This window comes from Providencia sp. Marseille-Q8014, from assembly GCF_965112055.1.
This window is the reverse complement of sequence record NZ_CBCOPT010000001.1, coordinates 2,191,515-2,249,185: the sequence shown is the minus strand read 5'-3', so window position 1 is coordinate 2,249,185 and position 57,671 is coordinate 2,191,515. Positions and strand designations below refer to the sequence as shown.

Annotated in this window: 42 protein-coding genes (2 of these 42 cut by a window edge); 25 read left to right on the top strand and 17 right to left on the bottom strand. The window is 39.1% G+C overall.

Annotation, left to right across the window (positions count from 1 at the left end; translation table 11 throughout):
* Together ydeE and ACWPW6_RS09815 are read right to left on the bottom strand one after the other, a co-directional pair.
* Positions 1 to 654, bottom strand: partial view of an efflux MFS transporter YdeE gene (gene ydeE, locus ACWPW6_RS09820; protein ID WP_154624252.1) — the 5' portion only. It extends 537 nt beyond the left edge of the window; the window shows 654 of its 1,191 coding nt (coding positions 1-654); it begins with the start codon at positions 652 to 654; its stop codon lies off the left edge, out of view.
* Positions 655 to 957: 303 nt separating this feature from the next.
* Positions 958 to 1,743, bottom strand: a complete 786-nt coding sequence (locus ACWPW6_RS09815; protein WP_154624251.1) for a helix-turn-helix transcriptional regulator — start codon at positions 1,741 to 1,743, stop codon at positions 958 to 960.
* A gap of 97 nt (positions 1,744 to 1,840) precedes the next feature.
* Between ACWPW6_RS09815 and ACWPW6_RS09810 the strand changes: the two genes are divergently transcribed.
* The gene (locus ACWPW6_RS09810) at positions 1,841 to 3,262 is read left to right on the top strand and encodes an MFS transporter (protein ID WP_249998747.1); all 1,422 of its coding nucleotides are present in this window, start codon (positions 1,841 to 1,843) and stop codon (positions 3,260 to 3,262) included.
* A gap of 60 nt (positions 3,263 to 3,322) precedes the next feature.
* Here the strand turns inward: ACWPW6_RS09810 and yghU are convergent, their stop codons facing one another.
* Both yghU and ACWPW6_RS09800 read right to left on the bottom strand, forming a co-directional pair.
* Entirely contained in the window at positions 3,323 to 4,162 is an 840-nt protein-coding gene (yghU, locus tag ACWPW6_RS09805) for a glutathione-dependent disulfide-bond oxidoreductase (protein ID WP_163861722.1), read from the bottom strand.
* A 49-nt stretch (positions 4,163 to 4,211) separates the two neighbouring features.
* Positions 4,212 to 5,369 carry an iron-containing alcohol dehydrogenase gene (locus ACWPW6_RS09800; protein ID WP_154624248.1) on the bottom strand — a complete coding sequence of 386 codons (1,158 nt, stop codon included), beginning with the start codon at positions 5,367 to 5,369 and terminating at the stop codon, positions 4,212 to 4,214.
* Positions 5,370 to 5,642: 273 nt separating this feature from the next.
* Between ACWPW6_RS09800 and ACWPW6_RS09795 the strand changes: the two genes are divergently transcribed.
* From ACWPW6_RS09795 to ACWPW6_RS09780, 4 genes are all read left to right on the top strand, one after another.
* Positions 5,643 to 6,839 (top strand): anthrax toxin-like adenylyl cyclase domain-containing protein, encoded by a 1,197-nt coding sequence (locus ACWPW6_RS09795; RefSeq protein ID WP_154624247.1) that lies wholly within the window; start codon positions 5,643 to 5,645, stop codon positions 6,837 to 6,839.
* Positions 6,840 to 6,977: 138 nt separating this feature from the next.
* Entirely contained in the window at positions 6,978 to 8,243 is a 1,266-nt protein-coding gene (locus ACWPW6_RS09790; protein ID WP_154624246.1) for a M24 family metallopeptidase, read from the top strand.
* Between the two features lie 21 nt (positions 8,244 to 8,264).
* The gene (locus ACWPW6_RS09785; RefSeq protein WP_249998746.1) at positions 8,265 to 8,924 is read left to right on the top strand and encodes a CerR family C-terminal domain-containing protein; all 660 of its coding nucleotides are present in this window, start codon (positions 8,265 to 8,267) and stop codon (positions 8,922 to 8,924) included.
* Positions 8,925 to 9,065: 141 nt separating this feature from the next.
* Positions 9,066 to 9,950, top strand: a complete 885-nt coding sequence (locus ACWPW6_RS09780) for a 4Fe-4S binding protein (protein ID WP_154624244.1) — start codon at positions 9,066 to 9,068, stop codon at positions 9,948 to 9,950.
* A gap of 171 nt (positions 9,951 to 10,121) precedes the next feature.
* On the opposite strand, the gene ACWPW6_RS09775 is transcribed toward ACWPW6_RS09780, so the two are convergent.
* The gene (locus ACWPW6_RS09775; RefSeq protein WP_154624243.1) at positions 10,122 to 10,610 is read right to left on the bottom strand and encodes a MarR family winged helix-turn-helix transcriptional regulator; all 489 of its coding nucleotides are present in this window, start codon (positions 10,608 to 10,610) and stop codon (positions 10,122 to 10,124) included.
* 84 nt (positions 10,611 to 10,694) lie between these two features.
* Here ACWPW6_RS09775 and ACWPW6_RS09770 point away from each other — a divergent pair, with 84 nt between their 5' ends.
* Complete coding sequence (locus ACWPW6_RS09770) at positions 10,695 to 11,573, top strand: EamA family transporter (protein ID WP_247047895.1); 879 nt, start codon at positions 10,695 to 10,697, stop codon at positions 11,571 to 11,573.
* Between the two features lie 108 nt (positions 11,574 to 11,681).
* Here ACWPW6_RS09770 and ACWPW6_RS09765 read toward each other — a convergent pair whose 3' ends face one another.
* The gene (locus ACWPW6_RS09765; protein ID WP_249998744.1) at positions 11,682 to 13,865 is read right to left on the bottom strand and encodes a glycoside hydrolase; all 2,184 of its coding nucleotides are present in this window, start codon (positions 13,863 to 13,865) and stop codon (positions 11,682 to 11,684) included.
* 859 nt (positions 13,866 to 14,724) lie between these two features.
* Here ACWPW6_RS09765 and alkB point away from each other — a divergent pair.
* From alkB to ACWPW6_RS09750, 3 genes are all read left to right on the top strand, one after another.
* On the top strand, positions 14,725 to 15,357 hold the full coding sequence (alkB, locus tag ACWPW6_RS09760) for a DNA oxidative demethylase AlkB (protein ID WP_154622938.1): 633 nt from the start codon (positions 14,725 to 14,727) through the stop codon (positions 15,355 to 15,357).
* A 314-nt stretch (positions 15,358 to 15,671) separates the two neighbouring features.
* Positions 15,672 to 16,697: a threonine aldolase family protein gene (locus ACWPW6_RS09755; RefSeq protein ID WP_249998743.1), complete on the top strand. Its 1,026-nt coding sequence runs from the start codon at positions 15,672 to 15,674 to the stop codon at positions 16,695 to 16,697.
* Positions 16,698 to 17,017: 320 nt separating this feature from the next.
* Positions 17,018 to 17,482 (top strand): YaiI/YqxD family protein, encoded by a 465-nt coding sequence (locus ACWPW6_RS09750; protein WP_154622940.1) that lies wholly within the window; start codon positions 17,018 to 17,020, stop codon positions 17,480 to 17,482.
* Between the two features lie 137 nt (positions 17,483 to 17,619).
* On the opposite strand, the gene ACWPW6_RS09745 is transcribed toward ACWPW6_RS09750, so the two are convergent.
* A complete protein-coding gene (locus ACWPW6_RS09745) occupies positions 17,620 to 18,042 on the bottom strand; it encodes a VOC family protein (protein WP_154622941.1) in 423 nt (140 codons plus the stop codon).
* A 244-nt stretch (positions 18,043 to 18,286) separates the two neighbouring features.
* Between ACWPW6_RS09745 and ACWPW6_RS09740 the strand changes: the two genes are divergently transcribed.
* From ACWPW6_RS09740 to ACWPW6_RS09725, 4 genes are read left to right on the top strand one after another with little or no spacing between them, the layout of a single operon-like run.
* Positions 18,287 to 20,125, top strand: coding sequence for an AAA family ATPase (locus ACWPW6_RS09740; protein ID WP_247047093.1), 1,839 nt, complete (start codon positions 18,287 to 18,289; stop codon positions 20,123 to 20,125).
* Positions 20,126 to 20,128: 3 nt separating this feature from the next.
* Positions 20,129 to 20,758: a 4Fe-4S single cluster domain-containing protein gene (locus tag ACWPW6_RS09735; protein ID WP_249998741.1), complete on the top strand. Its 630-nt coding sequence runs from the start codon at positions 20,129 to 20,131 to the stop codon at positions 20,756 to 20,758.
* An 18-nt stretch (positions 20,759 to 20,776) separates the two neighbouring features.
* Positions 20,777 to 27,013, top strand: coding sequence for an AAA domain-containing protein (locus ACWPW6_RS09730; RefSeq protein WP_454209659.1), 6,237 nt, complete (start codon positions 20,777 to 20,779; stop codon positions 27,011 to 27,013).
* A 16-nt stretch (positions 27,014 to 27,029) separates the two neighbouring features.
* On the top strand, positions 27,030 to 28,388 hold the full coding sequence (locus ACWPW6_RS09725; RefSeq protein WP_249998737.1) for a hypothetical protein: 1,359 nt from the start codon (positions 27,030 to 27,032) through the stop codon (positions 28,386 to 28,388).
* A 66-nt stretch (positions 28,389 to 28,454) separates the two neighbouring features.
* Here the strand turns inward: ACWPW6_RS09725 and ACWPW6_RS09720 are convergent, their stop codons facing one another.
* The 3 genes from ACWPW6_RS09720 to ACWPW6_RS09710 form a co-directional block, all read right to left on the bottom strand.
* On the bottom strand, positions 28,455 to 31,541 hold the full coding sequence (locus ACWPW6_RS09720) for an efflux RND transporter permease subunit (RefSeq protein WP_249998735.1): 3,087 nt from the start codon (positions 31,539 to 31,541) through the stop codon (positions 28,455 to 28,457).
* Positions 31,538 to 32,557 (bottom strand): efflux RND transporter periplasmic adaptor subunit, encoded by a 1,020-nt coding sequence (locus ACWPW6_RS09715; protein WP_154623438.1) that lies wholly within the window; start codon positions 32,555 to 32,557, stop codon positions 31,538 to 31,540. Before ACWPW6_RS09715 ends, ACWPW6_RS09720 begins: the two co-directional genes overlap by 4 nt.
* Positions 32,558 to 32,846: 289 nt before the next feature.
* Positions 32,847 to 33,854, bottom strand: a complete 1,008-nt coding sequence (locus ACWPW6_RS09710) for a DUF481 domain-containing protein (protein WP_249998734.1) — start codon at positions 33,852 to 33,854, stop codon at positions 32,847 to 32,849.
* A 92-nt stretch (positions 33,855 to 33,946) separates the two neighbouring features.
* On the opposite strand from ACWPW6_RS09710, the gene ACWPW6_RS09705 reads away from it, so the two are divergent.
* On the top strand, positions 33,947 to 34,120 hold the full coding sequence (locus ACWPW6_RS09705) for a hypothetical protein (RefSeq protein ID WP_249998732.1): 174 nt from the start codon (positions 33,947 to 33,949) through the stop codon (positions 34,118 to 34,120).
* 28 nt (positions 34,121 to 34,148) lie between these two features.
* The gene (locus tag ACWPW6_RS09700) at positions 34,149 to 34,412 is read left to right on the top strand and encodes a DUF3811 domain-containing protein (protein WP_154623440.1); all 264 of its coding nucleotides are present in this window, start codon (positions 34,149 to 34,151) and stop codon (positions 34,410 to 34,412) included.
* Between the two features lie 102 nt (positions 34,413 to 34,514).
* Here the strand turns inward: ACWPW6_RS09700 and mnmH are convergent, their stop codons facing one another.
* The 3 genes from mnmH to ACWPW6_RS09685 form a co-directional block, all read right to left on the bottom strand.
* Complete coding sequence (mnmH, locus tag ACWPW6_RS09695; protein ID WP_196713108.1) at positions 34,515 to 35,609, bottom strand: tRNA 2-selenouridine(34) synthase MnmH; 1,095 nt, start codon at positions 35,607 to 35,609, stop codon at positions 34,515 to 34,517.
* 263 nt (positions 35,610 to 35,872) lie between these two features.
* Positions 35,873 to 36,658, bottom strand: a complete 786-nt coding sequence (gene aadA33, locus ACWPW6_RS09690) for an ANT(3'')-I family aminoglycoside nucleotidyltransferase AadA33 (protein WP_249998730.1) — start codon at positions 36,656 to 36,658, stop codon at positions 35,873 to 35,875.
* Positions 36,659 to 36,695: 37 nt separating this feature from the next.
* Positions 36,696 to 37,460 (bottom strand): FCD domain-containing protein, encoded by a 765-nt coding sequence (locus tag ACWPW6_RS09685; protein ID WP_154623448.1) that lies wholly within the window; start codon positions 37,458 to 37,460, stop codon positions 36,696 to 36,698.
* A 364-nt stretch (positions 37,461 to 37,824) separates the two neighbouring features.
* Here ACWPW6_RS09685 and ACWPW6_RS09680 point away from each other — a divergent pair, with 364 nt between their 5' ends.
* From ACWPW6_RS09680 to ACWPW6_RS09655, 6 genes are all read left to right on the top strand, one after another.
* Positions 37,825 to 39,291 carry a fructuronate reductase gene (locus ACWPW6_RS09680; RefSeq protein WP_249998728.1) on the top strand — a complete coding sequence of 489 codons (1,467 nt, stop codon included), beginning with the start codon at positions 37,825 to 37,827 and terminating at the stop codon, positions 39,289 to 39,291.
* A 14-nt stretch (positions 39,292 to 39,305) separates the two neighbouring features.
* On the top strand, positions 39,306 to 40,733 hold the full coding sequence (uxaC, locus tag ACWPW6_RS09675) for a glucuronate isomerase (protein WP_196713111.1): 1,428 nt from the start codon (positions 39,306 to 39,308) through the stop codon (positions 40,731 to 40,733).
* A gap of 126 nt (positions 40,734 to 40,859) precedes the next feature.
* Positions 40,860 to 41,459 carry a TetR/AcrR family transcriptional regulator gene (locus ACWPW6_RS09670; protein ID WP_249998726.1) on the top strand — a complete coding sequence of 200 codons (600 nt, stop codon included), beginning with the start codon at positions 40,860 to 40,862 and terminating at the stop codon, positions 41,457 to 41,459.
* A gap of 53 nt (positions 41,460 to 41,512) precedes the next feature.
* Positions 41,513 to 42,610, top strand: coding sequence for an alkene reductase (gene nemA / locus ACWPW6_RS09665; RefSeq protein WP_154623446.1), 1,098 nt, complete (start codon positions 41,513 to 41,515; stop codon positions 42,608 to 42,610).
* A 574-nt stretch (positions 42,611 to 43,184) separates the two neighbouring features.
* Positions 43,185 to 44,771 carry a hypothetical protein gene (locus tag ACWPW6_RS09660; RefSeq protein ID WP_454209655.1) on the top strand — a complete coding sequence of 529 codons (1,587 nt, stop codon included), beginning with the start codon at positions 43,185 to 43,187 and terminating at the stop codon, positions 44,769 to 44,771.
* Between the two features lie 5 nt (positions 44,772 to 44,776).
* Positions 44,777 to 49,153, top strand: coding sequence for an AAA family ATPase (locus ACWPW6_RS09655; protein ID WP_454209654.1), 4,377 nt, complete (start codon positions 44,777 to 44,779; stop codon positions 49,151 to 49,153).
* 182 nt (positions 49,154 to 49,335) lie between these two features.
* Here the strand turns inward: ACWPW6_RS09655 and ACWPW6_RS09650 are convergent, their stop codons facing one another.
* From ACWPW6_RS09650 to ACWPW6_RS09635, 4 genes are all read right to left on the bottom strand, one after another.
* Positions 49,336 to 50,325 (bottom strand): patatin-like phospholipase family protein, encoded by a 990-nt coding sequence (locus tag ACWPW6_RS09650; protein ID WP_163861660.1) that lies wholly within the window; start codon positions 50,323 to 50,325, stop codon positions 49,336 to 49,338.
* An 80-nt stretch (positions 50,326 to 50,405) separates the two neighbouring features.
* Positions 50,406 to 51,305 (bottom strand): hypothetical protein, encoded by a 900-nt coding sequence (locus ACWPW6_RS09645; RefSeq protein ID WP_454209652.1) that lies wholly within the window; start codon positions 51,303 to 51,305, stop codon positions 50,406 to 50,408.
* 869 nt (positions 51,306 to 52,174) lie between these two features.
* Positions 52,175 to 52,687, bottom strand: a complete 513-nt coding sequence (locus ACWPW6_RS09640) for a GNAT family N-acetyltransferase (protein WP_163861657.1) — start codon at positions 52,685 to 52,687, stop codon at positions 52,175 to 52,177.
* A 38-nt stretch (positions 52,688 to 52,725) separates the two neighbouring features.
* Positions 52,726 to 53,193, bottom strand: coding sequence for a GrpB family protein (locus ACWPW6_RS09635; RefSeq protein ID WP_249998720.1), 468 nt, complete (start codon positions 53,191 to 53,193; stop codon positions 52,726 to 52,728).
* Between the two features lie 701 nt (positions 53,194 to 53,894).
* Between ACWPW6_RS09635 and ACWPW6_RS09630 the strand changes: the two genes are divergently transcribed.
* From ACWPW6_RS09630 to ACWPW6_RS09615, 4 genes are all read left to right on the top strand, one after another.
* Complete coding sequence (locus ACWPW6_RS09630; protein ID WP_163861651.1) at positions 53,895 to 54,230, top strand: metalloregulator ArsR/SmtB family transcription factor; 336 nt, start codon at positions 53,895 to 53,897, stop codon at positions 54,228 to 54,230.
* Positions 54,231 to 54,370: 140 nt separating this feature from the next.
* Positions 54,371 to 55,654, top strand: a complete 1,284-nt coding sequence (locus ACWPW6_RS09625; RefSeq protein ID WP_154623239.1) for an arsenic transporter — start codon at positions 54,371 to 54,373, stop codon at positions 55,652 to 55,654.
* Positions 55,655 to 55,979: 325 nt separating this feature from the next.
* Entirely contained in the window at positions 55,980 to 56,213 is a 234-nt protein-coding gene (locus tag ACWPW6_RS09620; protein ID WP_154623238.1) for a YgdI/YgdR family lipoprotein, read from the top strand.
* A 717-nt stretch (positions 56,214 to 56,930) separates the two neighbouring features.
* Positions 56,931 to 57,671, top strand: partial view of a fimbria/pilus outer membrane usher protein gene (locus tag ACWPW6_RS09615; RefSeq protein WP_272682969.1) — the beginning only. 1,563 nt of this gene lie beyond the right edge of the window; 741 of the gene's 2,304 nt are visible here — the first part of the coding sequence; the start codon lies at positions 56,931 to 56,933; its stop codon lies beyond the right edge, outside the window.

Below are 57,671 nucleotides of genomic sequence, written 5' to 3'. Positions count from 1 at the left end.
GAGAAAAGTCGATAGAATAAACCACGCAAGCGCTCTGTCATGCAGCATTGCTGCGGGGTTCCAAAGGTGTTTTGTTTCATCGTGATGAGAAACAGGTTTTACACTCTGTACATAACGTTGGATAAAGAAAATAGGAACAGAAGCAGAGATAGCAGCCAACCAGAAAGGTAAATTGATATTATACATCAATAACCATGTTCCAAGTGGTGGCCCAATTGTCCAACCAATATTTAAAAAAGTATAATTAAGTGAAAATACTTTCGCTTTAACGGAAAGGGAGAGTGTATCTGAAAAATAACCTTTTAATACTGTCGAAAAAACAGAATAAGAGCAGTTAATGAGCGAAAAGAAAATAACCACTAATACAGCATGATTAGATAATGGGATAGCAATAAAACCGCAAATAAAGGCGATAACAGCAAGGAGCATACAACGTTTTTTATCAACTTTATCGGCCAAAATACCAAAACCCATGCTGAATAAGACACCGACAGTCAGCGCTAAAGACATCGCAACACCAACGATATCAATCGCCATTTGATATTCGCGTGTTAGGTAAATTGCCATAAAGGGCAATGTTGCACCACGTCCAATGGTTAATAGCAGTGAAGAGCAGAGTAAAGCGCTATTTGAAATATTTGATTTAGACAACATGACTCACGACCTAGCGTTATAATTGTTATTGAGTTGTAGCACTGACTGTTAACGTTATAAATTACCGAATTTTGTGATGACAGGGAATGGGGGAGCAGCAACAATCGCTAAAAAAGATAAAAACAAAATATTCCCTTATACCTATCTCGTATTCGGATTTTTAAAATAGGGTATAGGGGGAATAACATCATATTTATAGTGTAATACACTACTACTTTTATATTGGCTGGATGGTATTAATCGATAAGCTATTAAAACAAAGATGACAAGGGTGAAAATATCTTCACCCCTCAGCATATTAGCTTATTTAGGGATATAGACTAATAGGCGGTTACTTTTTTCAATGTCAAAAGTTAGGGAAGAATAATCATAATCGGCTATTTTTCCTTGATAGACCAGCTCCCGCACTCCTGTGCATGGCTGGTATATTTCGTGTTTATTCCAAAGCTGGCTAAATAATGTGGATTGTTCTGTTAATATTTTAATGAGCTTTTTGATATTAGGATCATTTTTAGTGCGAGCATAATCACGGCGGAAGCTTGCCAGTAATTGCTGTGCCACTAACGGCCAATTTGCGAACCGTTCCTGATAACGTTGATCCATAAATAATAAATATAGGAAATTACAATAATAAGGTTCCGCCTCAGAGAAATGGAAATAATCGTCTGCGCGAGGGTTATAAGCCAGTACATCCCAATGAAGATTGAGTACATAACATAAATAATTTTCAGGGAAATCAGCGATCAGTCGAGAAATAGCAGAGGGAACATGGTGCTCGGTCTTGGCGGTTGCGATAGGTTCCCGATTATGGGTTAACAAATAAAGATGCTGGCGCTCTGCGCTATTTAAATGCAGAGCTGCTGATAAATTGTCGAGAAATTGTGTGGATACACCAATATCACGGCCTTGTTCAAGCCATGTATACCATGTAAGCCCAACACCTGCCAGTGCCGCGACTTCTTCACGGCGTAACCCTGGTGTTCGACGCCGAGAGGTTCTCGGTAAGCCAACCGATTCAGGAGAAAGACTTTCACGTTTTTGCCTTAAAAAATCAGCAAGTTCAGGTCGGTTACGTTGTTTTTCTTTCATAGCCTATTGTCTTTAGTAATAGTATAAATGGTTAAATTGTACCATGATAATTTTCTATTTATAGTCCTCATTCTTTAGTCATCTGAATGAGAAGATTATGAATCAGCAGCAACGTATCGCTCTCTTTGTCTTATTATTGGCAGGGTTTGTAACAATTTTTGATTTATTTGTGGTGAATGTTGCCATAGTTAGTATTCAACAGTCATTGAATGCTAATTTAACCGAACTAACATTAATCATTGTCGGTTATGAATTGGCCTTTGGCCTATTGCTAATTACTGGCGGGCGCTTAGGTGATATTTATGGTAAAAAGTCCTTATACCGCACTGGCATGGCATTTTTTACTATCACATCTTTATTTTGTGCACTTGCGCCGACAGCGACATTATTAGTTATCGCTCGCTTCTTGCAGGGGTTGTCTGCCGCATTACTTTTCCCACAAGTATATGCCAGTATTCGATTAAATTTTAATGAATCTCAGGCTAAAAAAGCCTTCGGTTATTTAGGAATGAGTTTGGGATTAGCGGCCATTGCAGGGCAGGCGTTTGGTGGTTGGTTAATCACATTAAATCTATTTGAACTCAATTGGCGAACTATTTTTCTTGTTAATGTGCCGATAGGTATTCTTGCTATTGCCTTATCTCGATTCTTACAGGAAGGAGAAAAAAGTCGAGTTGATTTAGATTGGCGTGGCGTTTTCTTGTCAAGCATGGGTATTTGTTGTGGGTTATTACCGTTTCTCATGTTACCCGTGTGGGGCTGGTCAACAGTGAGTTCACTACTGTTTTTATGTGGCGTATTGATGTTAACGTTGTTTGTTCGTCATGAACTGAGGATGGAAAAACAGGAAAAAGCTCCATTGTTAAGTATGCGTATTTTGCGTCATCGATCTTTTGTTATTGGTTTATGGGTGGTCATGAGTGTTTATGCGACTTCATCCGCATTTCCTTTAATGTTGTCTTTGTTACTTCAGAACGGAATCGGGTTAACGCCTTTTTTATCAGGCTTAGTTTTTGTTCCAGCCAGTGTTGGTTTTGTTATTTCCTCATTACTCACGCCCCATTGGATAAATCGTTATGGTGAGCGAATTGTATTTTGGGGAGCCGTATTTTATGGGGCTAGCTATATATTATTACTGACCGGTCTCTATTGGTTTTCATCAAATCATTCAGTGGTATGGCTGAGTCCTATTCTGCTGGCTATAGGCTTTACTCAAGGAATGATTATGACGCCAATGTTGAACCTAGTTCTTGCGAAAGTAACATCCCAAATGGTAGGGCAAGCTTCTGGTTTTACGGCGACATTACAGCAAGTTGGCGCCGCAATAGGCGCAACAGCAGTATCAGTGATCATGCAATATGGCTTAACTCATTTCTCATACCAATTACCCTTTGAACAACTTAAAAATGCGGTTAGTTTGGGATTAGTGTTTAACTTTTTAATGGCGGTCTGTGCGGCGGTTTTATTATTAAAGATTATCGGCAAAGCGACAATGAAAGAGCTTCCAAAGCATCCGTAAAAAATAAAAAGCCTTATACAAATAGTATAAGGCTTAATGCATCATAATGAATTAACGGAATTACAGTAGATCACTGGCATCGTGGCGTTCACGAACTTGTTGAGCAGGATCACCTTGCAGACGGTTAACACGGCGTCCACGTTGTACTGCTGGACGAGCATAGATTTCATCAGCCCAGCGAAGTAGGTGTTTATATTCATGAACACTCAAAAATTCACCCGCATCGTATTGCCAGCCTTTAACTAATGCTCCGTACCATGGCCAAATCGCAATATCCGCGATGGAGTAATGCTTACCTGCAATATATTGATTATTGGCTAAACGTTGGTCGAGTACATCAAGTTGGCGCTTAGCTTCCATTGCAAATCGATTGATCGGATATTCGAATTTTTCTGGCGCATACGCATAAAAATGCCCGAAACCGCCGCCCAGAAAAGGAGCCGACCCCATTTGCCAAAATAGCCAAGATAAGGTTTCCGCCCGTTCAGGCTGTGTTGTGGGTAAAAATACAGAAAATTTTTCAGCAAGATAAGTCAATATTGAGCCAGACTCAAATATTCGTATCGGTTGCTCACCACTCCGATCGACGAGCGCTGGAATTTTCGAGTTTGGATTGATTTCTACAAATCCTGAGCTGAATTGGTCGCCTTCACTGATATTAATCAACCAAGCATCATATTCTGCTTCTTTAATCCCTAGCTCCAGTAACTCTTCCAGCATAATAGTCACTTTTTGCCCGTTAGGAGTCCCTAACGAGTAAAGTTGTAGAGGGTGCTTCCCAATAGGCAGGGCTTTTTCATGTGTTGCACCTGATACAGGGCGATTAATATTCGCAAATTTACCACCGTTACCTTTTTCCCATTTCCAAACTTTAGGAGGGGTATAGGTTGAATTATTCATTTTTATCTCCAATTCGTTAGCTTGCTACATTGAGTAAGTACCGAGTTATTTATAAAGACGCAATATAAATACGGCGGCTGATTTCAGGTGTAATGTCATGATGCTCACCCAGCGCGGTCATGCCATTTTTGATCAAACTTTCTACTAAAGGTTCAATGACATCTTGATTCAAATTGTAATCGCTGAAGCGCGTTTTCACATTCATTCGTTCAAAAAACTCTCGAGTGAGTTCAATGGCACGAATAGCCTGTTGTTCTTCAGAGCCTTCATGAATACCCCAGACTTGTTGTGCATATTGCACAAGTTTAGCCTGTTTTTGCGGGCGTTTTTCGAGCAACATAGACGGTAATACAATCGCAAGAGTTTGCGCGTGATCTAACCCATATAATGCAGTAATTTCATGTCCTAACATATGTGTTGACCAATCTTGTGGCACGCCAACACCGATAAGACCATTTAATGCTAAAGTTGCAGTCCACATTAAACTCGCACGCGTATCGTAATCATGTGGGTTAGCTAAGGCTTTAGGGCCGATATCAATCAGCGTTTTTAATAAGCCTTCAGCGAAAACATCTTGTACAGGCGCATTCGCTGGATAGGTTAAATACTGTTCCATCACGTGAACAAAAGCATCAATGACACCATTACTGATTTGGCGTGGAGGGAGAGTAAATGTCTTTACGGGATCTAAAATAGAAAACTGTGGATACACAGTATCATGCATAAAAGCACGTTTAGAATGTGTTGCTTCACGGGTAATTACAGCGTTTTTATTCATTTCTGAACCTGTTGCCGGCAGTGTTAACACAGTACCAAAAGGCAACGCGGTATTCACTTTTTCACCGCCGCTAGTGAGAATGTCCCAACTATCGCCAGAAAAATTTGCAGCAGCAGCGACAAATTTAGTTCCATCAATGACTGAGCCACCACCGACAGCCAATAAATAGTCATAGCCTTCTTGATGAATTTTATCGACGGCTTTGATTAAGGTTTCATAGCGCGGATTGGCTTCAATACCACCAAATAGGCCAATTTGACGGTTACCTAATGCTTTTTCAACCTCATCTAATGTGCCTGTTTTACGAGCGCTTTCGCCGCCAAAAAGGATCAAAACTTTGGCTTCTTTTGGCACCAATCTATTCAATTCAGCGATTTTACCTTCACCAAATACAATACGTGTTGGGTTATAAAATTCGAAATTTTTCATAGATAGACCTTATTTCAGCATGGAACAGGGATATTTTTTTGCCTTGAACAACTGGGAAAAAGGCAAAAACATTAAAAATTATTAATGTATTAACTAGCTTAACACATTATACAGACATAATTAGATTATGTATTATCGCAAGGTGTTATTTGTTATAAATACATGTAACTATTTATTTTTTATATCAATATCAAGAAGTCGCTTTATACAAGCGAACGGAGAGGGATTTTGATACAAGGTGAGGGAATTTACCTGATCAGCTAAGGAAGGCTTATGATCCCAATACATAAATATCACCACAAGATTAGTAATGAATATCATGAAAACTTAACCCCTTCTACAGAACAGAAATGCATTCATAGTATAGAACGACTCGTAGAAGAGGTTAGCCGGAATACAGGTATAGTATCGAGCCATTTATCTCCATTACATCAAGTTGCAAAGGAACAAGATTGTATTATTGGTATCCGCCCTGTTGATCGTTTTGCAACACAGCTGATTGCTGCGGGTAATCCAACAAAGGGCTTTCATATTAAAGGTAAAAGTGCTTCATGGGGGGCACAGGCAGGGTTAATTTGTGTCGACCAACGTTTTAGCAAATTAGAGAATAAATCAGAACAACAAATTGATAAATATAACGTTTTTGTACGTGATTGTATTGAAAAAGGACATTCTATACCGGTACCGCTTGAAATAACGGAGGAGCGGTTACAAACCTTATTACAGTTGGGGGCGATTCATCAGCTTAGTTTCGAAAACTCACAAGGTATTAGGCACTTTACTGCTGAAGGACCGAGTCGACGCAATTATCAATTTGAAGCTAAATGGCTACCACAACAGCAGAAATACCGTATTTATTTTGAAGGAAAAACACTTGAAGTGTTGGCTTCTGTTCAAAACTTTGTTCCTATTACTGCTGATTATGATCTGTTATTGATTGGCCCACATATGCGATATTTTGGTTCTCAAGATAGGGTACCCGTCCCTGATGTCGCACATTCAATATATAAACAACGTATTGAAACATATCAAAATTTACCTAAAGACTCAAACCTGAGACAAGGTTACATGGATGAAACTCATTTTTATCAGAATGAAGATCGTGAGGTAGGTAATGCCTCACCACGGGCAAAGGAAATGATCTCGTTGATCAATAAAGCGCTGGTGGGAGAGGCCGAAAAAGTGGTCCATCATAGTGCAGATGCGACGAATCCAATGACTGAATTAGAGGCAAATTTTCCCGCCACTTTTGCTTTACCTAAAAAGATAGGGCATTTTGATGAGTTATGCATTATCGCCAATAAAGAGGAATTGGCGGAATTGATAACAATAGCCAAAGAAGAAGGTTACCACATCAACATTAATCCTTTGTGGAAAAATGAATTACCCTCAGTCAGACGTCCAAGCTTTGAATACGCTAAACGTAGACTCTCTATGGTTAATTTAAAATCAAAAATCACTCATTTTTAAATATGAATTTAGATATGTTTAAACAATACCTTAGAGACATTTACATCATATATTTACTCACATAACACAAATTTTTTTGACAAACGGTTAGGATATGATCTACATTTAATTCATTCAAATGAATGAAATGAGGTTTTTATGAAAAATACGATGATCCCAAATACATTTTCTATTAATGAACGAGATAGAAGGTGGAACCTTGCACGTCAAATTATGCAAGCTAATGGTCTTGAAGTCTTGATGGTATATGGTGATAGGGAGTCTGCGGCACCAGCACCATTTTGTATCGACCATTATTTTACCAATGACCGATTAGGATCGGTTGTTTTGTTCCACCTTGATAAGCCGCCAGTCGTGGTTACTTTTGCTCCCATGATGGTTGCTGACCATATGCAAGCAGCCATGCGTGGTGATCTACAGTGGATTTCACCTGAACAAATTGTTGTAGGTAAAACAGGGCGTAATATTGCACAAATATTAATTGATTTAGATATCTCATCCAACGCCAAAATAGGTGTAATAGGCTTAGAGCCATACCCTCCTTTCTATTTTGATGGGGCAATGCCATTTAATACCTTAACAGAAATTAAAAAAAGGTTACCCAATATCCATTTTGTTCCCGTGTATAAACAATTTTTCCAGTTAGCTTCTGTTAAAAGTGAAGAGGAGTTAGCGCATATTCGGCATGCTGCGATGATTGGTGAAGCGATGAGTGAAGCCATGCGTGCAACTGCAATTCCGGGGAATACTGAAGCCGACATTGCAGCTGCTGTGACATCGACTTGTTTATCTATGGGAGGATTTACGGCTGAAATCTTAATGGGTTCGGGCCCTGAATATATTGGTTGGGGACAACCCGCGTGGCAATATCGTTCACAAAAACCTCGTGAAATCCAAGAGGGTGATATTGTTTTAACAGAAATATTTGCTTTGTATGGCATGTATGAAACTCAACATCAAGCCGCTGTTGCTGTCGGTAAAGTTCATCCTAACGTCGAAAGAGCCGCCGAAGTGGCACGTGAGTGCTATGAAATTGGTATTGAATATTTGAAAGAAGGGGTTACTTTTGGTGAGGTTGTCGATAAAATGGAACAACCTTTATTAAAATCAAAGGGTTGGCACGTGCATCCATTGATTCATAGTATTAATCCTTATGGGCCAATTGGTTTCGGCACAGCGCCTGGCATTGAATCACTGCCTATTGCACAAAAGTATCGCCAATTAGAAAGGTTACCTAATCCAGGCAGAGAATTAGTACTAAAAGCAGGTATGACGTTTGCGTTTGAACCTAATTGCGCCTTTGGTTATCATTTATGTAATTTAGGCGGAACCGTCGTCGTTGGCAAAGAAAAAGGCATTGAATTAAATACTAATTCCACGTATTTGATGCGAGCCGATATTTAACCCATAAGGTCACAGCGGGATATGACAGAAACGAATAAAAATACGCTTTCTTCTGAGCTAACCAAAGAAAAATTGATAAATGAAGGCATCAAATTATTTGCTCTTCATGGAATTGCCGGGGTAAGAACTCGTCAGTTAGCTGACAATGCAGGGGTCAACCAATCAGCCATTCCTTATCATATGGGAGGAAAGTTAGGGGTCTATTCCGCTGTCATTCAAAAAATTGCGTCCGATCTTGCGGCTGCGAGCCATCCTCATGAATTTGATCGGGCTTTCACGAAACTGACACAGCAGTCATCCAGACAAACAGAAGAAGCCAATGCTTTACTGCATATGTTAATCAATGGTCTTGGAAATGCGTTGTTACAGCCAGCGCATAATTATTATTCGGTATTGATCTTAAGGGAGCAGCTTGAACCGACAGAGAATTACCAAATTATTTATCGTGATTTTATTGAACCATTTCATATTCGGTTATCAGGATTGATTCAGTTTATCACTCAACTGGATGAACAGACTGCAATTATTCGTGCACATGCAATGATTGGTCAGGTCTTAGGTTTCGTCGTGGCGAAAAGACCGTTATTGAAAAGGTTGAATCAAGATAACATTGACCAATCATTACTTGATGAAATTTTACAGCAAATAAGTCTATTAGCGAGTAGGGCATTACGAGTATAAAAAACAGTTATCATCATACTCTCTATCATGGTGACTGTTGTTATTACCTGTCCATGATCAATCATTGGTTTACTATCATTCCCATAAATTCTGATTAATGGGTATAATGGCGCTTATTGCTAAGTCATGGAGTTTAGTTGTATGAGGCGTTTTATTAGGATGGAGCTTCCTCCTGAGCCTATGATTAATGGTAAATGCGTAAGAAAACGCCTCAAAAATAGTGTTTGTGATAGTTGTGCACAGGTTTGCCCTGTTGAGGCGATTACTTTGGGTTCCATGAGTGCTGCTATTGATAATCAACTTTGTTATCAATGTGGTAATTGTTTGTTTTCATGCCCCGTTGATGCAATCGATAATATCGATCCTCATGAACGCTCCTATCATAATAACCGTTTAGTCATTAGCCATGATGAGCCATTAGCTAGTATTGAAGAGTTATTAGTGTGGCATAAGCAATATCAGATTAATGGCATAGAAATTGCTGAACCATTAGTGGATAAGTGGTTACCAGTACTTGCTGCACTGAATGTAAAACTTAAACATCTTCAAGAGCCTGTCTGGCAGCTAGTGGTGACTGAAGCGCCTGAAGTTGATAGTGGGCGACGTTCATTATTTTTTCGACAAAAATTAGACGAAAACCCATTAAGTAAAGGTCAAGTCAGAACCGGTCTTAATGCGCGTAAGCAATTTTATCCGCAAGATAGTTGGTTCCAGATTGAGTTAAATGCAGAGAGTTGTATTTTATGTGGTGCTTGCGCAAAAGTTTGTGATGAACAGGCTATTAAATTAGAAAATAATCAATTTATTTTTGATGAGAAAAAATGCACAGGTTGTATGAGTTGCCAAGTGGTATGCTTTCCTCAATCCATTGACGTCAAACCCTTTGTGGCAAAAGATAATCAAGCAAGAATATACCATTATTACGATGGTCAATGCGAAAAATGTCGACTCTCTTTTTTAGCTTGGCAACCAAATGAGCGTTTATGTCCGATTTGTGCACAGCATAAAAAGCAGGGTTGGTTATAAAGTCGGGGTATGCTTAGATTGCCTTATACATTTTTGCGTTAAAATCTTAGCTTTCTATTTCTTCGCGAATGGCTCGGCTTTAATGCACTGTATAACGCATTAACTAGTGGCAATTTGATACATTGGGCGATAGTGTTATATCGCTCAAATAATTTGAAGCTAGAAGGTGATTTATTGACTTTCTAAAGAGGCAAGAAATACGCGTAAAATTTGATTTAACGACGCCTGTTCTTCAGGGCTTAAACCTTCCACTAGCCTTGCTTGATTGGCAACATGTTTTTCAATTGCTTGATCGATGAGAGCTAATCCACTGTCAGTTAATGAAACCAAAAAACCACGCCCATCTTCAGGATTAGGGTGGCGTGCGACTAACCCAATTTTTTCTAGCTGATCGATTCGATTTGTCATTGTCCCTGACGTAACCATGAGAGTAGCAAGCATATCACCAGGGGATAGGGTATAAGGACTTCCTGCTCGGCGTAAGGTTGCTAGCACATCAAAGCTTGAACGATTAAGGCCAAATTGCGCAAATACTTTTTCCATTTCACGAGTGAGATGGAAAACGATATTGCTTAAACGACCTATCAAGCCCATCGAACTAATATCTAAATCGGGACGTTGATTGGCCCATTGTTGAGTGATTTTATCTATGCGATCCATAGGTGAATTATGTCAATAATTTATCTTGACGTCAAGGTAAGTTAAAACTATCTTGATATCAAGATAAATTAACCGAGTTTGATAATGAATCGTTATTCCATTTTATTGCTAACTGCATTAGCACCTATTGTTTGGGGAAGTACTTATTTAATTACTACGGAAATGCTACCCGCTGGATTTCCGCTAACTTTAGCGGTATTAAGAGCGTTACCTGCGGGTTTATTATTATTGATTTGGCTGCGTAAGCTGCCACAAGGCGTATGGTGGCTACGGGTTATTGTATTGGGGATCTTAAACTTTTCGTTATTTTGGTGGTTGTTGTTTGTTTCAGCGTACCGTTTACCTGGTGGTGTTGCTGCAACGGTGGGGGCTGTACAACCGTTAATTGTATTGTTTTTAAGCTATTGGTTGTTGAAAAGTCAACTCTCAGTACTATCAATAGTCGCTTCATTGACAGGTATTGCAGGGGTTGCAATATTGCTATTAACTCCAAGTGCAGCGCTGGACTTTACAGGTATCATTGCAGGATTTGCTGGCGCTTTTTCGATGGCAGCGGGTACCGTACTTAGTCGACGTTGGCAGCCACCGGTGACACCATTAACTTTTACTGCTTGGCAATTAACAGCAGGTGGAGTGGTATTATTACCGTTTGCTTTATGGTTAGAGCCTGCATTACCTTCACTCACCGTCATGAATATGCTTGGGATCAGCTATCTAACTTTGATTGGTGGTGCATTAACTTATGCATTATGGTTTAGAGGACTTGCATTATTGGGGCCGAGTTCGGTCGCTTCTTTAGGTTTTTTGAGCCCAGTGAGTGCAGTTGTATTAGGCTGGATAGTATTAGAACAGCACCTAAGTTTATTACAATTTGTTGGTATGGTGGTGATATTAGTTAGTGTTTGGGGGAGTCAACAGTCAGAAAAACGATTAGCGCAACGGAAATTACAACAAGCCGTATAATTAAGCGACTAATTAATAAAAATAACTATAAATTTATAATATAAGAAAAGGGCAAGTCGTATCCGGACGCTTTGCCCTTTAGTTTGTTTACTGCTGGTGGCGCGAATGTCAGTAGCTTTGTTGAATAACTCTTCCGCTTGCCAAAATGGCTTTCAAGGATTGAGGGGGTAAATCGTTAAAGGCTTGTTTAGAAAAATTGGCCATAATGACGGTTCCATCACTAAAAGTTGTCTTTTGTACCCATCCTTCATTATCGAGCCATTGGAAGCCCACCATCTTTTTGTCCCATAAAACCTCGTGAAATGGACGATAAACTTCATTTGACCTGAGTATGTCAGGGAGCCGTTTTTGGATTGTATTACGACTTAAATTATATAGAGGTGCTGTATTATATAATTGGCTGAGTAGTTCCCGAGTTGTTTGTACCTCTGGGAATTTCAGATTATCGAAAGTCCAGTGATGAGTGCTAATGATAGTATCATGAAATACAGCTTGATATAGCGGGAGCCGCCAGCGAGGATCAAATTCAACCGTTAAATAAGGTTGTTTTAATTTTGCTTTTTTGAAGAATGTAGCGGGCTCATTTTCAGGCCACCATGCACCTAAATAGTAAGGCGAATTTTTATCTTTATGGATGCTCTGATCTCCCCAACCAAATCCCCAAGTTTCCATTCCATGAGCAAACATTAAATGTTTGGCTGTTAAGGCATTACCATCTTCAGACCCGAGAGGGATCCTAAGGTTTTTTTCAATCCATTCTAGACGTGTATTACGTGCCTGAGCCATTTGTTGTGCGCTCGTTCTATTCTCTGGATGATAGTCATTCGTCACCATCGCAGTACCATCAACATCTAGGAATAGGCTATTAGTGTGTGATAATTCAAGGATATTTTTGATTCTATTTTTTGAGTAATTCAGCATACAGCCTGGATTAAGGTAATAGCCTTGACCTCCAAACCCCGGTAGTTTTTGGCCATTTTTTTGCACAATGGCACATTTTTTACGTAACTCGGAGGGAATCTGAGCGGTAAGCCATTGGTCATTCACTCCAGCAGGGATCCCTGTGTCATAGGAGTCATAACTGCCGATTAAATAACCTAGTTCTAATGCCTGATCGACGGCTTGAGGCTGATAAAAGGTGACAACCCAATTATCAACACCTAACCAAATTCTATCTAATCCTCTAATATTTAGCTGGTTAATTAGAGGAATGGATAACCCTTGTCCCCAATTTTGACTAGCGGTTAACCATGGACCTAATTGCAGAGCAGCGAAACGTTTAATTTTTTGAGCTTGCATTTGCTGATGTTGTAAAAACTCCGCATCGTAAGGGGCTTTAGAATTAGGAATAATGCGTTTAAAAGCATTGTTTAAGGCATTGGTTAAATAAGGCCGCTGCCATTCTTCTGGGGGAGCAAGTGTGATTTTTTTGAAGGCGATTTGTGCATCCTTTTCAAGAGCTTGCCAAATACGTTTGCCGCTCGAAGATTGCAAATATTGGCTTAGCCCTTGCCAATCTTTAATATCCTGTTGATCAAGTAATCCTTTACCCCAAACATAAATATGGGTAGCACCAATTAATTTATAACCATCATGTATATAGGTAAATTTTTCTCGTAGTGTTTTTATTTCACCGATGGATTCTAAATATTGCCGATACGCAAGCGCTCCATCAATAGGAGAGTTACCAACCGAAAGAATAACGTCAAAAGGTTGCTCAAGATTAAAGTGGTCGAAAATATGACCAGAAGACATGTGTAGTTGTTTAGATTGTGTTGAAAAATTAATTTTATTATTAAATGGATTTATTAATAGCCAGCTATATACTCGATTTTGTTGTTGGCTCCATAAAGGAAGTTTTAGGTCATAATTGGTATCAATACCATTTTGTTCCTTTAATAAATATTGTTGCCATATAATATTGTTAGTTGGAATATGGCTACCTTCACCCAGTGGCATATATAATGCAGAGATGTCCTTAGGTGATTGATACCAAAAAAATGTTTGAACTTGACTAGTTGTAAAACGTAAACGAAGTTGCTGACCTTCAAGTCTAGCAGAAACGTTCATTTGCCTGTCTGGCCAATACCAACTGGCTTTATCGTCAGTTGCTTTGATTTTTTGGGTTGTACGCTGTTGAATTCCCTTATTAATAACTTCATTTTCATGGGCGATTTTTAGCGTTTCAGGTTCTATAGTAATAGAAAAATCATTATTTTTGAGTGTTAAACCATGAGAAATTGAACTAATAAATAATAGCGTTATGGCGAGTTTACAATGGTATTTTTTCATGCAGTAAGAAACCCGTGTTTATAATATATTGGTACTGTGGTAAATAAAATCTTAACCTGCACATAAAAAAAACAAAAACAGATTTAATGATGGGTTAAAGTTCGAATTAATCGTATTAAACAAAATATACTTTTCTACAAAACTATTTTTCGTTGAATAATTACTGTTACATAAAATGTTAATGTGTTCTATTAATATTAGGCGTAATATTCGGGATTATCGCGGCAAATGTGTGCCCGTGGCATAATTGATCCATCAAAGTCGTACTCATTGCTGTTCCATCGGTAGAAAAATAGAAAGCAGATCATCCCTTTATGATTTGTTTTCTATTTTTCTTATCATCCAATCAAATTAGCAAGGGGTCGGCAACTTGACACATCTTCAGACTTTGAGCAATATCCATAGGACCACGATAAAGAGGGGCACCTAAGGCTGAAAAATGTGCTATCGCTTGTGTAAAATTGCTGACATGTCAATATAAGAGAGTCCTTTTTGCCTGCGCTGATTTTGCTATCCGTTTGCACTGTTTCGATAGAAAAATCATCTAGATGTAATAAAATGAAATCAAACTCAGGTAAATATTCTGTAATGGTATTCGAAAAAGCGTTTTGGAACTAAGCCAATCTTTCACTGACATTCGGAACATGAATTAAAGTTGCAGTAGAGCTAGTGATTCGCGCCATAAAGTTATTTAAGAAAAAGCGATGAGTGATTTAGATTTCAATTAGATATGTAGGGATAATATTTGGAGAGACTAAAAAGTAATCAAGTGTTATTTTTTAGCCAGTAAAGTCACCTCGAATATTGTCGTATTTCGCTCAAGAATTTACGACTCATTCTAATTTAACCTGGGGCCAATATGCTATTTTCTAATGAAGAAAACACACTACCCATTGCCGAGGATGCTTTTTTATTAAAAGGCTTTTTATTAGGAAATGGTGAGGCGCTATTGTTGGCATTAAATCAGGTCGTAGAACAATCGCCTTTTCGTTTTATGGTGACACCTGGGGGGCATAGTATGTCAGTTGCTATGACAAATTGTGGTCCATGGGGATGGGTCACTGATGGACAAGGTTACCGTTATCAAATGAGTGACCCTGTCACAAAAGAAGCTTGGCCAACTATGCCCGCTATTTTTATGACTTTGGCTCAAGAAGCCGCTGAGATGGCCGGTTTCCCTAATTTTTTACCGGATGCTTGCTTAATCAATCGTTATTCTATTGGGGCAAAGTTATCTTTGCATCAAGATAAAGATGAAACTGATTTTTCGCAGCCCATTGTTTCTTTCTCCTTAGGACTACCTGCAATATTTGATTTTGGCGGTAAAACCCGAGAGGCGCCCAAAAAAGCATTATTATTGGAACATGGTGACGTTGTCGTTTGGGGGGGAAAGTCGCGATTAAATTACCATGGTGTACGTAGTATCAAAGCGGGGAGTCACCCTGTTTTAGGCGAATATCGTATTAATATCACTTTTCGCCGCTGCCAGTAAAAATGAGTTAATAGATTATTTTTCCATCATGTATAGGTTGGTGATATTTCAATACAGATGGTTAATTCCTTCAACTGTAGCAGCCTGTTGTTCATTGGAGGTAAATAAACAGAAAAATACCCTTAATATTATTAGGTAAATTATACGCCATCATTTTATGCATAAATTTATGTTGTCATAATTTAAAAAACTACCCAATAAAGGTTAAACAGTATTTAAAACAGGTATGCAACGTAGACTATTGAAGATAGCCCATTATCAGAATATAAATAGTGACTCAAAAAATACTAACAAAAATAACACTGGGAATAATAATGTACAGTTTTCAAAATGATTATAATGAAATAGCACATCCGTCAGTCATGAATACGCTGAATAACTTAGTTGGAAAGCGTTTTGATGGCTATGGTACTGATCAATATACTCAACAAATAGCAGATAAGATTAAGTTGAGAATCGGATGTCCTGATGCGGATATACATTTTTTTAATGGTGGGACCATTACCAACTTAACCGCAATTTCGCATGCATTACGTCCACATCAAGCCGTAATTGCCGTAGAGTCTGGACATATTGCAACTCATGAGACTGGCGCTATTGAAGCGACCGGCCATAAGGTGATTACTGTTCGCTCAGAGTCAGGTAAGCTTGAACCTCAGCATATTCAGGCGGTGTTGGCAGAACACAATGATGAGCATGCGGTTCAACCTAAATTAGTTTATATCAGTAATTCAACTGAAATTGGAACAGTTTATCGTAAGCAAGAGCTTCAAGCACTTCGCACTGAATGTGATAAACATGGACTATTACTGTTTATGGATGGCGCACGTTTAGCCTCTGGATTGATGTCCAGCAACAGTGATTTAACGATTGAAGATATCGCCCAATTAACGGACATGTTTTACATTGGCGGGACAAAAATAGGCGCATTTGCAGCAGAAGTATTGGTTATTTTAAACCCCACACTAAAATCAGATTTTCGTTATTCGTTAAAACAAAAAGGGGCTTTACAGGCTAAAGGTTGGTTGTTAGCTGCTCAATTTGATGCATTATTTACCGATGATTTATTTTTCCAGCTAGGTGCTTATGTGAATAATAAAGCGGCTCAGTTAGTGAAACTTTTTGAAGAAAAAGGGTTTGGGTTCCTAGCGCCACCAGAGTCTAATCAAATTTTTGTGATTCTACCCAATGAATTAGCTGAGAAGCTGATGACTCATTATGTATTGCGCAAAATTTGTGAACCTGAACATGGCCAAAGTTGTTTACGTTTATGTACATCTTGGTCAACAACACAGCAAGATGTCGACAAGTTCATTACCACATTTAAGTCACTTATTTAAGCTAAAGATGCAGAATAAAGTGACTGGATGACATTGTATAGGGGAAGTGGCTCCGATAATGTTTGATATTATCGGGGACACTTCAATGCGGTGGTGAATTGCGTCTTTAAAGCCCCTTGTTTGTATATTAATAGGTCAGTTTCTCTCGAGTAAACATTCACAATTCCATTTTTCGTTGGGGTATTGAACTGATTTTCCTTTGGGAAAGGATCTTTTTTCTCGAACATTTAGAAAATTAGGTATGCGATTGAAATAGCAATGCCTCTTATCTAAGGAAGTTGGTAATATAGGCTTTGATATTGTGATTACAGGATAATGTTATGTTTATTTGGGTAGATGCAGATGCCTGTCCAAAGGTGATCAAAGAAGTATTATACCGTGCAGCTGATCGCGAAAAGGTTCAGGTAACGTTTGTTGCTAATCAACGACTAACCGTTCCTCCTTCTGCTTTTTTACGTACGTTACAAGTCGCTGCTGGTTTTGATGTGGCAGATAATGAAATAGTACGCCGTGCACAGCAGGGTGATTTAGTCGTGACTGCGGATATTCCTTTAGCTGCTGAAGTGATGGAAAAAGGCGCTATAGCACTGAATCCTAGAGGTGAGCGTTATAGTGAAGCAACCATTCGTGAGCGTTTAACTATCAGGGATTTTATGGATACAATGCGGGCGAGTGGCGTACAAACAGGAGGGCCTGCTAGTTTAAATCAGCGTGACCGTCAACAGTTTGCTAATGAGTTAGATAAATGGTTACTACACCGCAGAAAGCAGCTAGCAACTCAATAGATTCATTATCCTACCAATGTGTGTCATCTTAACAAAATCGATTTAAGATGACATAGTCTATATGTTAAATGAGTGAATACTTATCCGCGACTTCTAAAAACACATCTATCAGTGAGATCTCTTATTATTTTTTATTTCTACTGGCCTTTATGATTTGGCCTATGATGAACATATTCAATCACGGTTCCGTCAGGATGAATGGCATTAAAAGCTTTCCCTGTGGGAACGTTTTGGAGTGGAAAAATAATTTTTGCTCCTGATTGGATAAGCTTATCGTAATAAGGTTGTACATCATCCACTAATAAAGTGGTATGCGTGCTCGTAAAGGGCACTAATTTTTCATCGGGGCCTTCAATAATAAGAAAAGCACCGACCATCGCGAGACGTAATTGATGTTCAGGGAACGGAAAGAAGCCATCCATGGTGACTTTTTGCAATTGTTCATAAAAAGTGATGCTGTCTTCTAGTTCCCCTGGTGCGACAAAAACACGGGCCATCACTCGAGGGGTCGTTAAGTGTTCACTTGATGGCTGTTTACGCCATAACTGTGTTAATTTCATTATTTTTACTGCCATTTTGGACATTCTATAGGTTAAAAAATATAAGTAATTTTATAAAATATCGAGTCATTTCTGAGTCTATTTTGTTCTAATATTTACCAATAAAGTATAAAGGGTCCTAGGCTGTTTTTATTGCCGTATGAGAATGTTCAGATAATTGAAAATCTCATTAATATAAATACGCTATTCATTGATATTTACGGTAAACTTTAAAAAAATATCTAACAAGAATGTAAGGAATAACATGGAGCCTGTTTTTCAAAAACCTCGTTGGTTGCGTGATTTACTACGATTTATTCCCTTAAAAAGTCAATTCGTACTATTTGGTAATGTGCGTGACCTGCAAGCCAGTGAAATTGCCCCTAATATAGTTACGCCATTACCTTTTAATCAGGCTCTTTTTAATGGTCTTTTTGATGCAGGCTATGCGCATGTTATTACTTATACCCCCCTTATGGGATTTCAGTGGGTAACGCATCCTTCTCGCCAAGCACAAGAAGGAGACGTGTTAATGCAGCAATTAGGGTTAACAGCGTCAGGAGGGCGTGCGGCCGGAGGTATTGACCTTCTTAATCAAGTGTTAGAAAAATGGATAAATTATCAGGAACAGCCGATCGCATTATGTATTGATTTTGCGTCATGCCTGATTTCGCATCATGCCAATTTAACCCCTGCTGAACATAGCCTATTTACGCGTGCACTGGTTGTTTCCCATCAAGCGAAAGCTCGGCCTGCTGGAGAGAAAAATCAGCCCTTCTTCAATACGTTGTTTTGGATTGTGGAAAAGGAAACTGATTTACCGGATTGGTTTCTCGTTAATAATCCACGGATACGGGCGATTTCTGTTGCCAAACCGGATAGTTTAGTAAGACGCCAATTGGCACCAACATTATTGGCTTCACTGCAAGGTTTTGGGCAACTTGTTGATTCAGAAAAAGAGCGTGTCATCAATGATTTTATTGATGAAACAGAAGGGTTATTGTTGCTTGACCTTACAGCAATTATTCAACTAGCCCGTATTGAATTGGTCGAGGTCTCTCGTATCAGCGATGCAGTACGACGGTATAAAGTTGGGATAACTGAAGATCCATGGAAAAAAATTGATAAGCAAAAAATACATAATGCACCACAGGTTATTCAACGCCGAGTGAAAGGGCAGCAACACGCGATCACTCACTTATTGGATATCATTAAACGGGCTATGACGGGGGTTGCTAATCACAAAGGTGGTCGCCCACGTGGTGTTGTCTTTCTTGCAGGACCTACGGGAGTTGGTAAAACTGAGCTTGCAAAAACTGTCACTCAGCTGCTATTTGGTGATGAAAATGCGTACATCCGCTTTGATATGTCGGAATTTAGTGCTGAACATGCAGATCAGCGCCTAATAGGAGCACCTCCAGGCTATGTTGGCTATGATTCTGGCGGTGAGTTAACGAATGCCATTAGAGAAAAGCCTTTTAGCGTTGTGTTATTCGATGAAATTGAAAAAGCACACCCACGTTTGATGGATAAATTCCTCCAAATTATTGATGACGGTGTATTAACTTCGGGACGTGGCGATCGCGTTTATTTTTCTGAATCACTCATTATTTTTACCTCAAATCTTGGTATTTACCGTTTAGATGATAATGGTGAAAGAGTCGCGAATGTACAGCCGCATGAGCCATTTGAAACCGTCACGCGTAATGTCAAAAATGAAATTGAGCGTCATTTTAAATTGGTGCTTAATCGACCTGAATTGCTCAACCGAATTGGTGAAAATATCATTGTATTCGATTTTATTCGTCCTGATGTCGCCGAGCAGATATTTGAGCAAATGGTCAGTAATATTCTTTCCGGACTAGATAAACAAGCGTTGAATATCTCCATTTCTCCACAAGCGAAAGAAGGCCTAAAAAAACGTTGTTTGTCTGATTTGTCAAATGGTGGAAGGGGAATTCGCAATCAATTAGAGGCTTATTTAATTAATCCATTATCACGGGCCATATTTGATAGTGAATTGACTGCTGGAGTAAATTATCAAATAACAGATATTGAAATTGGCGAGCTGACACATATCACATTACAGCCGCAGGTCAGTTAAAGCATGAAAATCAGTCTTTCACGCCTACATTTTCCTGTTACAACCTTAGGACCTGGCCAGAGAATTGGTTTGTGGGTACAAGGTTGTTCTTTGCACTGTAAAGGATGTTTATCGCCCGATACTTGGCATCAACGTGATAATGCAATTGAGATCAGTGAGCTGATTGCACAACTTAGTCAATGGTTTCCTTTTGCGGATGGTATCACCATTTCCGGTGGTGAACCTTTCGAACAACCAAAAGCGTTGCAGCAGTTGCTGAAAGCGTTACGACAGCACTTCCAGGGAGATATTTTCGTTTATAGCGGTTATGAATGGGAGCAAATCAAGCAGCAGGTTTTAGAAATGGATGGATTGATTGATGCGCTGATGAGTGGCCCTTACCAAGAGAATGCGCCACAAACGCAAGCTCTTAGAGGAAGTGATAATCAGCAATTACACCGGCTCACCCCCCTTGGCGATGCGCGATTTGCTCAATACGACAGAGCGTTAACCGAAAATGATAAAATACTTGATTTAGCACTTGATCAGACAGGGCGTATCTTTTTAACAGGCATCCCACAGCGCCATGATATGTTGCGTTTACGAACATTACTTGAGCAACAAGAGCAGCCCCTAAAACAACTAAAGAAATAACCTAAATTGGAATAACGGATGACCATGATACGCTTTTGTCCACACTGCCACACAAAACGTCCATTAACCGAGATTTTTTGTGAAGGAGATATAAACAATCAAACTTGTGGCTGGGATCTGACTCTTGAACCTATTCATGATGAGGACTGGGAAGCTCCGAACCAAGACAAGGTTATTTCAATTGACACGGCTAAAGATAATCAAGGTATTGACTTAGCTCATGACACTCCGCCAATAAAAAATAGTGTTTGCACCAACGGCCATCCAATGGAAGAGGGTGAGCTCATTTGCTTCCAATGTGGTGCGGATATTGCTGAAGATCAACAGAGCGATATTAATCAGCCCGTGATTTTGGCTGAACGAATGATAGGTAATTGGTGTTTACAGCAGCGAATTAATGATGTCGATAGTGAACGAGAACGTTACGCTGTCACAAATAAAATAACCGGCCAAGTAGGTGTGCTCACACTCTATCAAAAGGGCGAAGAGCCTGATCTTGCTATCTATCAGGTATTAAACGTTATTCCTGTCGAACATATCCCAGTTTTTTATGAAACAGGGCGTTGGGAAAATCGAGCTTGGCATGTAACAGAAACATTAACGGGGGGATCGCTCAGTCAATTTATTCAGCGAGGTGAGTTTTGGCGACCAGATGAAATTCCACGATTGGTCGAGGAGATGGGGCAAGCGCTAGCGACATTCGCTGAACATGGCTTGCGTCATCGGGCGTTGAGACCTTCTAACTTACTGATCCGTAGTCGTGAACCATTAGATATCGTAGTGATCGAATATGGCTCGGCTAGCTTATCTGAGTTTGACCTTGATATTGTTTCACCGTTAGATATCTCACGCTATACCGCGCCTGAAACGCTTGCTGGTGGAGTTTGTGCAGCTTCTGACTGGTGGAGCTTAGGCATGATTTTGCTTGAACAACTTACGCGAGGTCAGTGTTTTGAGCATATTCATGATAACGCTTTTTTGATTCAAATTATGACCAATGGTGTAGAGCTACCCGATGATTTGGATCCTAACACTCAATTATTATTGCGAGGCTTATTAAATAGGGATCGTTTTTTGCGTTGGCAGTGGCCGCAAGTTTCTGCTTGGCTACAAGGTCGTCCGGTACAAGCGCTTGAAACAACACCTGCTCATCGTGATTTCGTATCGCATAGCTTACAGTTTGCGGGACATCAATTTAAACATCCTAATGAATTGGCCATGATGGCTGCTGAGGCGACGCATTGGGATGATGCCGTTGCGATGTTAACACGAGGGGAAATAACTTCTTGGTTAGCAAAATTTGCTGATATGGGGAACGTGCTTAGTCAGTTACAACGTTTAGTGGGTCATTCCGAGCTGGAAGATAACCTTAAACTGACTTTAGCACTACGGATCCTGAATCCTAATATTCCTTTTGTTTATCAAGGAGAAATCATCACTCCAGCTTGGTTATTGACGCATCCCGCATTAGGTTATCAATTCATTAGTGAACCGTTGACTGATGAAATCCAACGTATTGACGAACAACATTGGCTAGCTCAACTTTATTACCGTCAATGCCGTATTCGACAGCGTGCGGAGCAACAAAAAATTCCTTTAAATGAGGAAAGTTTAAAACTTTATCTGTTGATAACGTCCGCCAGTCAGTTAGCTGCACGTTGGGATATTTTTCACCAACAGTTTTCGGATACTCATAACGATAGCTTAAAAGTATTGATTGGGAAGCAGAAGCTGCAAGAGGATGATTATATCCTGTTGCTAAGTGCCGATATTGGGCAATTTATCTCATTGGAAACGATAACCAATGAGGCGGCACGATTAGCTCAACAACAGGATATAAGTGATTTTGATGAGACTATTGCTAAACAACAATTAACATTACCACGCGCTGAATTATTTCAACAATTAGTCGACCGGTTAGCGGGTTTTAAGCGTATTGGTATTCTTGTGATAGACCAGTGGGTAGACACTTTTTTACTGACGCGCCGCTTACCATTACCACAAATTCTAGTCATGCTCGCTATCCCAAAAGAGCAGTGGCAAGTGCCCGAATCGCAGAAATATATTCTTGAAGTTTTAAACTTTTTTTCGAAAAGATTAGTGTCTGTCACTCAACGGGGTAATCTAGTCCGTATGCGCTTAACCGCAAACGCGGGTCGCGTTGATTTAGTTGAATGCGCAAGTTCTACCTCGGGTGCAGATAAACTCCTTGAGCATCTGATCAATCGGAAAAGTCGTCCTATCACGGTAGACGGTGATCTTCTGTTACAGCGCAAAGGTGTGAACAATCGTTTATGGACGTTACAGTCAGATACTCAGTTGTACCAGAGAGATACTGGTATTAATGGAATGTACTTGGGTTTTCCATTTTTATTGCTGAATACACAGCCTAATCAAATTAAACCTAGGATTGCGCCTTTATTTTTATGGCCAGTATCCATCCAATCGACGGAATTACAACGAGGTCCAATACAATTAGCTTTTGATAATGAGAGAGCGGCCGTACGCTTAAATCCAGCGTTGGCCAATTTTGTTGGGATCCCTGCCATGAGTGAATGGCAGAAAGTGCTGGATAAAATTCTGTCTTTGGCTGCTTTGAGTGTGGAAGAGGTCATGACAACACTCGCCAACACCTTGCCAGCAAGAGAATTGGCACTGACACCATTACCTTCGATTACGGAGGAAGTTCCAGAAAATAGCGCGCAAATTGTGTGTTCAGCCGTACTATTTCATACCTCATTCATTGGTCAGGCGATCAGTAGTGATCTTAGATTGATCGCATCGCAATCAATTCAACAAACGGCGCTTGCCACTATGCTGAATCTTGACCATTCAGAACCTCAACAGAGCAGCCCGATAAAAACGGATGAGCAATATTTTTTATCATTACCTGACCCTTCTCAAGAGTCTGTGGTACAAGCGGCTCGACAAGGTACGGGTTTATTAATTGAAGGGCCTCCCGGAACAGGCAAAAGCCAAACAATTGTGAACTTAATCGCAGATGCGATAGGGCACCAACAAACCGTACTGGTTATTTGCCAAAAACCGGCAGCGCTGGACGTTGTGTATAAACGCTTAGTTGCCAATGGATTAACCGATCGGGTACTTTTGATCAATCAGAACCAAAAGCCTCGAGAAATTATTCAAGCGGTGAGAGAGCAAATTGAACAGTTATGGGGCAGGTTAGCCATAGCGTTACATGATGATGATTGGCGTCATCAACGTCGACAAATACAAGCCACGCTGAAGCAGCATGAGTGCCTACTTGATGATTATTATCAGGCGATGTTTAGCGAGGATGAACAGCTAAAACTTTCTTATAAGCAGGTACTATCTGAATTACTGCTGACTGAGCAAACCGATTATTTTTCATTAGACAAGGATCAAATACAGCCTTATCTCGCATCATTAGATAGGCATACCGTGATTCAGTTTGTGCATGATCTGAAAAGCCATGCTCCACGTTGGTTATCGCTCAATTACCAGAATAACCCGTTGAATTGCTTAACTACTTTCTTATCACATGACTCGCAATACCACTGTTTTAATCACTATTTTCCACAGTGGGTGGATGATGAACAACAGCGTGAAAATGTGAATGCTGTAAGTAAAAGCCAAATCAATATTCACGAGCTAACCAATCATAGAGCCGCCTTTAGTCAATGCCAAAAACAATTTTCTGCATTGACGACGGAACAATGGCACCATTTTTCACAGTGGTTAACCCTATTTTTAACTGAAAATGGTAAACAAACCGTCGGCACGATGATCATACAGCAGTTAACGCAACTGAATGATCGTTTATGTATGATTGATACTACCGCGTGTGACCCTTTGTATTTTCCACTGTTTACTCAGTTAGATCACGACAATTTAAGCGAATTATCTCGCGCTATTAGCGAAAAACGCCAAGGCTCATTACTCAAGTTTTTCAATCCTTTTTACTATGTACGTAAAAGTAAGTTAAACCAGTTTATTACTTCGAGTGGCATAGGAAAAGATGAGGGTAAACTACAGAGTCTGTTAAAAACTATCGATGTTGAACAACAATGGCGCTTATTGTATCAAGAATTACAGCCTATATATGGCCAATTAGCGATAGCGCCAACAGAATATGGGCAACAGTGGCGACATAAACTGAGTGGGCTAATTGAATTACTCAAACATGTTGAAGTCAATGCGACTATTTTGGCTGAATACCCACAACCTGAACATTTCCTTGATAGCATAAGAACTCAGCAGCATGATGGCTTTATGCAACAATGCCGTGAAGTGGAATCCGCTATCGTTAAGGCAGAAGCTCGACAAAGGAGTATTGAAACACTTAATCAACTAGCACCTACACTGAAAACAGAACATTTCCAGCAGTTTAAAGAAACGATTGAGGCAGATGGTTCATTAAGACAAATTATTGAACAATTGCAACGTGCGCTGCCAGACTTAATTCAGTTTCAATTGTTTAGAACTGAAACGGTACACTTTACGAATGCACATTGGCAGTGTTTGGCATTATTACAGCCTCAAATAAGCGAAGAGGAAATGCCACACTGGGTTGATACTCTAGCGAATACGCTGAAACACTATTTTTTCGTATTTGCTAAAAACAAAATTGAAACCCGATCACCCATTTTGAGTTTAAATCATTCTCAGCTTACTGAGCATATTACTAAGCTCTCTGAATTACAGAAGCAGTTGCAGCAATATAATAAACAAGCGCTAACACTCAATATAAATTCTTTATTATTAGCCACTCGTCGTGAATGGGAAGCGATTACCCGTCTCGCGGGGCCACGAGCAAGGCGATTACGAGAGTTTGTCAGTGAAGGATGTGAACTTGGGTTAATGCAATTACGACCAGTTTGGTTGATGACACCCGATGTTGCGAGCCAAATACTTCCTTTGAAAGCCGCGATGTTTGATACTGTTATTTATGATGAGGCATCGCAAATGCCTATTGAATTTGCTTTACCTACCTTATTTAGAGGTCGGCAAGCTATTGTCAGTGGTGATGAAAAACAGATGCCACCATCAAAATTCTTCAGTGGAAAAGTCGTCGAAGAAGATGGTGATGAGGAAGATGAAGAGCAGCAAGAACAGGTTGATGAGCAATGGAATTATCGCCAAATTAGTGATTGTCCAGATCTGCTCCATCTTGCGCGCACTGTATTGCCTATTCATTCCCTTGATATTCATTATCGCTCGGTGTATCGCGAATTAATCAATTTCTCAAATTATGCCTTTTATGAAAACAGGCTCAATATTCCTGCTCAGCACTCCAAGAGAATTATTAATGATATCAAGCCATTAATGCTATTACCGATTAATGGTACTTATGTGAATCAAAGCAATGAAGATGAAGCGAAAGCGGTTATTGACCATTTAACTGAACTGTGGAAGCGACCATTTAATGAAAGACCGTCGATAGGGGTCGTAACCTTCAATCAAAAACAAGCTCAACTGATTAATCAACATATTCGAGCGAAAGTCCAACTTGATGAGCAGTTCCATCAGGCCTATATCGAAGAAAATCAACGACAAACTAACGATGAAGACATGTCGTTTTTTGTCAAAAATGTGGAAAACGTTCAAGGAGATGAACGTGATGTGATCTTATTTTCAACGACTTTTGGGCGTAACGTTCAGGGAACTTTTCGTCGTAATTTTGGGGTGTTGGGGCAAACAGGTGGTGAGCGACGATTAAATGTCGCCATTACACGCGCTCGTCAACAAGTGGTGATCATGTCATCAATGCCTATTGATGAGATCTCTGATTTACTCACGACTTACCGGAAACCTGAAATTCCTCGTGATTATTTACAAGGCTACTTAGCCTATGCCAAAAACCTGAATGATCCATTGATGCAACAAGAAAACCATAAATTGCTCAGTAGAATGTGTCATACCGCGGCAGCACAAGAAGAAACTACAATTCAATCAGATGCATTCGTTGAGTCTGTTGTCAGCTTCATTCGTTCACATGGATGGAAAATTGCCCCGCCAGAACATGTTGGTGTTTTCTATTTTGATTGCCTGATTGAAAATGAAGCAACAGGAAAATTTTTGCTAGGCGTTGAATGTGATATGCCACATCATTCACTGCTGCAACGTGCTCGAGCACGTGAGCTATGGCGAGCAGGGGTGTTGGAGCGTATTGTGCCACATAGGCATCGTGTCTCACTGACAGAATGGTATTATGCAAAAGAAGAGGCGCAACAACGATTACTTGATGCAATTCATCGTGCTTCATTAAATTAATAAAGGATAATTCATTATGAGTTCATCTGTTCACCGTATTTCTGTAAGAGAAATGAATGAGATCCGCAGTCGACGACAACTGGCAGTGATGAATAGGTTGTTTCAGCAATGGCAAGCTTTAAGTGAAAAGCGGCTCACTCGCAACGAAAGGACAACTCATATCACAACGGCATATCAAAAATTACGAGAAAAGCACGATAAAATTGCACAATTTTCCAGCCGTGAATTGAACGCATTTAATCAAGAAATGGCAAGTTTTACGGTAACTTTGAATAGTGAAATGCGCCAAATAAGAGAGCAATTCATTGAAGAACAAGCAATCGCTGCGCGTAGTCAATACCATCGCCAACGTAATCTTGCTGAATTACTCGAGCGGCTTCAGCAGCAAGCACCTCATGAAATAGCCTTAATTGCAGAGTTACAAAATAAGGCTATTTTAGATGATGAGCAGATGGCCTCGCTTATTTTTCGTGCGATGACAGTGCTGGAAAATGCCGCTAAATCACCAGCAGAAACGCAAAATGAACTGTTAACTCAGCTAAAAGCGCAGTCAGAAGGTAAAAGATTGTTTTGGCAAAGTGGTGGACCACAAAGCCCATTTGCAATCCAATGTGAACAAATTGCCTTGATGATTGAGAAACTAAATGTACTTGGCTGTCAAAAAGAGGCGACATTACACACAGAAAGATTAACTGAACTCCAATCAATGCCAGAGAATGCTCAGCGCCAGATGAGTGCAGACTCCTTAATTATGGTGATGGCTGAACAGTTACGTGATAATCAAAAACACCTTGAATTAATCGAAAGGCTGGCGCAGGTGAGAGATGAACTCGCAAGTTTTGAAAATGTAGAGTTTGCTTCACTTCTTCAACAAGCGGATCAAGCTTCAAGAATTAACCCAATCTCACAGATTGAGCGGTTAATTGAACAGATAGAAGCGGCCATAGAGCAAGCGGAAAATGCGATTGTTATCCGTGCGCAACGGGAAACCATACTTGAAGGTTTAAGCAAATTAGGCTACGAAGTGCGTGAAAACTCAGTGACTTCATGGTTGGAAAATGGGCAAGTGGTGATTACCCACCCCGCAACTCCGGGCTATGGCCTCGAATTGGGGGGGAAGCAGACGCGTTTTCAGGCTCGCACGGTGGCTTTTTCCTCACAACGTGATAATCAGCGTGATCACGATGTGGATGCTATTTGGTGTAACCAGCATCAACAACTGCAAGATATTCTTGCGCAATCAGATGCGGAGTTAATGATTGATAGGGCATTACCCGCAGGAAGTGGTGAGATGAAAGTAGTTGAAATCACAGATGAAAATGAACAAAATCGCAATATTATAAGCCATTTACCGCATCAAAAAACGTTGCGTTAATCACCCTCTTCTGTATGCGAAAAGGGCATTACCCCTTTTCGCGTACTCTAATACTTTGATGTTCGTTTACCAATGTTTGACATTACGATCAGCCTCGGTGACAGAAGTCAGTTTTGCTAATTGCGGTAATATTTTCTTTTTCAAATCATCCATAAAGCTATAGATAACAGGAACGAACAGTAAACTGAGAACGGTAGAACTGAGTAAACCACCAATCACGGCGACCGCCATTGGCGCTCTGAACCCTGCATCGGCCCCTGTAGTCAGCACTAACGGTATCATTCCCCCTATCATAGCGAATGTTGTCATAATAATAGGGCGAATTCGCTCTTGACCAGCCTCAATGATCGCGTTTTCACGGCTTAAACCGCGACGTTCTTTTTCTAAAATAAATTCAACTAATAAGATTGAGTTTTTAGTGACGATGCCCATTAACATTAAAATACCGATAATAACAGGTAAGTCGATCATTGCACCGTACAAGACAAGAGCGATGATTGCACCACCGATGGAAAACGGCAGAGCCGCTAAAATGGTAATAGGCTGCATAAAATCTTTAAATAAGATGATTAAAATAGCGAATACCAATAATACACTGAATAGCATAGTGGTACTAAAACGGTTAAACATATCATTCATGTATTCGATATCGCCATCTTCAAGCGGTTCAATGCTTAAGGGTAATGCGTTATATTCGGGAAGAGCCTTCACATTTTCCAATGCTTCACCGAGTGTTAACCCTTCTAAGTTTCCTTCAATGACCATTTTTCGAGAACGGTTCACACGGTCAATTTGGGTAGGGCCATCACTAAAATCGATATTAGTAACGGATTTGATAGGAACACTCAGCTGAGTATTACTTCGAACATAAAGATTGTTTAAAACATTAAGATCATCTTTTTGGTAATCAGGAAGTATCACCTGCAACGCTAATTGTCTTTCCGGTAAATTGAATTTAGCACTTCTGGAATTAGATTCGCCCATACTTGCAACACGTAAGGTATTTGCAATTTCATCTGCGCTTACCGCCGTACGACCTAAATCATCCGTCGAGGGCGTAACGATTAATTCTTTACGTAATAGCGGTTTGACAACGCGCACATTATTGATCCCTTTCACTGTTGCAATGCTATCGCGTAATGTGTGCATAGCCGCCTCTAATTCTTCAGGGTCAGTACCTGTGAATGTCAGCGAAAATTCTTTATTCCCATCACTATTACTAAAGGTATAACGTACGTCAGGACGTTGTTGTAATAAATGAGCAATCGAGTTTTCAAATTGCTTTTGAGACATGGCGCGTTCATGTGGTTCAATTAAAGTAAGAATAAGCTGGCCTTTATGTTGAGCAATACCATCGGCATCATCACTGATACCCGCAATAGTATAAATGGACTTAACTTCCTCTCTATCTCCGAGTAATTTCGCCAGATGACTGATCGCTTTATTTGTTTCTTCAACCGGTGTGCCTGGTGGTAATTCCACATCAATTTGGCTAACACTAATATCCCCCTCAGGCATAAATCCAGCGGGTAAATAGGCAATTGTTGAAACCGAGCCAATTAAAAATAATAACGCTAAAGACAAAGCAAGTTTACGATGCCGTAATGTCACTAATAAGAACCGTGTATATTTTAAGATCCACTTAGGGACGTTATCTTCTTTAACAGGTTTTGAGGTCGGTAATAATAGATAAGCGGCCATGAGTGGCGTGACTAATCGAGCAACGAGTAATGAAGATAAAACGGCCGCAGAGACTGTAATTCCAAATGGCACAAAATATTTACCAACAAATCCTCCGATAAAACTGACCGGCAAGAAGACCGCGACAATAGTTAATGTTATTGCGACGATAGCGAATCCAATGGCATCGGAAGCTTTTAATGCCGCTAAGTAAGGACGTTCACCACGTTCAATATATTTTTGGATATTTTCAATCTCAACTATCGCATCATCGACTAGAATACCAATGACCAGTGTTAATGCTAATAATGTAATACTGTTCAGGCTGTAATCAAAAATCGCTAATATAAAAAATGTCGGTAAAATCGACAGTGGTAAGGCGATAGCTGCAACAAGAGTGGCTCGCCAGCTTTTCAAAAAGAAGAAAACGATAATAATGGTTAAGAATGCGCCTTCCAAAAGTGTTTGGATGGTTAAATGGTAGCTTGATTCCGTATATTTTACGGTTGAAGATACCAATTCAATGGCAACATCGGGATGTTTTTGTGTGAGTTCTGCAATAGCGCGATTGACCTCTTCGGCAACGATTGTATCACTGGATCCTTTAGCACGAAAAACGGCAAAACCAACCACATCTTTCCCATCTAACTGTGAGACTGTTTTGGTTGTTTTTTGCCCTAAATAAATCGTAGCGATGTCACCTAGCTTAACCCATTGCTGGTCACTAAGCGGGAGTTGGATATTTTTAATATCATCAATATTTTTTTTCTCACCTAAAACTCGAATAGTGTGTTGTAGGTCATTATATTTTGATGATCCGCCTGCTGAGTTTTGGTGAACATTTCGCAGTAATTCGTTAATGCTGATAATAGAAAGTTGTAATGCGGCTAATTTATTCGCATCAGGTTCCACTCTAATAATACTGTCGGCTCCCCCTAAACGGTTGACCTTTTGAACACCAGGGATCATGATCAGTTGTTTGCTGATAGTATCGTCAACAAACCAAGAGAGGTCTGCAATAGATTGCGTATCCGATGAAATGGCGTAACGCAATATGGCACCACCCTCAACATCAACCCGATTAATTAATGGCTCATCGATAGTTTGGGGCAAATCACTTCTGATTTGTGCTATTTGCTCACGGATATCATTTGTTGCTATATAGGCATCAATATTTAAATCAAACTCAATGGTTGTCGTCGAAATACCCTCAGTAATCGTTGAATAGATATGACGAATACCGGGTATCCCTGATACAGCTTGTTCAATTTGTTTGGTCACTGCATTTTCTAATTCAGTGGGCGAGGAACCATCCTGAGTAACGGTTACCGTTACAATAGGGAAGCTAATAACAGGATTTGCAGTAACAGGTAAATGAATAAATGAAAATATACCTGCTATTGTTAATGCTAAAAAAATAACAATGGTAGGGATAGGGCGAGTAATTGCCCAAGAGGATAACTGCAATCTCATTTGATATCCTTTACAGGTATAACCTTATCATTTTCGGTCAGAAAAGCTTGAGCATTATTAACGACATTAATATCAGTAGGCAGTGGGCTTACTATTTCGACACGTCCTCCTTGTACTTGGCCTATGACGATTTTTTGCTGTTTAACGGTATTATTCTCGACAGTAAAAATGATCCTTTCACCGTTATCGATGGTTCTAATTGCACTATAAGGTAGGGTTAAAATAGGTTTTGCCGCTTTATTTATTATCGCCGTGCCCGACTCACCGAGTTGAATATTAGGGCGTTCATTTGTCATTGATATGCGTATTTTTCCTAACTGTGAGATTGCATCTATTTTAGGAGATAAATAGCGTAACTTGCCTATAAATTGGTTGTTATCATTTGCTTTTAATGTTATCGATTCAATGGTTGATAGCCGTTTCAGTTCAGAAGAATGCGCGAATGCTTCAAATTCAATTTCATTATTTTCAATGATTTTAAAAAGCAGCTGATTATCCGTTAACATGCCACGTATTGCATGTCGCTCACTGATAACACCAGAAATGGGCGCAATGATTTTTGATTTTTCTTGCTGGCTTTGTTCTTTTAATAATTGTGCTTGCAGCTGGCGCAGTTCAGCACGACTGGCATTTAACATAGCTTGTTGTGCCACGGCTTCCGATTTCGCTTTTTCAAAATCATTGGCTGAAATAACCCCCTTGTGTGCAAGAGGTTTTAATCGAGATAACTCTTTTTGTGATTGTTCTGATAATGCTTTCTGTTGCTGAATATAAGCTGCCGCCTTTTCTGTTTCTGCTTGTAATTGCTCGACTGACGCATTTTGGAGTGGCGATTCTAGCGTCGCTAATAGCTGTCCTTTCTCTACCCATTGGCCTTCTTCGACAAAAACATCGATGACCATTTGTTGCTGTAATGGTGAGCCAATGGCAACTTCATTTTTTGCGATAAATTTACCGGGTAAGCTAATAACCTCTATGTGCTCTATTTTTTGTGGTTGAGTTACACTCAGGCGCATATTTTCAGCGCGAGAAGGTATCGATATGATGATAAGTATGGAAAAAAAACAAAAATAAAAAAAACGTGTCATAAATAAAGAAAGCCGATAGTGAATATGGGGCTTAATATAATCAGAGACATTATTTGTTACCATAAACCGGAGTTAAACCTTAATCTTCTGTTAAGGTTATCTAAAAAATATTCATCATGAGTTTATGATAAGTCTGAAGGGAACACTCTAACTTGAAATAGATGAAGAGGTCACACTGAAAAGGCGGATGAACTTAGCCTAAACTGGAGTGGGGGTATTACCATTTATAGCCAACACCAATCGTGTAATTGGTATTATTGGAGTCACCTTTATTGGCATTGATTTTTTCTCGAATGATATTCGCATTTAAGTTTAATCCATCTGTCAGGTAGTACATCATTCCTAAACGCGCATTAAAATCTAAGCTTACGTCGTGATTAAATCCTCGGCCGATATGCCCTTTAGTATAGACATTGATAGTTTTTGCAAATAGATTTTGATTAAAGTCCCAAGCCAGATTTCCTTGCATGTAATTTTCTTTACTGTTATCTCGATATGCCATACGTTGGTAACTAATAAGGCCAGTAAAGGAAAGGGCGCTTCTTTCATTATTCCAGACTTGCCAACCAGGACCTGTTCCTAGGCCACCTTTCGATTTAATATCTTCAATCCAGTCATGCTGATAGTTAACAGAATTACGCCAAAAGAAAGCAGGATTAATAAAATGGTCTAGTTCATAACCTAAATTGTAATAATAGGTGCTGACCGTATGATTATCTTTATTTCTTATCATGGCTGCTGTGACGCCATGACGCCATTTTTTGGAGGTAACTTGCATATTTGCATCAAGTGAATATTTTTCACTACGGGAAGCGCCTTTATTGTATGCTGCTCCCGCATTTACACCGCCCGTTATCTTAGTTTGTTTTGGGTGTTTTTCTTCGATTTTCTTACTCAAAACTAAGCGGTCGTTAATAGCCATTTTTTGCTGTTGATCACCATGAATTAATATGACGTGTTTTGTATCTGCTGCCTGTATTGCATCAATTTGCTGCCACTCAGAGGAAGCATTAGATTTTACAACAGCGGGGTTATCGATACTAAATGTTTTAATATCGTTGAGTTTTATTCTTAATTCTCCAGCATAGCTGGTCTTAATAAGCGCTTTATTATTATCAATAAGGCTGATATCACCAGAGAGTGAATCACCATTTTTTAAGTAGATATTATCAGCATAGCTATTCGCGGTAATTGAAATCAAAATTAAACCTGTAAAACACCGCATTAGACTAAACCCCATATCGTACTAAATATATCAATTAGTTAACCCTAGTATTGATAGAAATATAAGGCAAGATCCTTTACGAATCTGTAGTTATGACGAGTTTAATTTACGCAAATATAGCGTTATTTAATGACGCCAACATTGGGTTAGTTAATATTACTTGGTTGAACTATCCATCGAATATTATTTGTTCAGAAAAGAAGATATCAGCGCGTGAAATTGATATGAATGAGGTTCAGTTTATTGCGTTGGATGCTATATTATGAACTCCTACGCGATGACTGAGGTGTACATATGAAGATGTTAACGCTACAAGAGATGACTGATGCTCAACGCATGAGAGTAAGTACAAGGCTAGGTCAAGAAAGAAAAAAATTGGGGCGTGAATTAACCAATGCGGAGCACAGTAGGGTAAAGAACGAAATTGTCTCTGAAATATCAAAAGAGGTTGAATTGGCAGCTAAAAAGGCCAGAGCGCAGAAAAAGAAAGATAAATTAGTTGCCAGTGAGGAAACATACAGTTGGTCAACTCATAACCACCGTAGGGGTCTCCGTTAAAATATAGTTAATCAATGAGCTATATAGATAACAATTAATTCATTTGAAACTGGCAGAGTCATTAAGTTGGCTCTGTCAGTATGTTTGTTGTAAAAATAACCCTTAATTTCCATGGGTTATCAGCCACTGTAAAACCTCTTGATAATTGCCACGGTACACAATTCTGTCTTGTTTTTGACTAAGCTGATAGTGATACATGGGGTCGTAGTATTCATTAAGTAATGGTACTAACCAAATTAAGTGAGCATCGGTTTTACCACTTTTTTGTTGTTCGGCTAATGCAATATCCAGTGATGTTGTTAATTCTATCGTGCGTTGCGAACCTAAACGGCGATGAATTGCTGATAGGCCATGGTGCAGATATTCACTGTAGGCTATCCACCCTTGTTCTTCACCATAAGCAGTTAAAAACGCATGCGTCATCCGGTCAAAATATTCTTCTTTTAGTCGCTGTAAACGTAATTCAAAAGGGTCTTCAACAACCACAATAGCTGCATTTGCCATTTGCGCGCGTAGCGCCTCCGGTAGACTATTTGCGCCAATGGTGCGACCTTCATCTTCCAGTATCCAGCGTGTATGTTGTTGAGATTTTTTGAGCATTTCCACCGCTAGATGATTTTCGAATGTGGCTTGTGGGTATTGTTGCTGCAATGTTCTGCCGAAAGAGGAACCACGGTGATGAGCGATCCCTTCAAGGTCAATACCATTAGGTAATTCATGTATCATCATCGTTTTACCGCTGCCAGTATATCCGCCTATCAAAATGATAGGGCGTTGAGCTAACTCTTTTGTTACCTCAATGGCAGCTTGTCTTAATGCTTTGTAGCCACCAATAATTAATGGGTACTCAATCCCTATCTCATGGAGCCATTGCTGAACGATATGTGAACGCATGCCCCCTCGAGCGCAACAGATATAGCCATGAGGAAATTGTTGGCATGCTTTACGCCAAGCAGTAATTCGCTTGGCTCGAATTTCACCGTTGACTAATCGATGACCTAATTCTACTGCTTTTGCTGAGCCTTGTTGTTTATAGCATGTCCCAACAGCAGAACGTTCCGCATCATTCATTAAAGGGATATTGTGCGCGTTGGGCATTGACCCTTGCTGAAACTCAACAGGGGCGCGGACATCAATTAAAGGGGTGCCAGTAGTTAAAATTTGGCGGATATTTTGCGGTAATGCTGCTGATTCCATGGTGAAAACGGTTATTAATCCAAATTATAGGAGCGTCTACTATACTCCTATGTGGGCGTGAAGGCACGTCATGATCCTAACGGAATAATAACAGGATACTTCCATCGTGACGCTGTCACTTATTTCGTGATTCTGTCAATGATTCAGTTTACTGACCTTTTATGATGATGTGTAATATTTTTCAACTCTGTCAGCGACAGGTAACGGTTGATAAGTCACCGTTAGAGCATTTAATGCTGACAGAAAAAATGAATATCAATGAATTATATGTTTTCGCATTGCGCTTTTATGGCAAGAATACAATCTTCGATAGCTTTAGGATCAGAAATATCGAAGGGTTTTCCTGTTAAATAAGCATGCTGTGCTGCCGCAAGTAAGCGTTGATGCGAAATATGACTCGTTCTATGCAATAACCAATCTACAGCTTCTGATTTAGATGCAATGTCGTGAGTCGATAACGTATAAAATATACGAGCGAGGGCAAGGATAATATTACATTCATCGCCTTGCCAATCATCCGAGCTATTCCATTGAGCCAATGTCGCTTTGATTGCCTGTGATAAATCCTCTAATGGAATAGGGGCAAATGTGTGGGCAGCATCTTCACCGAGTATTGCGATATTGTGTAACCTCACTTTGGTGAGGAGAATCGCGACATCGGGATCTATTTGTGGGGGTTCAAAAATCCCTGAGTTAATGTCCTCTCTTAACCATTCACCAAATTGTAGTTCGCGATGAGGAGGGTAGCGCCACTGTTTTACGGTTTCACTGAGTAAGATAGTGATTTCTAATGCACGTAACGTAGGATCACTTCCAGGCCAAGCCGATACCGTTAGAAGCTCTCTCATTAATCGTTTACGTTGCTGCTCCGTCAGTGGTGCATGAATGGTAACAAGCAAATCAATATCACTCAGGGGTTTTAGTCCCCCATGTAAAGTAGAGCCATAAAGGTGAATAGTATTGAGTGAATCACCAAGATGTTTCTCAATAAGTAAGCAGGCGGATTTCACTTGTTTCTGTATACTGCTGTCTATATGTTCAAAATTCATCAAAAACGTTTCTTTTTATCTCTTGTTATGCGAAATATTAATTACGCACTAAATCGACAGGATAAGAGTTGAATAAATAGCCATCAAAATTAGGATCTTCAACGTCAGATAATTCTAATAGCCGCCGTTTGACATTTTCGAGATGTTGCCACATAGCTTGTTTCGCCGCAATAGGGTCTTTTTTAACCATGGCAGCTAAAATGGCCTGATGATCTTTCATCCATTCTTGGCGGTAATTGATATCAGTAATTCGTGTATGCAATTTTAACCACATAGGATTATTATCTCGCCAAGCCCATGATTGTTTTAACAGTTCAACGAGTAAACTATTATGTGTTGCTTCAGCAATGGTGAGATGGAATTCGCGGTCGTTGTTTTCTGACTCTTCAGGATCCTGATTGTCATGATGCCGTTGTAATGCTTGACGAATATTGGCGATATCAACAGGGGTGACTTGCGTCGCAGCAAACTCAGCAATATTGCTTTCGAGTAGCTGCCTTGCCTGCAACAATTCAAATGGGCCTGCTGCATTCAGCGCGCAAGAGGCAGAGGTCGTGTTTTCTTTTTGATTAGGCAGAGCAATCAGATAAATACCGGAGCCTTTTCGCACTTCAATAAGGTTTTCAAGTTCTAGCATGATCAACGCTTCGCGAACAACAGCCCTAGAAACATTTAGCATCTCGGCTATTTCTCTTTCAGGGGGAAGCCTATCGCCGATGGCATAGCCCATATTCGTGATCATTTGCCGCAGTAAGTGACCCACTTCTTGGTAAGGACGTTTAGTTTCAGTCGATGATGTCATGATAATGGCCATATCAATCCTCCGTCTTAGTTAAAGTAGTTTAGCACAAATTGGTTGACCAAATGTGATTATGGAAGCTACTTATAAAAAATGACAGCATATAAACTTAGACAATATATACCCTATGGATTCGGCTTATTTTAATAGAATGCATTGAGTAATAAATAATTAGTGAAGTGTTATATCATTTTGCTAATTCATTTAACGACTCTATTGGTTAACTTATACGTACTAATACTGTGATCAGGTTAACCAAATAAATTAAGGGAAATAGTCGAATAGTGATTTGTATGCCACTATGCTTTTCCAAATTGAACCAATAGACTTCCTAATTTTGTGCTTGCTAGCCCCCTAGGAACCCGTCATGAAAAATAAACTGGCGATGACTGACCCTGTTATTGTCTATCCTAACTGGACGACTGACCGTTTGACAACTCGTATGGTTCATCTCGGGTGTGGGGCATTTCATCGAGCACATCAAGCGCTTTATATGCATCTTGTTTTAGAAAAAACGCAGAGTGACTGGGGCTATTGTGAGGTCAATTTGATGTCTGTGCGTAATATCGCCATCATTGAAGCCCTCAAAGCTCAATCGATGCAATATGCTATTGTAGAAAAAGGACCCTCAACAACAGCATTGAAAGTCATAGGCTCGATGAAAGAAGCGATGCATCCGCTGATTGATGGCGTCGACGCTATCATTGAAAAGATGGCTTCGCCTGATATCAGTATTATTTCGTTAACAATAACAGAAAAAGGTTATTGTATTGATCCAGTAACAGGTCAACTGGATCTTAATAACGAATTGATAAAACAAGATATTACAACTCCAGATACCCCTCGCTCAGCAATAGGGTTTATAACCGCGGCCCTGAAACGACGTTTCGAACGTCAGCGCCCTCCATTTTCTGTGCTCTCTTGTGACAATGTTCGTGATAATGGTCATATGGTTCGTCGAGCCGTTATTGGGTTGGCATCTTTGCAAGATCGGAAACTCAGCGAATGGATTGAACAACATGTCACGTTTCCATACACGGTGGTAGATCGAATTGTCCCTGCCGTTACGGAAGAAAGTACCAATGAAATGACTCAGTTACTTGGTAAAAACGATCGGTGTGCTGTGATTTGCGAGCCTTTTAAACAGTGGATAATTGAAGACAATTTTGTTCATGGACGTCCTGAATGGGAACTTGCTGGCGCTAAATTTGTGCGGAACGTGAAACCTTTTGAATTAATGAAATTACGTCTGCTCAATGGCAGCCACTCCTTTTTGGCTTATTTAGGTTATTTAGGCGGCTATACCTATATCGCGGATACGATGGATAATCCTGATTACCGCAATGCAGTACGAAAGCTGATGCTTAATGAGCAAGCAATGACGGTTACGGTATCGGAAGATATTGATTTTATCGCTTATACGGACAGTTTAATGGCCCGCTTCACAAATCGAGCGTTAAGGCATCAAACATGGCAAATCGCGATGGATGGTAGTCAAAAATTACCTCAACGCTTATTGGACTCAGTTTTATGGCATTTAGAGCATGGAACGGAACACTCTTGCTTAGTATTAGGTATAGCGGGATGGATGCGTTATATCAGTGGTATTGATGAGCAAGGTAATACTATAGATATACGAGACCCACTAAAAAAAACATTTGCGGCTATATACGCAAAACACGGTCTTTCCGTTGGGGTCGTTGAAGAGTTATTAGCCATTGAATCGATATTTGATAAACATTTAGCAAATAATCCCTCTTTTATTACAACAGTGAAATTGGCGTATCAGAAGTTACTGGATGTTGGTGCACGACAAGCTGTGGCGACATTATAACGTTGGAGCTTCTTATGAAATCCTTCCTTTGCGAAAATTTTTTATTAAACAATAAAGTAGCGCAGAATTTATATCATGATTATGCTGCCAAAATGCCAATTTATGATTATCACTGCCATTTAAATCCTCAAGAAATAGCTGAAAATCGTCAATTTGATAACCTTGGGCAAATATGGTTAGAAGGTGACCATTATAAATGGCGAGCTATGCGCTCGGCGGGTATTCCAGAAAGATTCATTACAGGTCGTGAAAGTAGCGATTATGAAAAGTATTTAGCTTGGGCCAAAACGGTTCCAATGACATTGGGTAACCCGCTTTATCATTGGACCCATCTTGAATTGCGTCGCCCATTTGGTATTACTGGAAAATTATTAAGTCCAACGACCGCGGATGACATTTGGCATGAAGCGAATGAACGGCTTTCTCAGCCTGCGTTTTCAACACTCGGGATTATGCAACAAATGCAGGTGCATATGGTTGGTACCACCGATGATCCCATTGATTCTTTGATATACCATCGGCAAATAGCTCAAGATAAAACTATTAATATAGAAGTCCGCCCTAGCTGGCGGCCAGATCGTGTATTTAAAATCGAGCAGGTTGGTTTTGCTGACTACATTGAACAATTAGGGGAGAGTGCGAATATTGCTATTTCGCGTTTTAGCGATTTACTTTTCGCTCTAGAACGACGATTGGAATATTTTGCATTTCATGGGTGTATCGCATCCGATCATGGTATTGATATTGTGCGTTATGCACCGATACCCGATGAAACGGTGCTTGATCGGATATTACAAGCTCGCTTGCAAGGAAAAATCTTGGATGAAATCGCGATTGCACAATTTTCTACCGCGATATTAGGATGGTTGGGAAAACAGTATGCTAAATACGGTTGGGTGATGCAATTGCATATTGGCGCGATGCGTAATAACAATCGCCGACAATTTACGTTACTGGGTTCTGACAGTGGATTTGACGCTATTGGTGATTTACCGATTGCCTATCCACTTTCCCGTCTTCTTGATGAGATGGATAAAACTAACGAACTTCCTCGTACCATTCTCTATTGTGCTAATCCACGCGATAACGACGTTTTGGCGGCATTAATCGGTAATTTTCAGGATGGTGAGGTTGCGGGCAAAATCCAATTTGGCTCCGCTTGGTGGTTTAATGACCAAAAAGAAGGAATGCAGAGGCAATTGGAGCAGTTATCTCAGTTAGGTTTGCTCAGCCTATTTATCGGAATGTTGACTGACTCACGGAGTTTTTTATCTTATACACGGCATGAATACTTCCGGCGTATCCTTTGTAATATGCTAGGGACTTTAGTGATGAATGGAGAAATACCAGCAGAGGAAAAAATGATAGGCCAACTGGTTGAGAATATTTGTTTTTATAATGCTAAGCGTTATTTTTCAGCAATAACTCCCCTTAGTCAGTGAAATTCACGCAAGTTATCGTTGTTTGAGTCTTTTTAAGGTACTGTAATATTTTTTATATAGCTTATTTTGCCATATAATAACAAAAAGTAATTTGCTCTAGACCGAGCGGTCTATTACAGTAGAGATATGAACAGAAAGTCAGAACAGGATACACGAGAACACCTTTTGGTTACGGGAGAAAACCTTTGTCTTCAGCGTGGCTTTGTCGGCATGGGGTTAAATGAGCTGTTAAAAACCGCAGAGGTACCAAAAGGCTCGTTTTACCATTATTTCCGCTCGAAGGAAGCCTTTGGCGTGGCTATGTTAGAACGCTATTATGCGGTTTACCTCCAACGGCTAGAGGGGCACTTTGAGTATGGCACAGGGAATTATCGAGATCGCTTGTTGGCTTATTATGGAAAGGTGCTGGATAACACTTGTGCATTTAGTCATATAACAGGTTGTTTGACGGTCAAATTATCCGCTGAGGTATGTGACTTATCAGAGGATATGAACACAGCTATGGATAAAGGTGTCAGTCAAGTGGTCGCTATACTGGCGCAAGCACTGGTTAATGGCCGAAATGAAAAGTCGTTGAGCTTCTCGGGTGAGCCATTGTCTGTCGCACAAGTACTTTATTCACTCTGGCTAGGTGCGAATTTACAAGCCAAAATTTCTCGAAGTCGCGTACCAATGGAAAGTGCTCTGGCTTATGTGGAAAAAATCATCACTACGCCTGATTGTTGATAGGCGTTTTTATTTACCTAACTACTAGTCGACCGGTCTAATCTGGAGATTTTATGTCACAGAAAAAATTATTCACAGCGCTTAAAGTGGGGTCGTTAACTGCTCCAAATCGTATTTTTATGGCCCCATTAACTCGCTTACGTAGCATTGAACCGGGGGATATTCCAACGGCTTTGATGGCTGAATATTATCGTCAACGGGCGACAGCTGGCTTAATTATCTCAGAAGCAACTCAAATCTCTGCTCAGGCAAAAGGCTATGCGGGCGCTCCCGGCTTACATAGTGCCGAACAAATTGAAGCATGGAAAAAAATTACCGCTACCGTTCATCGTGAAGGAGGGCGTATTGCCGTACAGCTATGGCATACAGGGAGAATTTCTCATACAAGCCTTCAACCTGAAGGCGCTGCACCAGTAGCACCCTCTGCTATCAATGCGGGAACCAGAACATCATTAAGAGATGAACATGGGCGAGCTATTCGAGTTGATACGTCTACACCGCGAGCATTAGAACTTGCTGAAATCCCTGGCATCGTTAATGATTTTCGTCAAGCTGTTGCTAATGCAAGGGAAGCGGGTTTTGACATGGTTGAACTGCATGCGGCACATGGTTATTTATTACATCAATTCTTATCACCATCAGCCAATCATCGCACCGACCAATATGGTGGAACAAGGGAGAACCGTGCACGTTTTCTGCTAGAGGTCATTGATGCTGTTTGTGCAGAATGGAGTCCTGAACGCATTGGTATTCGTGTTTCTCCATTAGGTCGTTTTCAAAATACCGATAATGGGCCAAATGAAGTTGAAGATGCGTTATATCTTATTAACGAATTGAATAAACGACACATTGCTTATCTTCACATGTCTGAGCCTGATTGGGCTGGAGGACAACCATACAGCTTAGATTTTCGCAAACAAGTTCGTGAGCGTTTCGAGGGAGTGATTATCGGTGCGGGGGCCTATACGGTTGAGAAAGCTGAAGATCTGATCGAGAAGGGATTGATTGATGCAGTTGCATTTGGACGTGATTTTATTGCTAATCCAGATTTAGTGACGCGTTTCCAGCATAAGGCGGCGTTAAATCCGCAACGTCCTGAAACCTTTTATGGAGGAGGAGCAGAAGGGTATACCGACTATCCTTTTCTTTAGATTTTAATTTTGGTAGCGGCGGATTATCGCCGCTTATCCTCTACGAGGATAGAAACAATGCTAGTGTTTTTAGTGAGTAAAACTTATTAAGTTTACAATAAGACTTTTATTTAAAAATTGATGGTCGCTAAAGTATCATTAATTTATTTTTATCCCTCAAAATACCCTGCCATATTTTATCTTATACATCTAATTTAAATATTGACCTGAAAGTTTATCTCCGTAATATCTCTTACCATTAAGAGTCAATGATGTAAAAATCACACTGCTTATTATTTGAATAAAGCCTTTGCGTTATGGCTTATTTTTAACTGTGTATATCGGATAACACATTAATGGTCATACTCATTTTTTGGCTAATGCCAACAAGGTATTGCATTAATTTATAAGGTAAATGTTTAAACTTGCATATACGGCAAACTTAAAATAAAAGTTTTTTATGTGGTTTTTGAGCTATAGGCGCCTTTTCATTAGCAAATCGTCATTTTTATTTTTTTTATGCTAACGGTGATCTATTGAACAATATATTACATAAGTGATTATCGAATAATAGTGATTTAAAAAGGTTAGCATAATGAACATCAATAAAGATAACGAACTGAGTGATAAAAATATTAGCAGTAATGATTGGGAAATAGAATGTGATAGCGCTTCACTTGTTATGGCTAAAAACACGGAATTAGTTCTATTCGAAAATACGCAAAATTCTGACAAGACAACCACTCTCATTGCATCGTTTGTTGCATCCTGTAATCAACGAGGTGAAAAGCCATTAGATCAATGGCTGCATGATGAATTTCGTAAATATCCGGAGATCTGGGAAAATGAAGAGGAAATACGAAACACGACACGAGATGTGATTGAATCTACAGTTGCTTTTAATGTTTCACGTCATTCATTACAACGTCATCAAGAACAAGGGCGCAGCCGCGCATCTTGGTTGGCCAATGAAATTGAAAAAAATGCGGCGGTTAGTGGCTCAGTTGATGTAGGTCGATATGCGACTGATATTGATAGCGCTTTGGCAGATGCAACGGCTAATGCTCGTAAAATAGTGAGCACTTTAGGCGGTGAAATCAATGGCAACTATAATTTGGATGGCTTTATCGCTGAACAACACCATGTCGATACCTTTAATATCGATGCCACGGTGAAAGGAAGTCCTTATCGTGCACGAATGGTCAATTCTCATGACTTGAATTCAGTTGATATTGAAATTGTGGATGTCAACGGTAATGTGGTGGGGCAGTATCAATCGAAATATGGCTCAGATGCCAAATCAACCCATAGCCAATTTGAGCGTGGTGACTATTCCGGTCAACAGCGTTTAGTTCCAGAAGGCCAAGGGAACGATGTTCCTAATAGTACAGAAGTGATCGAGGCTGATGGTGTCAGCTCGACCCCTTTATCTAAAGAAAAAGCTAAGGCTCTTCAAAAACAAGCTCAGGCAGAAAGAGAAACGTATCAATATGAGTGGAAAGATACCAACCGCATTGATATTGCTAAAAAAATAGGTAAGCAAGCTCTGTTCGGTGCTTGTATTGCTGTTGGTATGCAGGGGGTAAGAATTCTCGCCCGTCGAGCTTGGAATCGACTGAATGGCCGCCAAAATCCAAGTGTTAACGACGATCTAAAGGAATTTTTTTCAAGTTCATTGCGCTCTACCACTGAGACAGCTGCACAGATTGCAGTATCTGGTGCTGTTGTCGTTGCGGTAAAAAATGGCTACCTAGGGGCACTATTACGCAATACGCCAGCAGGATTAATCACCAATATCGCTTGTGTCGGCTTACAAAATGCGAAAGTTCTTTATAAATTAGGTAAAGGTGAATTAACTCAAAGTGAAGCGCTTGATGAAATTGGTAGCACGACAGTGACAGCTTCCATGGCAATTTTGGGCGCGACGAAAAGCGCGATGATCGGCGTGACGATGGGGACAGTTTTTGGTCCTATCGGCATGGCTGCGGGTGGTTTTATCGGTGGTGTGGCTGGTGGCATTGCGGGCAGTAAAGTGGGTGAAATCATCTATGATGCCGGTAAGGTCGTCGCAAAAAAAGCCATTGAAGTGGTGAGTAGCGTTGTAGAAAGTACAGGGCAAGCAATCAAATCCATCGGGCGTGGTATCAGCAACTTTGCATCTTCACTTTTTTCGCTGTGGTAAATACAATGAATCGATCTGAAATTAAAGAAAAGTTAATAACTTATTTATCTGTTGGATATCCAGGCTTATACATACAGTCAGGTGAAGAAGCTAGGGTTGATGCCTTATTACAAGAGGTTGCCTCAGAATTAGAGTTATATCCCAAAGAATGGAACCTTGGTTATGGTTGGGTTGATTTTTATCATAAACAGCCGCGCGATGGCCAAAATGAAAATATTGAACTAGCCAATGGTTTAATGACCTTACTTGATGATGACTTAACAGGTAAGCTATTCATTATTAAAGATGCTAAAAATGCTCTAGAAAACCATCCACTGGCAGTCGCTAGACTGAAACAATTATTAAACCGCATTCAACGTCATCACCGTGGTCATTCTGCGGTGATCCTCGTATCAGAAAGTCTATATATACCTGCTCAAATCGAAGCACAAATTACGCTCTTACCGCTAAAACTTCCTCATGGTGAAGAGATATCGAAACTAGTCGATATAGTGTGCCAACAAGTGAGTTTACGCACTCCTGAAGTGCTAAAACCGCGTTTATGTGCGGCTTGTAGTGGTTTAAGTCAGGAAGAAATTCGCCAAGCACTTGCTATGGTTCGCCAGAAACAAGAGCAACTTGACGAAGCAGGGCTGGCTCTCATTCAACATGAAAAAGAGCAAATCATCGCTAAAAGTGGTGTGCTTGAGATGATTAAAGTCAGTGAAAATGCTTCAGATATTGGTGGTCTTGAAAATCTTAAAAGTTGGCTTCATCGTCGCTCACAGATTTTCTGCCGTTTGGGAGAGGCTGTTACTGCAAAAATACAAACGCCAAAGGGGGTTTTGATAGCCGGTATGCCAGGTTGTGGTAAATCATTAACGGTTAAGGCCGCTGCAAGCTTATTTCAACTGCCATTATTACGTTTAGATATCGGTTCATTACTTGGCAAATATGTTGGTGAGAGTGAAAACAACATGCGCCGTGCATTAACCATGGCTGAATCTGTGAGTCCTTGTATTCTCTGGATAGATGAGTTGGAAAAAGCGTTTGTTGGTATGAACAATGGTAGTGGCTCAGAGGTTTCATCACGGCTTTTTGGTTATTTTCTGACATGGATGCAAGAAAAAACAGGTTCCGTGTTTGTCATTGCTACAGCAAATAATATTACGGTGTTGCCACCTGAATTATTACGTAAAGGGCGTTTTGATGAGGTCTTTTATGTCGGTTTTCCAAATGCCGCTGAACGAGGAGCAATTCTCGATATTCATCTTAAGGGAACGGGATTAACGCTTAAAGCTGAAGAGCGTAGCAAACTCGTTACTAAGTGTAGAGATTTTGCAGGTGCTGATATTCAAAATGCGGTGAACGAAGCCAAAGAATCCGTGTTTCTCGATAGCCGAGAATTAAACTTTAAAGAGTTAGAATTTGCTATTGAGCAAACCGTACCTTTAAGAGAAACACTGCGGGAGCAAGTTGCTAAATACGAAGAATTATTTGAAAAACTTAAGCTTAAACCGGCATCGACAATTGAAGGTCTCAGTGTTGCACAGATGCTAAGACTGGCGGATGACCCTAATGCTATTCGTCGTAAAAGTGTCGCAACCAATGAAGATTGCCCCGATGATTTATTAGAGAAGTTAGCTAATGATTCTGAACCAGAAATTAGGACCGCCGTATACGAAAATCCGAATTGCCCTGAACGGCTGTTGAGCATGCGAATTAATATAGGAGAAGGGCAAGCAGACTATGACCTAGATTTATTGCATTTAGCGTGTATTCACCCTCATGCTCCTCATGATTTATTGGCCTCACAATATCAACGTTTAAAACTCACAATGGAGCATAAAAAGCTTCTAGCGAGTAAAAGCACTCACAATTTATTGCTCGATTGCTTATTACAGGATGAAGATATCACTATTCGCCAATTAGTTGCTCGTAATGAAAATCTAAGTTCTGAACAACAGCTTTTATTAACTAAAGATAGAGAGGTTGAAGTACGTACCAGCCTAGTCCATAACAATAATTTATCGTTGAAGGCGCAATTGCAACTTGCTCGAGATACATGTTCAGATGTCCGCGAGGCTCTAGCTAAATTTGCTGAATTGACAGATGAAGTACAATTAATTCTTGCTCGAGATGAATCTTATGATGTTCGAGCAACATTAACTGAGTATTACGATGACCTAACTGAAGAGGCTCAGCTAATCTTAGCTCGAGATAGGGATATTGACATTCGTATCAAATTAGCAAGTCGTGATGGTGGATCAAAACTATCTGATAAAACGAAGAAAATCCTAATCAAAGATCAGCCAAAGGTTCTTTTAGCTCTGGCTGATAACGAAAGTATTTCAGCTGAAACACAGTTAATTTTAGCGCAGCATACTGATGTTAAAGTGCGTAAAAAATTAGCTAACCACAATTCATTGTCACATGCCGCGGTACAAGCATTACTGCAAGATATAGAAGAAGTGCAGATTGAACTTGCGGGTAATTCTCATCTAGATACTTTACCGGATGAATTCCAATCAACACTGAGTCAAAGTCAATTCGAAGATGTTCGTCGAGCTTTAGCAAGCAATCGAAAAATTAACATTGAAGCCCAAATATTACTGGCACAAGACTCTTGCGAACCTGTACGTAATGGTTTAGCGATGAATAACAGTATCTCACAAGAGGTCGCTGAAATATTAGTTAAGGATGAAAGTGCAGGGGTCCGTGAAACATTAGTGAAACATGGCTATCGCTATCGTGAGATACCGCTTGTCATACAACAGCATGTGGCTGATGACGCTGAGCCTAGAGTGCGTAAAGCACTCGCCGGTGCAATAAATTTACAGGATGAAATCCAGCAAATATTATTTGAGCAGGATCCTGAAATATATGAAACACTCGCCGGGAATCCGTGTGTTAGCCTAATAATACAGCAGCAACTTTTAGAAATAGACGATCCTGAGGTTCTGCTTTGTTTAGCCAGTAACCCATCCCTTGATAGTACGATACAAGCTTTATTATCTGAAAACAGTAATACAGAAGTACGAACTCGCCTTGCAGATAATTTTTCATTGACACCTTCAGTTGCCGATAAGTTAATTGAAGATATTGAGGATGTGCAAAAAAGCCTAGCACATAACTTACAATTGAGTGAATCGCAGTATCTCCGACTATTCAAAAAAGGCTCAGAAGATGTGCGAGAAATATTAGCGTCAAACCCTAAAATAGGTGAAAGTCTGATGGAGCAAATATGTGATTGGCGGAAAGACTCAGACTCTTCATTGATGGGGAGAATGAATATATTTGGTTTAACCTCCAATACTATTTCTAAAAGTAAACTCGCTTTAGCCAGTAACAAGCAATTACCTGAGGCATTACAGCTCATTTTACTAAAACAAGGTGATGAGTTACTTGAATTAGCCAAAGTACTGGCGAAAAATACCGCTATATCTAAAATCGTACAGAAAGAGCTTGTAAATCATAAAAGTGCAAGTGTACGTGAAATTTTGGCTGCGAATAACAATATTTGTTATGACGTTAAGCTAAAATTAATGAGTGATACCGTTGCCTCAGTGAGAGCTGCGCTGACTAATAATTTATGGCTAGAAAGTGAAATACAGCGACAGTTAGCTCGGGATCCTTCACCTATAGTTCGTCAAGCTTTAGCTGGCTGCGATGATTTAGATAAATCCTCACAGATAATACTTGCCCAATCTCCAGAAAAAGACGTTCGCGCCACCTTACTTAAAGGCAAAAATAACTACATGTTTTACCTTAAACGAACGACTCAAGAGATGCTAGCTCGAGATAAAGAACCTGAAATCCGAGAGCTTTTAGCGGTATATGACCAATTAGATCCGGCGGCACAGCTAATATTAGCGAAAGACGATTTGCTTAGCGTAAGAGTCACGTTGGCTAAACGTGATGAAAGCTGGATGGGAACACCATTAAGTGAAGAAGTACAGCAAATACTCGCTCATGATTCACATTTTGATGTGCGCCTTGCGCTTGCTGGTTACACTCGTCTGCACTCGAATATTCAAGCACAATTAGCGGCAGAGACTAATGCTAGTATCAAAATAAAACTCATGGAAGAATCTAACTACGTAAATCAATTGTCATTAGACGCTCAGCAAGTACTCGTTCAAGATCCTGATAAGGAAATTAGGAAAAAATTAATAAGCACATTATTCGGTATATTTTCCATCACAAGTAGTGAAGATATTTATTTGACACTTGCTAAGGACCCTGATGAAGAAGTGCGAGACTGGATGATCTCAACGCTTTTAATGCCATATTGTCGAGCTAAATACAGCAATGCAGTCAGAAGGGCGCTATTTGATGATGCGAGTGAAGAAATAAAAAGAGAGTTAGAACAGGTTGAAAGTTTCAGAAAAGCTGATTCATAACCAGCCATTTATCATCTAGAGGTGAATTTATTTGCATGCCCTACATGACTACTGTCATTGATATTGACAAAGGATTACTTGAATAGGGTAAACTTGATGTAGTCAGTAGGGTAACATAGGAGATTGGTTATATTTATCATCTGTTAAGCATATGATTAATTTTTAGTCATAATAAATGGTCATTATTTCCATCTGTCTTGAACCCAGTTACAGACCTCTTCCCATTCTTGACTTAAAAGGTAGTTATCAGTTTCTGTTAATATTAAGTTTATACTGTGCCAATCATCTAATTGAATATCTTTACTCAATGTGGGGTTAACTCTTTTAAAATTATCTTTTAATAATTGGGAACCTTGTTTGGTAACAATTTCAGAAGAGGTGTCTAAGATCAATTGTAAAATTGAAAATGGCGCTATATTTTTTTGTCCTTTATGGATATGAGGTAGCAACCAAAAATTTGCCCCTACGTTGAGAGGATTACTCATTTCTATTAGTGGTATTCCTGTGGCTTTATATCCGGTTCCTATTGATAGTACACAAAGCTCACTCAGGCTAGAGACTAACTGTTGTGAGATGATTTCACTGATGGCGATCGTGGTTGGATTATTCGCGAAAACGCCACCATCCACACAATAACCTAAATTATTTTCATCTATACGATAGGGTGGAAAATAAGTTGGTGCTGCTGCCGTGGCTAATGCAGCATCAATCATTTTGATATTTTTATAAATATTATCAACGCAATTAGATAAAATTACCGGTTCCCAGCCTTGTTTAGTCGTATTTAGTAACTGCGCAGTGTTAACGATAATGATTTTTTTTGATTCAGAGAGCTTTTTTTCACCAAAAAAGCGATTGAAAATTTTCTTCATTCCAACATGAGTATATTTACTGTGGAATAGACTTAGAATATTTTCAGGTATTAAACCCTCAGCAGAGAATTTATTATTCGGCATAAATATAATGGATGCATTATCAGTATAGCTCTCTATGATCTTGGAGATAGGGATCTCATTAGCAAGAGCAATAGCTAATATACCGCCAGTCGATGTGCCAATAAATGCGTTGGTTTTATTGAGGATGTGGTATTTTTCATCTAGCTTTTTAATAATGACAGCAGAGATTAAGCCTCTAATGCCTCCACCATCAAAACTTATCATATTAAATGACATTTTTGACCTTTCTGCGTTATTTAAAAAAACTCTGATATTAAATTTTGTTTGATATCAGAGTTGAAGAAAAAATAAGTAAATTAATCAGTTATTATTGATTCCCTATAGTTTTTTATGGCTTTTTTATATTCATTAGATGCTAATTTAATACCATTGTAGTATGCTTTATAATTAACTCTAATGACTCCATTTATTTTATCACACAGCTCCTTACATTGTTGTATTACTGCCACTATATCTAAGATAGCTAAAAAAATATCAACCATGTTAAGTGTGATAGTGATAACTGTTGCAAATCTACCTATTGCATCCATGACTTCAAATGAACAGGGACTCACTTCCTCTGCGGGAATGCCGACTTCTTCTGACTGTTTTTTAATTGTGTTCATTGAAATTTTTAACTTATAAATCATGATAGAAAAACTTAAAGGAAGGATAATATTAAAAGCATATATCGCATCAGGTGGTATATTAATATTTTTAATAATATCTATACATCTTTTAACATCATCATCTGTTTTTTTGCTAAAGTTCAATTCATCTAACGCATTGTATACCTTATTAATTTCATCGCTATGGAAGAGTAGTCGTGCAGATTCTGCATATAACCGAAAGATTCTTGCATCTAATTTTTTTTCTTTTCTTTCTATCGAACCCATAAATTGAAATAAGTGACTTCTACAAATTCTTGCATCTAATCCAGCAGGTGCTTTTGCTGCGATTAATGTATTATTCTTTTTATAGTGAGTGATATAGTCATGAACATTACTGCCAATTTCATGCGAAATATTATTATCTGCATTTTTTAATCGTTCATTGAGTTCTTTCGCATGCTTTGAAATAACACCTTCTAAAATGACTCTAGATGCTTCAAGGTTTGCAAATACAGCCATACTTAAGCCTAATGACCAGATAGAAGCGATAGCAGCAGCGTCAGCAGTTATTCTAATACCATCATCAGCAGTGGTTTCAAGCTTCATATTACTTGCTAGATGATAAATATAATCGAATTCCTTATCTACGATATGGTCAGAATCAAAGTCACCTAGCATTAAGAATAGGTTATGTTCATTGATTAATATGTCTATATTCTCTTCACTTTCTGTTTCCCATGTGGATAGGTAATTCAAGTAAGTAATAAGATCGGTGCTGGCTCTTTTTTTTTTTGATATTTTTCATAAAACGCTCCTGATATATAAGCAATAGTATCTAGTTAATGTTATTAAAATAATTCATAGTTAACTTTGGCTAATTTTAATTAATGGCAATCCCTCTTTCATGAGTGCGTTAATACACGTCAAATGGTTTTATGATTTATCTAATATCATACAAACGTTTAATTTAGTAAGGTGGTGTATTTAAAGGTTGATGTTTTTAATACGCTGTAGCGCAACAATCAAATGATAGATTTTTTACGGGTTTCTTAGAGAGTAAGGCAACCTAAAAAATAACAAATCAAACAATAAAAACATGGTAACTTTAATAAATCACATATTAGGTCAAAGAAATAAAAATAACAATATTAAATATCGTTCATTTATAGATTTGACATCCTTTTCAATTAGGAAGGTGCCTTGTTGTATTGTGTTGAATTCTTCTAGAACATCGATGTTAAGGGGGTTGCCGTATGCTTAATAAACTTTATTATTTATGTTGTGAAAATAAAATCAAAAGTTTGAAATACACTAGCAATATAAACATGTAAAATGAAAAATAAATTCAATAATAATTAAACAATCAAATGATTCTATTCAGGCGTTTAAATTCTTGCTAATTATACAACATAATAGAGTAATTTAATCTTGAGTAAGAAATAGGTGATTAATTAAAAAATCACCTTTAAGTATTCTTAAAAGTCAATATGCTTTGTCCTTTTCATTATACTGACCATTTCATCTTGGTATATTAAGTTTTGAGTTATGGACCAGCCCATCTTTTGATATAACTTCTGTTGATCTGGGGTGTATAGATATAAATCTTGGTCTGTTTTTTTCCAATAATCATCGGTGACATTTTGGATAAGCGCTGACGCAATTCCTTGCCCTCGATATGTGGGATGAGTGTAGATTTCACCGATCCACCATTGTGCGTCATCAATAAAGTCTATTTCTTTATCGATGATACTTGCCGTAGCAACTAAATGATTGTTTTGCCAAACACACCAAACCTCATTTAAATTTGTCGCTAATATACGAGCTTGTAATCGGTTAGTGATCGTTTCTGGGGTTGCCCATGGTGTGAATGCACGCCATTCTTGGTGTAACAATTCTGCCAAGACAGGGAGATGTAATTGAATATCGTTCTTATTTAATTGGCGAATGACTCTATGCATGACTTCCTCGTTAATATGGTCTTTACGCATGTATTTATAGCTCATCACGGAAATGGGCTATTGTTTAGTTACATTTTATTTTTTAGTGAAGTAAATAATTTTTCATAAATTGACCGCACAGTATCATTTTTCTTCTGGTTATAATCCATCATTGTATTAATCCCTTTTTTGGCTTGCATTTTACTGGCCGCGTAAGTTTTAACGTCATCAGGATGGGTGTTCAGCCAATCACGGAATAATCGATGACGAAGATGTTCAGGGCAGTGGGGGGCAAAAACATGTAGGTTGACTTGCGGGTTATCTAAGTAAAGCATTCGGTGTTCATACCAAGAGGGTTCACGAATGGTATGCACATATCCCAAAGCAGTTAGCTGTGGAATATAACGGCTTTCATCGGTTGGATCTGCCACGATTAAATCAATATCAATGATTGGCTTAGCGGACAAGCCAGGCACTGCGGTTGAACCAACATGTTCAATATGCAGTGCGGTATCCCCCAATATCGCCATAATACGTTTTTTTCTTGTATAAAGCATTCTGCCCATCTGGGATCATAATCGCTAACATCAATTTTCAATGCTCGTGGTTTTTCGAGTACCCATGGATTTTCATTTGGGTCGCCATCTTCAAAGGTCATCACCGCGGCAATTTCTTCTGGAGATAATGTATCTAAGGTTTTACTAAATGGATTCATTTTTCAACTCATCATTAATCGTATATGGGGCAAGTTAATGTCGCTAAATTAGTATCGGGAGCTTTGATAATTTTCATGGTCATGTCATACCAACCATCTATATTCCTACTCCGACGAGTAGTGAGTGATGCTTCATCTTTAAATCCTGACGAAGGGGGGGATTCTCTGGTTTTTATATTATATTCAGAAACATACCGCAATAAATTTTTTAGGTAGGGTCAATATTGATTGCTGTGTCATGTGCATAAGGATCCAGCTGCTTATCCCTGAGCTACGGAGTGACGTTATCAACGTATAGATAGGAAAGATAGACGGTATTTAGTTTAGGAATATATTCAAATAACTTACAAATTAGAAAAATTTTGATAAATGGAAAAACACCTGCTTTAGGTAAGATTGAGCGATAATGCATACAAGCAGAGATTTGTTTAGCTAGAAAAAGGTATTTATAAAAAGGGTGACTAACATGACAGATACTACATATCTGATTTGACGAATATGTTGATTAGCACTATATTACTCGAAGATAGAAAAGGAGTGAGTATGGAACCCTTACAGTTATTTAAAATACTGGCAGATCAAACTAGGTTAGACATTATCTTGTTACTAAAAGCCTCTGGTGAATTGTGTGTTTGTGATATCTATACTGCTTTGAATTTATCTCAGCCGAAAACATCTCGTCATCTGGCTATGTTAAGAGAATCTGGCTTATTACGGGATTCAAAGCATGGCAAATGGGTTCACTACCGCTTATCACCCGCATTATTGCCATGGATAAAAGATATCATTGACCTAACATATCTAGCAGAAAAACATCGAATATCAGAATTAGTTAATGCCCTAGAAAATAAAAATTCTGCTAGTCACTGTTCTTCATAAAAAATTTTTATCTTAACATATATGATAAATCGTATATGAAGGTGTAATCATGATAAATCATATTTGGGCCATTGGTCTCTCAACACTTTATTGTGATTCGAACTAAAAAGGCGAGTTAGCTTTTAAAAATTGAGGTTGTTATGTTTATTGCAGTATTCATTTTTGTTCTGACGATCACGTTGGTTATTTGGCAGCCTAAGGGGCTTAGCATCGGATGGAGTGCAACAATAGGGGCAATACTGGCACTCACTTTTGGTGTGATTAATTTTCAAGATATTCCGATTGTTTGGAATATTGTTTGGAACGCAACGGCCACTTTTATTGCCATCATTATGATTAGTTTGATTTTAGATGAAAGCGGTTTCTTTGAATGGGCTGCATTACATGTTGCTAAATGGGGAAATGGAAAAGGGCGGTTACTATTCAGTTATATCGTTTTGCTTGGTGCAATGGTGGCCGCTTTATTTGCCAATGATGGAGCAGCTTTAATTTTAACTCCCATCGTTATCGCTATGCTATTGGCGTTGGGGTTCAATAAAGGAACAACGTTAGCTTTTGTCATGGCGGCGGGGTTTATTGCAGATACAGCTAGCTTACCACTGATTGTCTCTAATTTAGTTAATATTGTTTCTGCCGATTTTTTCAATATTGGATTTTCTGAATATGCATCCATTATGGTTTTTGTCGACATTGCATCGATCATTGCAACATTAGTGATATTACACTGGTTTTATCGCAAAGATATTCCACAGCAGTATGATGTAACAAAGCTCAGTAAACCAACCTTAGCGATTAAAGATCTAAAAACATTCAAGGCAGGTTGCTTTGTATTGGTACTGTTATTGATAGGTTTTTTTGTATTAGAACCTTTAGGTCTTCCAATAAGTGCTATTGCTGCGATAGGGGCGTTAATTCTCTGGGTTATTGCTTCTAAAGGTCGCGTGATCAATACCCGACAAGTATTACAGGGTGCGCCATGGCAGATAGTGATTTTCTCACTGGGTATGTATTTGGTTGTCTATGGTTTAAAAAATGCAGGATTAACCACTTATCTTTCAAACATATTAAGCTATCTTGCTGATGGCGGTTTATGGAGCGCAACAATAGGTACTGGATTTATCACTGCTTTCTTATCATCAATTATGAATAATATGCCAACTGTATTGATCGGTGCGTTGTCAATTGAGGGCAGCAGTGCTACTGGGCTGATCAAGGAAGCGATGGTATATGCGAATATTATTGGTGCTGATTTGGGGCCTAAAATTACGCCGATTGGAAGTTTGGCGACTTTACTTTGGCTACATGTATTATCGCAAAAAAATATGACTATTACATGGGGATATTATTTTAAAGTCGGTATTATTATGACCATTCCTGTGCTGACAGTAACATTGATTGCTTTAGCACTCAGACTATCTATTTAAGTGAATGTGGCATTGCGTTGAACTCCGCCAAAAAACGCAATGTTATCCTATCTTATGAACGTTGGCTTTGTTGGAATAATTTATTGATGTGCTGACACTCAGAATCATGTCTATACCGCTATTCCTGAAGCCAATTTTTGACGGTAAATAATTTATTTAGGGTAGGTACTGTCACATAAATCAATAAATTCATATGTAAATAAATTTATTTACGTTAATGAAAATTTTTTATAGTTAAGTAATTATTCATAGGATAGGTTAACAATGCATAGAAATTTACCTATACTGAACTTGTTACATAAATATCGATACATAAGGAGAACATATGAAAAAAGTTACATTGTTTGCTGTTATTCTAAGCTCTCTTGTCGCCTTTACTGTAACAGGCTGCTCTTCAAACCAAGCAATAAAAACTACGGATGGACGTACTATTATCACCGATGGTAAACCTCAGGTTGATAATGATACCGGATTGGTTTCTTATAAAGATGCTCAAACAGGAAAAAATGAGCAAATTAACCGCAATGAGATCACCAATATGAGTGAACTTGAAAATTAATGACTAAACTAAAATATTTAGTAGTGACATTTTCATAATGCCGATGCGGCTATATTCCTTTCAAGAAATAAAATGTTTTCTTGAAAGGAATTTTTCGATGTGATTTGGTTATAAAAAAGCAAATTAATGATCAATTAATGTTCATCAAGCAGATGTGAAACTGAGTTTAACCGCCTTAACCAAGTCGTCAGTATTATTATCAATAAGTATCTGCTGTATTCATCTTATTATCAATACATATCATCCTGAAGATGAAAACACTATCTTCAATCATGCAAGTTTAGTTTCTTACGATAATCACTCCATAAACAATATTGTGAATAAACTCAAATAATATGATATTAATGCCTTAAATCAGTATTAACTACTAATTGCTAACACCTTATCTTACTGTAAATGCTTTCGATAAATTGCATTGTTACAAAATGGAATAATAACACCACTTCACTATGTTGGGTTTTAAATTTAAGGATACGAATTGAGTATTTACACATATTTTTATACTTATAGTATATATCCTTACATTTGGCAGTAAAAAAATTTTAGTTAAATTAAAAAAATATTTAAGTAATAGGCTATTATATTTATATGTTAGTAACTACATGTAAACATATATTTCAATAAAACAATAATAATTGTTAAGAAAAATCTGTTTTTAATTCAATATTCAACCTTAATTAGGGGGGTGATGAGTTTCAATTTTTAATATGTATTATTGTGCCTGAATTTACGCCTGCGATGTTAGAAGAGTTCGGCGTAAATATTCAAGGTAACCCTGTATTGAAAGGAATGCCTGCGACTCACAAAATTACCTCTCTATCATCGGTAATAGAAAATGCGCAAATTCAATTCGATGTTTCAAAATTAACACTAAATTTAAATATCCCACAAATCTCTATGAGCCAGAAGGCTAGAGGGGCTGTACCGATAGAGCTTCTTGACCAAGGTTTGCCTGGCTTGATATTAAACTATCAAGTCAGTGGGAGTCGTCAAGAATTTACGGGTGGAATTAGCGGCAAAACAAAAAATAACTCTATTTTTGCCAACGTTACAGGCGGATTAAACCTTGGTGCGTGGCGTTTACGTTCCCAATATTTTTACATTGAAAATGAAAATAAATTTGATGGTCAGACAGCACGTAATCGTCAAAGCGATTTTAATAACACAACCGTTTCAAGAGATATTCAGCACTTAAATTCTGAAATTGTAATGGGTGAAACGAGCACTCTCAATGATGTACTTGACAGTGTTCCAGTCAAAGGGGTTCGTTTATTATCCAATGAGCAGATGTTAGCACGAAGTGATAGAGGGTTTGCGCCACAAATTAGAGGGGTATCATTATCTAATTCCCGAATCACGATAAGCCAAAATGGTAATACCATATACCAAACGTACGTTGCACCAGGACCCTTTGTGATTAATGACCTTTATCCAACAGGTACAGCAGGGGACTTGGAG

What these genes read in the sequence shown, in the direction of transcription:
- ACWPW6_RS09800 (WP_154624248.1), bottom strand. Translation starts at nt 5,369, where the DNA reads ATGAAAAATTTCGAATTTTATAACCCAACACGTATTGTATTTGGTGAA.
- ACWPW6_RS09725 (WP_249998737.1), top strand. Translation starts at nt 27,030, where the DNA reads ATGAGTTCATCTGTTCACCGTATTTCTGTAAGAGAAATGAATGAGATC.
- ACWPW6_RS09685 (WP_154623448.1), bottom strand. Translation starts at nt 37,460, where the DNA reads ATGACATCATCGACTGAAACTAAACGTCCTTACCAAGAAGTGGGTCAC.
- ACWPW6_RS09655 (WP_454209654.1), top strand. Translation starts at nt 44,777, where the DNA reads ATGAATCGATCTGAAATTAAAGAAAAGTTAATAACTTATTTATCTGTT.
- ACWPW6_RS09750 (WP_154622940.1), top strand. Translation starts at nt 17,018, where the DNA reads ATGTTTATTTGGGTAGATGCAGATGCCTGTCCAAAGGTGATCAAAGAA.
- ACWPW6_RS09815 (WP_154624251.1), bottom strand. Translation starts at nt 1,743, where the DNA reads ATGAAAGAAAAACAACGTAACCGACCTGAACTTGCTGATTTTTTAAGG.
- ACWPW6_RS09720 (WP_249998735.1), bottom strand. Translation starts at nt 31,541, where the DNA reads ATGAGATTGCAGTTATCCTCTTGGGCAATTACTCGCCCTATCCCTACC.
- ACWPW6_RS09745 (WP_154622941.1), bottom strand. Translation starts at nt 18,042, where the DNA reads ATGAAATTAACACAGTTATGGCGTAAACAGCCATCAAGTGAACACTTA.
- ACWPW6_RS09810 (WP_249998747.1), top strand. Translation starts at nt 1,841, where the DNA reads ATGAATCAGCAGCAACGTATCGCTCTCTTTGTCTTATTATTGGCAGGG.
- ACWPW6_RS09715 (WP_154623438.1), bottom strand. Translation starts at nt 32,557, where the DNA reads ATGCGCCTGAGTGTAACTCAACCACAAAAAATAGAGCACATAGAGGTT.
- ACWPW6_RS09755 (WP_249998743.1), top strand. Translation starts at nt 15,672, where the DNA reads ATGTACAGTTTTCAAAATGATTATAATGAAATAGCACATCCGTCAGTC.
- ACWPW6_RS09620 (WP_154623238.1), top strand. Translation starts at nt 55,980, where the DNA reads ATGAAAAAAGTTACATTGTTTGCTGTTATTCTAAGCTCTCTTGTCGCC.
- ACWPW6_RS09785 (WP_249998746.1), top strand. Translation starts at nt 8,265, where the DNA reads ATGACAGAAACGAATAAAAATACGCTTTCTTCTGAGCTAACCAAAGAA.
- ACWPW6_RS09775 (WP_154624243.1), bottom strand. Translation starts at nt 10,610, where the DNA reads ATGGATCGCATAGATAAAATCACTCAACAATGGGCCAATCAACGTCCC.
- ACWPW6_RS09680 (WP_249998728.1), top strand. Translation starts at nt 37,825, where the DNA reads ATGAAAAATAAACTGGCGATGACTGACCCTGTTATTGTCTATCCTAAC.
- uxaC (WP_196713111.1), top strand. Translation starts at nt 39,306, where the DNA reads ATGAAATCCTTCCTTTGCGAAAATTTTTTATTAAACAATAAAGTAGCG.
- ACWPW6_RS09765 (WP_249998744.1), bottom strand. Translation starts at nt 13,865, where the DNA reads ATGAAAAAATACCATTGTAAACTCGCCATAACGCTATTATTTATTAGT.
- ACWPW6_RS09700 (WP_154623440.1), top strand. Translation starts at nt 34,149, where the DNA reads ATGAAGATGTTAACGCTACAAGAGATGACTGATGCTCAACGCATGAGA.
- ACWPW6_RS09650 (WP_163861660.1), bottom strand. Translation starts at nt 50,325, where the DNA reads ATGTCATTTAATATGATAAGTTTTGATGGTGGAGGCATTAGAGGCTTA.
- ACWPW6_RS09735 (WP_249998741.1), top strand. Translation starts at nt 20,129, where the DNA reads ATGAAAATCAGTCTTTCACGCCTACATTTTCCTGTTACAACCTTAGGA.
- yghU (WP_163861722.1), bottom strand. Translation starts at nt 4,162, where the DNA reads ATGAATAATTCAACCTATACCCCTCCTAAAGTTTGGAAATGGGAAAAA.
- ACWPW6_RS09740 (WP_247047093.1), top strand. Translation starts at nt 18,287, where the DNA reads ATGGAGCCTGTTTTTCAAAAACCTCGTTGGTTGCGTGATTTACTACGA.
- ACWPW6_RS09670 (WP_249998726.1), top strand. Translation starts at nt 40,860, where the DNA reads ATGAACAGAAAGTCAGAACAGGATACACGAGAACACCTTTTGGTTACG.
- ACWPW6_RS09625 (WP_154623239.1), top strand. Translation starts at nt 54,371, where the DNA reads ATGTTTATTGCAGTATTCATTTTTGTTCTGACGATCACGTTGGTTATT.
- ACWPW6_RS09660 (WP_454209655.1), top strand. Translation starts at nt 43,185, where the DNA reads ATGAACATCAATAAAGATAACGAACTGAGTGATAAAAATATTAGCAGT.
- ACWPW6_RS09780 (WP_154624244.1), top strand. Translation starts at nt 9,066, where the DNA reads ATGAGGCGTTTTATTAGGATGGAGCTTCCTCCTGAGCCTATGATTAAT.
- ACWPW6_RS09710 (WP_249998734.1), bottom strand. Translation starts at nt 33,854, where the DNA reads ATGCGGTGTTTTACAGGTTTAATTTTGATTTCAATTACCGCGAATAGC.
- alkB (WP_154622938.1), top strand. Translation starts at nt 14,725, where the DNA reads ATGCTATTTTCTAATGAAGAAAACACACTACCCATTGCCGAGGATGCT.
- ACWPW6_RS09795 (WP_154624247.1), top strand. Translation starts at nt 5,643, where the DNA reads ATGATCCCAATACATAAATATCACCACAAGATTAGTAATGAATATCAT.
- ACWPW6_RS09645 (WP_454209652.1), bottom strand. Translation starts at nt 51,305, where the DNA reads ATGAAGCTTGAAACCACTGCTGATGATGGTATTAGAATAACTGCTGAC.
- ACWPW6_RS09635 (WP_249998720.1), bottom strand. Translation starts at nt 53,193, where the DNA reads ATGCTTTATACAAGAAAAAAACGTATTATGGCGATATTGGGGGATACC.
- nemA (WP_154623446.1), top strand. Translation starts at nt 41,513, where the DNA reads ATGTCACAGAAAAAATTATTCACAGCGCTTAAAGTGGGGTCGTTAACT.
- ACWPW6_RS09790 (WP_154624246.1), top strand. Translation starts at nt 6,978, where the DNA reads ATGAAAAATACGATGATCCCAAATACATTTTCTATTAATGAACGAGAT.
- mnmH (WP_196713108.1), bottom strand. Translation starts at nt 35,609, where the DNA reads ATGGAATCAGCAGCATTACCGCAAAATATCCGCCAAATTTTAACTACT.
- ACWPW6_RS09705 (WP_249998732.1), top strand. Translation starts at nt 33,947, where the DNA reads ATGACGAGTTTAATTTACGCAAATATAGCGTTATTTAATGACGCCAAC.
- ACWPW6_RS09770 (WP_247047895.1), top strand. Translation starts at nt 10,695, where the DNA reads ATGAATCGTTATTCCATTTTATTGCTAACTGCATTAGCACCTATTGTT.
- ACWPW6_RS09630 (WP_163861651.1), top strand. Translation starts at nt 53,895, where the DNA reads ATGGAACCCTTACAGTTATTTAAAATACTGGCAGATCAAACTAGGTTA.
- ACWPW6_RS09640 (WP_163861657.1), bottom strand. Translation starts at nt 52,687, where the DNA reads ATGCGTAAAGACCATATTAACGAGGAAGTCATGCATAGAGTCATTCGC.
- aadA33 (WP_249998730.1), bottom strand. Translation starts at nt 36,658, where the DNA reads ATGAATTTTGAACATATAGACAGCAGTATACAGAAACAAGTGAAATCC.
- ACWPW6_RS09730 (WP_454209659.1), top strand. Translation starts at nt 20,777, where the DNA reads ATGACCATGATACGCTTTTGTCCACACTGCCACACAAAACGTCCATTA.